Here is a 56502-nt window from a genome sequence, read left to right as displayed (position 1 = left end):
TCAGGGACGTCACAAGGAGTTGCCTATGCTACCCATCAAGCCGCCCGGACCCGGTTGCTACGACGAGATGTTGCTCGCCGACAACCAGTTTCGCGATCACTACCACGCCTATCTGGCGTGGCTGCACCAAACCGACGAGAAGAGCATAGAACGCAAGCGTGAGGAGGCCGATCTGCTGTTTCACCGGGTCGGCATCACCTTCAACGTCTATGGGGACGGGGACGGCGCCGAGCGTCTCATCCCGTTCGACAGCATTCCCCGCATCATCCCCGCCCGGGAGTGGCAGCATCTGGACAAGGGGATCCGCCAGCGCGTCACCGCCCTCAACGCCTTCCTGCACGACATCTATCACGATCAGCGCATCCTGAAGGCGGGGGTGATCCCGCCCGCCCAGATCCTCACCAACGCCCAGTACCAGCCCTGCATGCAGGGGGTCGACCTGCACCGCAATACCTATGTCCATATCACAGGTGTGGACATCATCCGCAACCACGACGGTGAGTACTATGTGCTGGAGGACAACCTGCGCACCCCCTCCGGGGTCTCCTACATGCTGGAGAACCGCAAGATGATGATGCGCCTCTTCCCGGAGCTGTTTCACAACCAGCCCATCGCCCCGGTGGAGCGCTACCCGGCCCTGTTACTGCAGACCCTGCGCGAGAGCAGCCCGGTGGACAACCCCTGCGTGGTGGTGATGACACCAGGACGCTTCAACAGCGCCTACTTCGAGCACAGCTTCCTCGCCCAGCAGATGGGGGTGGAGCTGGTGGAGAGCGCGGATCTCGTGGTCAAGGATGGTCAGGTGCTGATGCGCACCACCACTGGGCTGAAAAGGGTGGATGTCATCTATCGCCGCATCGACGACGACTACCTGGATCCCCTCGCCTTCAACCCGGACTCCCTCATCGGCGTGCCCGGCCTGCTCTCTGTCTACCGCGCTGGCGGCGTGGTGCTGGCCAATGCCATCGGCACCGGGGTGGCGGATGACAAGTCCATCTACCCCTATGTGCCTGAGATGATCCGCTTCTATCTGGGCGAGGAGCCCATCCTCAACAACGTCCCCACCTGGCAGTGCCGGGAACCCGATGCCCTGGCCTATGTGCTGGCGCACCTGGAGGAGCTGGTGGTCAAGGAGGTCCATGGCGCCGGCGGCTACGGCATGCTGATCGGCCCTTGCGCCAGCCGCGAGGAGCTGGCCCGTTTTCGCGAGCTGCTCAAGGCGCGCCCCGACAACTACATCGCCCAGCCGACGCTATCCCTCTCCACCTGCCCCACCTTCGTCGAGGCGGGCATCGCCCCCCGCCACATCGACCTGCGTCCCTTCGTCCTCACCGGGCAGGAGCTTCGTCTGGTGCCGGGTGGCCTGACCCGGGTCGCCCTCACCGAAGGCTCCCTGGTGGTCAACTCCTCACAGGGCGGCGGCACCAAGGACACCTGGGTCATGGAGGGCAACCCATGCTGAGCCGCACCGCAAGCGAACTCTACTGGATGTCCCGCCACCTGGAGCGGGCGGAGAACACGGCCCGCATGCTGGACGTCACCCAGACCATGTCGCTGATGCCCTCCATCGACGCCGATCACAGCGAGCTGGTGGCCCCTCTCACTATCAGCGGCACCCACGAGCCCTTCCTGGCCCGCTACGGCCAGGTGAACATGGAGAACCTGCTGCAATTTTTCTGCTTCGACGAGGAGAACCCGAGCAGCATCTTCAGCTGCCTGCGCATGGCCAGGGACAATGCCCACGGGGTGCGCGGCAAGATCCCGGGAGAGGTGTGGGAGAGCATCAACGCCGCCTGGATAGAGATCCGCAGGCGCCGCAAGGCGGGGCTCTCCAGCGGCCAGGCCCAGGAGTTCTTCGACTGGATCAAGGAGCGCTCCCATCAGTTTCGCGGCGCCACCTATGGCACCATGATGCGCGGGGACGTGCTCTGGTTCCTGCGCCTTGGCACCTTCATCGAGCGGGCCGACAACACGGCGCGCATCCTGACCGTGAAGTATCAGGTGATCCGGGAGGACGAGGACAGCGTGCGCGAGTTCTACCGCTGGAACGCCCTGCTGCGCTCGGTGGGGGCCTACGAGGCGCACCAGACCCTCTACAAGACCCTCTCCCACGCCTCCATCGCCGAGCTGCTGATCCTGCGCAACGAGGTGCCGCGCTCCCTGCGCGCCTGCCTCGACGAGATGGAGCACATCCTGGCCCAGATCGAGGGCAACGCCGGCCAGGCGCCCCGGCGCCTCACCACCATACTCAACGCCCATCTGACCTATGGCACCATCGAGGATGTGTTCGCCCTCGGCATGCAGGCGTACCTGAGGGATTTCCTCGGCGACATCGGCGCCATCGGCCAGAGCATCCACGCCGCCTACCTGGAGGTATTATGAGACTCATCATCGATCACCAGACCCGCTACCACTATGCCGACGTGGTGCGCCGCAGTACCCAGTACCTGCGCCTGACTCCCCACAGCACGGCCCGCCAGCAGATCCTCTCCTGGCAGCTGGAGCTGCCTGGGGAGGCCACCTGCACCACGGACGGTTACGGCAACATATTGCACGTGCTGAGCCTGGAGTCCCCCCACGAGGGGATCCTCATCCGCGCCCACGGCGAGGTGGAGATCCGCGACGACGCCCAGGACGATGAGGAGCACTCCCTCATCTCCCCCCTGAGCTACCTGAGGCCCACCGCCCTCACCTGCCCAAGCGAGGCCCTGCGCGCCCTGGCGCAGGAGTGTCTGCCCTCCGAGCCCACCCAGGCCGACCTGCAGGGGCTGATGGCACGCATCCTGGCGCTGATGCCCTATCAGCCCGGCAGCACGGACGCCACCTTCAGCGCCGACGAGGCCCTCGCCTCGGGCAGCGGCGTCTGCCAGGACCACACCCATGTGTTCCTGGCCTGCTGCCGCCATGCCGGCCTGCCGGCCAGGTACGTGAGCGGTTACCTCTACAGCCAGGACAGCAGCCACGTGGCGATGCACGCCTGGGCCGAGGTGTGGATCGAGGAACGCTGGCACACCTTCGACGTGACCAACCTCACCTGCTCCGCCAGCGAGCACCTCAAGCTGGCGGTCGGCATGGATTATCTGGATGCCTGCCCGGTGCGCGGGGTGCGCTACGGTGGCGGCTGCGAGCAGTTGCAGAGCCAGGCGCGGGTCACCCGCCTGGATGGGCAGCAGCAATGAGGGCCCGAAAAGCGCTGGCGGGAGGGCGGCCATGACCTATTGCGTCGCCATGTGCCTGCAAGATGGCATCGTCTTCGCCTCAGACTCGCGCACCAATGCGGGGGTGGACCACATCGCCACCTTCCGCAAGCTGCACCTCTTCACCCAGGAGGACAGGGTGCTGGTGCTGCAAAGCGCCGGCAATCTGGCCACCACCCAGAGCGTCATCAGCCTGCTGACACAGGGGCAGGAGCTGCTTGCCCTCCCCAGCCTCTACGAGGTCGCGGCCCTCATCGGCCAGACCATACGCACCGTCATCAGCCGGGATGGGGGCCAGCAGCAGGGGCATGTCAACTTCGGCTGCAACATACTGCTGGGGGGGCAGATCCGGGGGGAGCGCCACCGCCTGTTCCACATCTATCCGGAGGGCAACTTCATCGAGGCGAGCGCCGACACCCCCTACTTCCAGATTGGGGAGAGCAAGTACGGCAAGCCCATCATAGATCGCATCATCCAGTACGAGACGCCGCTTCAGACCGCATTGCAGTGCGCCCTCATCTCCATCGACTCGACCCTGCGCAGCAACCTCTCGGTGGGCTTGCCCCTGGACACCCTGGTCTATCCCGAAGGGAGCTTCTCGGCGGCACACCTGCACCGCATCACGGAGCAGAATCCCCACTTCCTGGCCCTGCGCAAGGCCTGGGGCGAGGGGTTGCAGCGGCTGTTTCGAGATCTCCCCCCCTTCCCATTCTGAGCGGACGGGGAAGCGCCATGGCGCTTTCCCGCCCCCCTCTTTCCAGATATTCTGGCTGCCATTCGCTTCCCTCTCGATGGAGTCCCCATGCGCCGCTTCAACGTCATGCTCAACGGCAGCCGGTTGATGATGTTCCCCTTCTATGTCTGCATCCTTGTCTGCGTCGCCCTCCTGATGGTGAAGTTCGCCATGCAGCTCTATGTGCTGTGCCGCGACATCATCAAGATCGACTATCTGGATCTCATCACAGGGGTGCTCACCCTGGTGGACTTCGTGCTGGTGGCCCAGATGCTGATCCTGGTGGCCATCTGCGGCTATGTGCAGTTCATCAAGACCCCGGAGCAGCGGGCGGCCCTGGGGGACAACTGGCTCAGCAAGATCAACTTCGCCTCCTTGAAGCTCATCGTCATCAACTCCCTGGTGACCATCGCCGGGATCGAGGTGCTCAAGGCCTTCCTGGAAGACGGCACCGGCAACGAGATAGAGATGAAGTGGTCTGTGATCGTGTTTCTCGCCTTCTCCACCGCCGCCCTCATCTACGCCATCACGGAGCGGCTGGCGGATCACAAGTGACCCGGGCCTGATTTCATTCAGGATCTATTCATCAACGACCGAATTGATAACTCTTTTCATTACCCTTACCCCATTGTAAACTTGCTCGCCCCGGGCTGAACTGCCCGGGTGCTGGAGCACCTATGACAAGCCTTTCCCTCTCACCGCGACACCTCTGGCAATGGCTGGCCTATCACCATCAGGCCGCCGAGGGCTCCCTCTACCTGATGTTCTTCTCCGGCCTGCTGCTGTGGGAACCCCTGACCCCGGTCTGGTCCCTGGCGCGCTGGAACCTGTTTCTCCATGTGATGCTCTCGCTCTCCCTCTTTCCCCTGCTGTTTGGCGCCTTCTGGCTCTCCCATCGCAACCTGCTGAACAAGAGCCGCAGACCTTTCTTGCGCACCACGGGGCGCATCATCGAAGCCCTGCTGCTGGTCTGTCTGGCCAGCGGATTGCTGCTGGTGCTGCACGGCACCCCGGGGGATAGCCTCGGCAACCTTGCCAGCTGGGCCCATTGGCTCAGCGCCCTGTTGCTGACGCCCCTGGTGCTGCGTCACGCCTGGCGCTGGACCATCTTGAAATGGCGCACCTGATCTTATGTTGAAGTGGTTGTTCTCCCTGATGCTCACCGCCCTGCTGCTGGGGAGCGCCTCGGCCCAGGAGATGGGCGCGGCCATGATCCCCTATGACGAGGGCGACACTCCTCACCTGCTGGTGGCCAACCAGGGCGCCGGCTCGGTCACCCTGCTTGAACGCCAGAGCGGCAAGCGACTGAAAGAGGTGCAGCTGGGGGGCGATCTGCGCCAGCTTGCCCGGGCAGACGACGGCACCCTGCTGGTCACCGACTACAGCGGCGATCGCCTGCTGCTGCTGGATGATGATCTCGCTCTGGAAAAGGCGATCCCCACCGGCCATCGCCCTTATGGGGTCATCTTCGATCCCAAGCGGCAGTGGTTCTGGGTCACCCTGTTCGAGGGGGGCCGCCTTCAGGCCTATGACAGCGCGGGCAAGCTCCAGCTGGATGCAGAAACGGCCGAGACTCCGCGTGGACTGGCATTGACGGACGACGATCGCCTGCTGCTCACCCACGCCATGACAGGCCAGCTCGCCATCTATGATCTTGCCAAGCTTGAGAAGGGCGCTACCCTCCCCAAGCCCAAGCTCATCACCCTGGCGGAAACCCACAGCGACACCCCGAGCGACTCCCAGGGATTGCCGCGCCTGCTGGACGGCATCGCCCTCTCCCCCGATGGCAGCGAAGCCTGGCTGCCCCACGTGCTCTGGAGTTTCGACCACCCCTTCCAGTTCCAGAGCACCGTCTTCCCGGCGGTCTCCATCATAGATCTCGATGAAGAGAAGGAGCGGGTCGATGAAAGAAAACAGCTCTTCTTGCAGATCAATCTGCCCAGCGTCGGCAACCGCAGCCAGATCGTCTCCAACCCGTTCGCGGCGCGCTTCGCCGCCGACGGCAAGCGGGTCTACCTGACCCTGGCGGGTTCCGAGGACTTGCTGGTGTTCGACCTGTCGCGCAGCGGCAAATCCAACAGCAACCGTCACAGACGCAAGAAATTCCAGGGGGGCGCCAAGGCAACCCAGCTGCTGCGTCACCTGCCGGGCCAGAATCCGCGCGATCTGCTGATCGATGGCGACCATATCCTGGTGCACAACGTCATGGGGCAGGATCTCACCCGCCTGAGCACCGGCGGCAGTGGCCCCTTCGCCCGGGTGACCGTGGATGTGCCCCACTTCGCCAAACTGGTGGAGACGGATCCCCGCCCCGAAGCGCTTCAGCGCGGCGAGCGGTTGTTCAACCTGGGCAACACTGCCGCCAACAGCCGCTTCCCCATGGCGGGGGACAACTGGATGAGCTGCAACTCCTGCCATCTGGACGGGTTCAACTTCACCAACCGCCATCTGATGGCGGCCCATCGCCAGCAGAGCGGCGACAACGCCATCAACGGCCACGCCAACCTCACCAACATGGTGGCGGGAGATTTTGTCGGCGAGTACCTGCGCATGACCCAGCAGACCCAGGGTGGCATGGGCCACGACACCCGGGATGGGGCCGAGCCTGTGGATCCCGCGAGGCCCCAACCGGAAGTGAAGGCGATGATGGAGGATCTGCACGCCTTTGTGACCGCCGATGGCAACCTCCCCTATCTCGCCAACTGGCTCAGGCTCGATGCCCCGCGCAGGGATCCCGCCAAGGCGCCGACCACTCACCCGAAAGAGTGGCTCAACTCCGCCTCCTGCCAGAACTGCCACCAACAGGCGTTTGCGGACTGGAGCGAGAGCAACCACCGGCTGATGGGCAACTCCCACCCCTACTACAAGGTGGTGCAGGCCCTGGCCCGGGAAACCGAAGGGGAGGCCTTCGGCCAGTGGTGCCAGGGCTGCCACATGCCCCAGCAGGTGCTGACCGGCCAGCAGGATCTGCCCAAGGGCTCCCACATGTTCGAGCAGGGCGGCGCCTCGCTCATTGCCGCCCACCAGGCGGGCGAGCCCGTGGTGGAGGAAGGGACCGGCTGCGTGCTCTGCCATCGCATCACAAGGCTCGAGGATGCCGGCGGCAACAGCGCCTTCACGGTGAATTTGAAAGACCGCGAGAGCTATGTGTTCGAGGATGCCCCGGGGGGCAGCGTCCGCCACTGGCTGGCCGAGCGGCAGATCAATGCCCGTCCCGCCATGCACAAGGCCTCCTACCAGAAGGATTTCTACCGGGACGCGGCCCTGTGCAAGTCCTGCCACAACGAGTTTGCCCCGGGCACAGGCGCCAACATCGTCAACACCTGGGACGAGTGGGAAAGCTCCAGCTTCGCGAACGCCGAGGATCCCGCCAGGCGGCGCACCTGTATCGACTGCCATATGAACCCGGAGCCCGGCAATGGCGGCGCACCGGTGGCGGGCCAGTCCACCGAGAACGGCACCATGAAGGCGCGGCTCTATCGCCACAACTTCACCGGCGCCCAGCACCAGCTGGTGGGGCTGCGCAATCCCGCGCTTGAGCAGGAGAGCCTGGCGCTCTTGCGCTCAAGCGCGACCCTCTCGGCCCGTATCGAAGGGGCTGCCGATAATCAGCAACTGGTGGTGCGGGTCGCCAATACAGGCGCGGGCCACTCCCTGCCCACCGGGGTTGCGGATTTTCGTGAACTCTGGCTGGAGCTGACCGTCACCGACGCCAGCGGCAAAGTGGTGCTTGCAAGCGGCCAGCCGGTGGACGGCGCTGTCCCTGAGGATGCGCGCCTGTTCAGAAAGGTGTTCGGCGATGCCGAAGGCAAGCCGGTGGGGCTCAAGTTCTGGCGCTACGCCAAGCTCTTGGAAGATACCCGCATTCCGGCCGATGGCTGGCGCGATGAAGCCTGGCCGCTGCCTGCGGATGCCAAGGGCCCCTTCAAGGCCGATATCAGACTCAATTTTCGCACCTACCCCAAGTGGGTCAATGATGCGGTGCGCGCCGCCGAGCCGAGCTTGCCGGAGCCACCCATAGTGCAGCTAAATCGGTTGCAACTTACCTTGCAGCCTCTCCCCATCACGCCCGCTACGGAGCCTCAATCCTGATGTTTGCAAGTTTTCTCATTACCCTGCGCGAGGGGCTGGAAGCCTTCCTGCTGGTCGGCATCTGCCTCTCCTACCTCGCCAAGCTGGGGGCGAGCCGCTACAACAAATTCATCTATCTGGGGGTGGGGCTTGGCCTTGTCGCCTCCCTTATTGTCGCCTTCCTGTTCCAGGTGGTGGTGAGCCAGTTCGAGAGCGAGCGCTACAACCACCTGCTGATGGCGGGGATCCTGATTTTCGCCACCCTGGTGCTCACCTATATGGCAATCTGGATGCAGAAGCAGGCCAAATCCCAGGTGGGGGCCATGACGGCGCGCATCGATGCCGCCATAGACGGTGGCAACCTGTTTGGTCTGGTGCTGCTCGCCTTCCTGGCGGTGATGCGGGAAGGCTTTGAAACCGTGCTCTTCTTCTCCGCCCTGGTCTACTCAGGGCAAGGGGTGGACCTGCACCAGGGACTGATGGGGGCGCTGGCGGGGCTGCTGGTCTCCGTGGTGCTGGTGTGGGGGCTGCTGCGTTCCACCCGCAAGGTGGCGCTGGCCCCCTTCTTCCGCTGGACCGGGCTGCTCATCATCATCATCGCCGCGGGGCTGCTGTCGTCCGCCGTCAACATGTTGCAGGCGGCGGACGTCATCACCTTCTGGACGACGCCGGTGTTCAACATCAGCCACATCCTCGACGATCAGGGGGTCTTCGGCACCTTCCTGCGCGCCCTGTTTGGCTACAACGCCTCGCCTGCCGGCCTGCAGCTGCTGACCTGGGCCGCCTATCTGGCCATCTTCGTCACCCTCTGGCATCGCAGCTATCGCCCTCGGGCGCAGGGATAAAGCCGCCTCGGTTGCAACCCCATTCGGGGGCCGCGCCCTGGCGCGGCTCCCTTATCCATCAAGCAGTGTCGGAACACTCATGAGCGACAACAACAAGAAGAAGATTGCGGTACTGGGTGCCGGTCCCGCCGGTCTGATGGCCGCCTGGCGCCTCTGCCAGGCCGGTTTTGCGGTCACCCTGTTCGAACAGGAGCCGGTCGTCGGCGGTATGTGCGCCACCCAGACCTTCAAGGGGCGCGATGGTGACTATCGCTTCGACTACGGCGGTCACCGCTTCATCACCAAGAACCCCGAGCTGCTCGCCTTTATCGACGAGCTGATGGGGGACGATCTGCTCCACGCGATGCGAAAGAGCGTGATCCGCTTTGGCGGGCGCACCTATGACTACCCCCTGAATCTGCCGAACCTGCTCAAGACCGCCCCCCTGCCGCTGATGGCCGGGGCGGTGAAGGATCTGGTGCTGTTGCCCTTTGCCAAGAAGCCCACCGATTTTGCCAAGGCGAGCTTTGCCGAGTGGATCCAGAGCCACTTCGGTCGCACCCTCTACCGCCAGTTCTTCGAGGGTTACACGGCCAAGCTGTGGGGCATCAACCCTGACCGTCTCTCCGCCGACTGGGCCGGCCAGCGCATCAGCCTGATCGACCTCAAAGACGTGGCGCGCCGCCTGCTGCCAAGACGCAACGGCAGCATGTCGGTGCGCACCTATGCCCGCAAGTACCGCTACCCCAAATATGGCTTCGGCCAGATCTTCACCACTCTGGGGGAGCGGCTGGTGGCCGAAGGGGTCGAGCTCAAGACCGGCGCCACCATCACCCGCCTCGAGCAGGCTGATGGCCGCATCGAGCGGGTCTATTGGTCACAAGATAACGTTGAGCAGAGCGAATCCTTTGATCAGGTGATCTCCACCCTGCCGCTGCCGCTCACCTGCCAGCATCTGGGCTTGCCGTGCGATCTGCACTACCGCTCCTTGCGTTTCGTCAATATGCCCCTCAAACAGGAGAATCTGTCGGACAACACCTGGCAGTACCTCTCAGACCCCCATATTCTGGCCACCCGTCTGCAGGAGCCGCGTCGGCGCAGCCCCTTTATGGCGCCAGAAGGCCAGAGCTCGGTGATGCTGGAGATCCCCTGCAACCCGGGAGATGCCACCTGGCAGGCGCCGCTCGCCGATCTGCGCGGCCGGGTGACAGAGGATCTCGCGAGCCTCGGGGTGGATACCGCCAAGCTTGGCGATGAAACATTTGAAGCGCGCAGCGAGTACGCCTATCCGCTGATGGATCTCGGCTATCAGGCCCGCCGCAACGAGGCCATCCAGGCGCTGATGCCGATAGCCAACCTCATCATGACCGGCCGTCAGGGGACATTTCGCTACATCTTCACCGACACCGCCATGGAGATGGGGATGATGGCCGCCGACATGGTGATCGACGGGGTGGACAGACGCCACGCCATCTATAACCATCGCAACGAAAATACCGTCATCGAGACCCAGAGCGTGGCGTGATGGCCGCGCCATTAACAAACAAGGAGAACAGGATGACCATACGCCCGGGTTTATTTGCCCTCACCCTGCTGCTGGCCCTCAGCGGACTGACCCTCAGCGAACAAGCGCAGGCTTACTCCTACGCCGCCGCCGGCAAGGAGCCGCTGATCGACGCCCGCGAGGCGCTGCTGGGCGCCGCCACTGACGGCAAGGATGCCAGCGCCACCTTGAGCGAGATTGCCGACGAGCTGACCTATCTGGAACAGCACCACAAGGTCGAACTGCAAGCGCCCCTGGCCGCCGCCATCAAGGCCAAAGACGCGGCAGCCACCGCCGCCCTGCTCAACCGCGCCTACAAGGCGGAGATCGAGCGCCGCCTGGAAGGGGCGGCTCAGAACCTTGGCGACTACCAAACCGCCAAGGTGCTGGTGGTCAAGAGCAAGCGCTTCCTCGATTTGATCCTCCCCTCCCTCAATGAAGGGGAGCGCAAGGCCGCCGATCAGGCGCTGGCCAGGGTGCTCGATGCCATCGGCAACCCGGGGGTGTTCGGGGTGGGTGCCAAACCTGCCGATGCCGCCGCCTTTAGCGATGCCGAAAAAGCGCTGATGGCCGTGCTGGCGCCGCTTTGATGGCCGCCAGCCTATCATTGCGCCATCTCGCTGTGGCAAACGGTGGGTTTCGCTTCGCTCTACCCACCCTACGCACTTTGATTAGCTCCCATCGATGACGACGGCCCCCCTCATCCCCGACCCTTCTCCCGCAAGGGGAGAAGGGGGGCGTCACCACGGCCGATTACGCTTCGCCAATCGACCCTACTTGCTGATCCTGCTGCAACTGGCCTGGCTCGGCTGGTTGCTGGCCTTCCCGGTGGCGCTGGATTCCGACGATGCCCTCAACTTTGCCCACGGGGTAACGCGCTTCAGCGTGCTGGAGTTCTCCCCCCACTTTCCGGGCTACCCCGCCTTTATCTGGCTGGCGCGGCTCATCAATCTCGCGGTAGACGACCCGGCCCGCGCGGTGCAGTGGGCCAGCCTGCTCGGCACAGCGCTGATAGCGCCCCTCGCTGCCTGGCTGGCGGTGAAACTATGGCAACGGCCAAGCCTGCTGGCGCCGGTCTGGCTGCTGGTATTGGCCCTGCCGCTCGCCCCGACCCTGGCGCTCTCCGGCCTGTCCGACGGGCCTGCGCTGGCCGCCTGGCTCGGGGCTCTCTTGGCCTTGCTGCATCGCAAAGCGGCGCTGGCGGGTCTCTTGCTCGGCCTCATGCTGGCGCTGCGTCCCTCCTACTTCATGCTGGCCCTGCTGCCCCTTTGGCTGGGGATGGCGCAGAAGGGAACGCGCTTAAGGTTTGTGCTCCCCATCACCCTGGTGGGGCTTATCAGCCTGCTCTTTGTCTGGCAAGCCGATGGCTGGGCCTATTTTGCCGAGGGGCGGCGCTTTACCGACGGCCACTTCACCCTCTGGGGCAACACGGCGGCGGCCCACGGGGATCGGCTGCTGAGCTGGGCGCGCACCTTCAATGATCAGCTCACCCCGCTCTGGCCCCTATTGATGGGGGCCTTGCTCCTGCTGCCGCTCTGGCCAAGATCAAAAGACCAAGCAGCCGCCCTCTCCCCGCTCTGGTCCCTCTACTGGCTCGCCCTGCTGCTCTGGACCCTGTTTGGCCAGAACCCCGACAATCCCCGCCATCTGGCCCCCATCACCCTGCTCGGCATAGTGCTGCTGGCGGGCAGGCTGCCCCGATGGGGCGAGCGCCCTGCCATGCTGGGGGCCCTCTTGCTGCTCTGCACCACACTCACAGCGCCAGCGCCGCCCGCCATGGTGCAGGCCGCCCGGTTGGCCGAACGGACCTGTCCGGCCCTGGTGACCCAGTGGGGAGTGAGACTGCTGCGGGAAACCACGGCCCTGCCGGTCACCGATGGCTGGTATCAGGGGGATGCCGCCCTTGCGCTCACCCAGGGGGCCTGCCGCCTCAGCCGCCGCCCCATAGCGCAGAGCGAGATGCCGCTCCCCCACCAGGGGCACTGGTTTGCCCCCCGCTTTGGCGCCGAGCCCGGCCTCTGGCTCGCCATCCCCCGCTGATCCCTGCCCCGACGACCTGACCCAAACGCGTCATGTTGTCACAGGGTTCGGCTACACTCACTGCCGATGAAGGTGGCAGGGAGAGGATGAATGAAGGCAGACAAGGAGTGGGTACTGGCGCCCCTGGTGCTGACGCTGGCCAGCGCCCTGTTGGTGCTGCCGCTCTGGCTGCAGGGGGGCACTCAGGGGCACGACCTGTTTCACCACCTGCTCTCGGGCCACTATTTCGGCCGCCAGCTGTGGCAGGGGGAGCTCTATCCCCGCTGGCTGATGGCCATGAATGGCGGCTTTGGCAGCCCCACCTTCTTCTTTTATCCCCCGCTCCCCTATTACGTCAGTGCCCTGTTTGCCGGCCCTGAGGCCCCCGCCCGCCACGCCATCTACCCCCTGCTCGGCAGCGCCACCCTGGCCCTGCTGCTCTCGGGCGCGTTCGCCTATCTGTGGCTGCGCAGGGCAAGCGGGCCCGGGCGGGCCCTGGCTGCCAGCCTGCTCTATCTGGTCCTGCCCTATCACGTCACCATGGATCTCTACGCCCGTTTCGCCCTGGCGGAGTTCTGGGCCTTCGCCTGGGCGCCGCTGATCCTGCTTGGCCAGGATCTCGCCCATCGCGGCCAACGCCAGGGGTTGCCCCTGCTGATCCTGGGGCTGGCGCTGCTGGCCTTCTCCCACCTCCCCAGCCTGCTGCTGGTGATGGGGTTGGTCAGCGTGCGCGCCCTCTGGTTCGCCTGGCTCGCCCGCTCCCTGGCCCCCTGCTGGCTTGCCCTGGGGGCCCTGGGGCTGGGGCTTTGCATGGCGGGCGCCCTGCTGCTGCCCGCCCTGGCGGATCAGGATGCCATCTCCATGGAGCTGATGCGCAGCGGCATGTTCGACTTTCGCCGCAACTTCCTCGACCGTCTGCCCCAGGGGCTGGAGGACTGGCGCTTTCGCGGCCACCTGGGCTGGTTCACCCTGCTGACCCTGGCACTGCTGCTGGTGGCCTGGGGCAGTGCCAGAGGCCGCAGCCAGGCGGAGATCTCCTGCTGGGGCGCCATTGGCCTGGGTGCCTGCCTGATGATGCTGCCCCCAAGCCAGCCCCTCTGGACCCTGCTGCCTCCCCTGCAACTGGTGCAATTCCCCTGGCGGCTCAACCTGATCCTGCTCCTGGCGACCGTGGCCCTGGTGGCCCAAGTGCCCCCCTCCCCCGGGCCCTGGCGCTGGCTCTGGTGGGGCCTGCTCGCCCTGACCCTGGCCTCTTCCCTCGTCTATGTACGCCACGCCCCCCTCACCCAGGCGCCGGATCTGCGCCAGGTCGATGCCTTGTTTGCCGGCAAGCGCAGCGCCCGGGAGTACCGTCCCCAGCAGACCCCAAGGGGCGCCTTCAGCCCGAGCCAGCTCGCCTGGCAGGGGGCGTTTCAGGCCCCCATCACCACGGAGCAACCCGGGGTGAGCTGGACCCTGGTGCGCTGGCAACCCAGGCAACTGGCGCTGGTGGTGACGGCGCCCCAGCCCGCCAAGCTCATCTTGCACCAATATGACTACCCCGGCTGGCAGGCCAGCCTGGACGACGCCCTGCCCCTGACGGTGAGCGCCAACGACCATGGCCTGCTGCAACTCTGGGTGCCTGCCGGCCAGCACAGCCTCACCCTGACCCTGGCGGCGCGCTGGCCGGAGCGCGCAGGCAATACTCTCTCCCTGCTCGGCTGGCTTGCCTGGCTCTGGCTGATCTGGAGCCCCACTCGGCAAAGAGCCCCCGGGCAGGATGCACCTGATCGCGCCCGCCAAACCTGATAGACTCAGCACCTGCCCCTTAACCCGGCCTTGCCCACGACTCGGACACCCTATGCCTCAAACGCCCCTCTCGCCGCGCTTTCTGTTTATCCTGCTCGGCGCCCTCGCCGGTCTCACGCCGCTCGCGGTGGACATGTATCTGCCCGCCATCCCGGCCATAGCACGGGATCTGGCCACCAGCATCGACGGTGCCCAGCTCACCATCAGCGCCTTCCTCGGCGGCTTTGCCCTCGGCCAGCTGTTCTACGGGCCGCTCGCCGACAGCTTTGGCAGAAAGCCGGTGATCCTGGCGGGTCTGGTGATGTTTGCCGTGGCCTCCGTGGGCTGCGCCATGGCCGACTCCCTGCCGGAGCTGCTGGCCTGGCGCATGTTGCAGGCCGCAGGGGGCGCGGCGGGATCCGTGGTGGTCAATGCCCTGCTGCGAGACCTGTTCGAGAAGGATGCGTTTTCCCGGGCCATGTCCTTCGTCATCCTGGTGATGACGCTGGCTCCCCTGGTGGCCCCCGTGGTGGGGGGCTACATCAGCGCCCACAGTGACTGGCGGGTGATCTTCTGGCTGCTGGTGGCCATCAGCCTGCTCATCTGCCTGGTGATGCAGTGGAAGATACAGGAGACCCTCAAGCCCGAACTGCGCCAGCCCCTGCGCCTGGGGCAGATCCTGCGCAACTACTGGGGCGTGCTCTCCCATCGCGGTGCCATGGGCTATGTGCTGTGCGGCTCCCTGTCGAGCTCGGGCATGTTCGCCTTCCTGAGCGCCTCTCCTTATGTCTATATCGAGTATTTCAAGGTGCCGACCGAGCATTACGGCTGGCTGTTTGGCCTCAATATCCTGCTGATGATGGTGGTCACCTTCGTCAACAGCCGCCTGGTGAAGGGGGTGGGCGCCGAGCGCATGTTGCAGTACGGCCTGACGGTGCTGCCCCTGGCGGGCCTGCTGCTCATCTACAACGCCTGGAGCCAGACCGGGGGCCTGTGGGGCATCGTCATCCCTGTGGTGCTCTTCGTCGGTCACATCAGCCTGGTGGGGGCCAACGCCATGACGGGGCTGCTCGGCCACTTCCCCCAGGCGGCGGGCACCGCCTCGGCGCTGGCGGGCACCCTTCGCTTTGGCCTCGGCGCCCTGGTCGGGGTGCTGGTCAACCTCAATCCCCCGGAATCGCCGCTGCCCATGGCCCTCGCCATCGCGGGGTGCGGCCTGGGCTCGACCCTCTGCTACTGGCTGCTCACCGGCAAGCGCGCCGCCTGATCCCCGTGCCCATCAAAGAGAAAGCCCTGTCCATGGACAGGGCTTTTTGCATCGAGGCGCAGGCCTCAGTCATCGGCCTGCAATCCGCTGCGCGCCAGGATCTCGCTCTCCAGCCCATCCAGGCTTCGCTGGTTCCTCTTGCGCCAGTAGGCCTCTATCCCCTCCCGCCCCTGGCGGATCGACCAGTTGGCGAGATCCTCCCTGTCCCCCTGATAGTCAAACAGGGGCACCGACATGCCGCAGGAGGCCTGCACCTTGTCTATTTCCAGCAAAAAGAGTTGCCGGGCCGCGACGCTTGGGGGGAACAGTGCCAGTAGGGACGGCCACTCGGGGTCACCCTGGTGCAGCACCCTGGCCCGGCCATAGGCACGCAGGATCAGGGGCGCGCCCTCGAAGGCGCAGAACATCACCGTCATGCGCGGGTGTTGCAGCACATGGGCGGCGGATTCGTTGCCGCTGCCGGTCAGGTTGAGCCAGGCCAGGGTATTGGGGCCCAGGATCCGCAGGGAATCCCCGCCCTTGGGGGAGAGGTTGACCGATCCCTCCGCGGCCGCAGTGCCGACAAAATAGATCTTCTGCGCCTCGATGAAGGCCACATGGCGCGGTGAGAGCGCCTCGAACACTTGTCCCATCTATCCTTCCTTGACGATTGCCATTGTGCTCAGAACAGGGCGCTGTTGAGCCACAAATGCGCCCCTATGCTGACCATATAGCCCAGCAGGATGGCGGGCAACCACTTGAGGTGGCCGAAGAAGGTATACATGCCGTGGGCCTGTCCCATCAGGGCCACCCCGGCGGCGGAGCCGATGGAGAGCAGACTGCCCCCCACCCCGGCGGTCAGGGTCACCAGCAGCCACTGGCCCAGGGCCATGTCCGGGTTCATCGACAGCACGGCGAACATCACAGGTATGTTGTCGACCACGGCGGAGAGCACGCCGATGGCGACGTTGGCCAGGGTCGGATCGCCGCCGTCATAGAGGAAGTGGGACGCCAGCTCCAGATACCCCATAAAGCCCAGACCGCCGACGCACATCACCACCCCATAGAAGAAGAGCAGTGTGTCCCACTCCGCCTTGGCCACCTTGTTGAACACATCGAACGGCACTATGGAGCCCATGCGCTGCAGGCGCGCATGGTCGCCGTTGCGCTCGTAGAGGGCGCGCTTGCGGGCCAGGGATCGTGGCAAGGTCTTTCGCAGGTAGAAGCCGAAAAATTGCAGGTAACCCAGCCCCATCATCATGCCGAGCACGGGGGGCAGGTGCAGGAAGTTGTGGCAGGCCACCGCGGTGCCTATGGTGAGGATGAAGAGCAGCACTATGGTGCGGGCCCCGCGCTTGAGCTCCACCACCTCGTTCAGGGCATTGGGGGCACGGCGCGGCACCATCAGGCTCATCAGGGTGGCGGGCACCAGGAAGTTGAGCAGGGAGGGCACGAAGAGCACCAGGAACTGGCCAAACTGCACCTTGCCCGCCTGCCACACCATCAGGGTGGTGATGTCGCCGAAGGGGCTGAAGGCGCCGCCGGCGTTGGCCGCCACGACGATGTTGATGCAGGCCAGATTGACGAAGCGGCGATCCCCGTTGGCCACCTTGAGCACCACGGCGCACATCAACAGCGCCGTGGTGAGGTTGTCCGCCACCGGGGAGATGAAGAAGGCCAGCAACCCGGTGAGCCAGAACAGGGTGCGCAGGCCAAAGCCCGATCGCACCAGCCAGGCGCGCAGGGCATCGAACAGCAGCCTGTCCTCCATGGCGTTGATATAGGTCATGGCCACCAGCAGGAACAGCATCAACTCGGCGTATTCCAGCAGGTTGTGGCGAAACGCGTCATGGGCCAGGGTGCTGAGTCCCTGATCCGCATAGACGATGCCAATCAGTATCCATATGATGCCCGCCGCGATCAGCACGGGTTTGGATTTGCGCAGTTGCAGATACTCTTCGGCCATCACCAGGGCATAGGCGAAGACGAAGATACCAAGGGCAAACCAGCCGACCCCGGCACCGGTCAGGGGGATGCTGCCGCTACTGGCGAAGCTGGTGGAGGAGAAAAAGGTGAGCCCAAGCAGGGCGGCAAGGCGTAAGGTTCCAGACATACATGCTCTTCCTTTGAGAAGCGTCTGGCATCGATGCTAGCAGCTGATACAAAAATAAATTGTATCTATATCAAGCTTTTCGGCATTTCTTGCCAGAAAACAGGTCCGGGCTTGCGCCCGGCACGCCAGCGCGCCCCCGTCGGGGCGAAGAGCCGGGTTATTTCTTGCCAAATCCGGACTGCTTGAGGGTGTGGCCCGCCTTGTTATGCCAGGCGTCGAGGCCACTGCGGTTGTTGCCCGCCACCAGGCTCGCGGCCAGGCTAGGGCTGTTGAACAGCTGATCGGCGCTGAACACGAAGCCCCCTTCGGCGCGAGGGGTTAGCACCCCCTTGGCCAGCAGCTCCTGGCGCAGCTCGATCACCGCTTCGCGCAACGAGGCCGCATCCTCGCCGTTGGCGGTGGATCCCGCCAGCACCATGAAGCCGGGATTCTGCCGCTTGCCCACCGGATAGCCGTGGGCCTCTGCCCCCTTGCCGCCGAAATGATAGAGCTCCCGCTCCCCCGGCTTAGTGTCGGAGAGGGCCTTTTGCAGGGTCATCAGCTCGTTGTAGATATCGATGGGGACCACGGCAGCCTGCTTGGCGCCCTTGCTGTCGACGATAAAACTGACTTGCTTGTGTAACATCCTTGCTCATCCTGTGACCCATGGAAGGCCCTATTCTAACCACCACTGGCGAGCGGGATCCAGCCAGGATCCCCATCCCTTTTGCAGGCGCGATCACTAACTGGCATAGTGACTGACATTGTGAAAGCCATTGACCATCAAACGGTTATTCCATGCTAAGCCTGCGCAACCTCAGTAAACGCTTCGCCAACGGCGGCGAGACGCTCCCCCTGTTTGAGGGGCTGGATCTCACCCTCACCCCGGGGGAAACCTGCCTGCTGCTGGGGCAAAGCGGCTGTGGCAAGTCCACCCTGCTCAACCTCATCGCCGGTCTCATCGCCCCGGACGAGGGGGAGATCTGGCTGGGAGAGACCCGCCTCGACACCCTGCCGGCAGACGAGCGGGCCCGCCTGCGCGGCCGGCATTTTGGCATCGTCTATCAGGATTTCAACCTGCTGCCGACCCTGACCGTGGCCGAGAACCTCGCCCTGCCCCTTCAGATAAACAACCTGCCCCAGGACGATGGGCGCCTCGATGCCCTGCTCGCGCGCCTTGGCATGAGCCACAAGCGCCACGCCTGGCCGGAGCAGCTCTCCGGCGGCCAGCGCCAGCGGGTGGCCCTGGCCCGTGCCCTCATTCATCAGCCCCGTTGGCTGCTCGCCGACGAACCCACCGGGAGTCTTGATGAACACAACGCCGAGCAGGTGATGGCCCTGATGATGAGCGCGGTGCGCGATACCGGCGCCGGCCTCTTGCTGGTGAGCCACAACCCGGGTTATGGCGACCTGGCGGATCGGGTGCTGCGCCTGGAAGGGGGGCAGCTGGTCGAGCTCAAGGGGCGCCGCCATGGCTGACCTCTGCCACGAAGGCCACTGATGCTGCCGCTCAAGGCGCTGCTGCGCCTCTATCGCGCCCACCCCTGGCTGCTCTTGATGAGCCTGGCCGGGCTCACCCTCGGGGTCACCCTGGTGGTGGCCATCGAGCTTCTTAACCACAGCGCCCGCACCAACTTCGTCGCCGCCCGCAGCCAGCTCGCCGGGGAGGCCAACTACCGGCTGGCCCCCCAGGGTGGCCTGGATGAGCAGATCTACGTGAGGCTGGCGCGAAGCCAGCCTGCGCTTGACGCCATGCCAGAGCTGCACGCCTGGCTCAAGGACGAGCAGGGGCGCAGCTTCCAGCTGCTGGGGATGGATCTCTTCAACCCTGGCCCCCTTCGTCGGCTGTTTGGTGCCACCGCCGATAACGGGCCTGATTTTTCCCTCACTCGCGCCGACAGCGTCTGGCTCTCGGCCCCCGAGGCGAAACGCCTCGGCTGGTCGCCGGGGCAGTCGCGGACCTTTGTGCTGGGGGATGAGGCCAAGCGCCCCCTCACCCTCACCCTGGCGGGCACCTTCGAGCCCGGCGCCGTCCCCATGGAGCGGCTGCTGGTGACCGACATCGGCCTAGCTCAATCCCTGCTTGGCAAGGCAGGCTGGCTGGATCGCATCGTTTTCAAGGCAAGCGAGACACAGGCACAGGCGCTGCAGGCCGCACTGCGGACAGATTTCCCCGACCAGCCCCTGTGGCTTGAGCCCATCAGCCCGGCCCTCGATGCCAGCCAGCTCGGGGATGCCCTGGCGCTGAACCTCACCGCCCTCTCCCTGCTCGCCATGGCGGTGGGATTGTTTCTGGTGTTCAACGCCCAGCGCTTCGTGCAGAGCGTGCGCCGCCCCCTGCTCGCCCAGCTCATCATCCTCGGCATGGCGCCGCGCCGGGTGCTTGGCTGGCTCATGCTGGAGCTCGCTCTCCTCGCCACCCTCGGCACCTTGCTCGGGTTGCTGCTGGGGAGCCTGCTGGCGCTGGCCCTGATGGGGCAGCTCACCCAGGCGCTGGCCGACCTTTATGGCCCCAATCCCATCGACCTGCTGCGCCTCTCCCCCGCAAGCCTTGGCAAGGCGCTGGTGCTCGGCCTTCTGGGGATGCTTGCCGCCAACCTGCCCGGCTGGTGGCAACTGCTGCGCCAGTCCCCCCTTGCGCTGCGAGAGGGCAACAGTCGCCCACCGGCTCACCCCTGGCAACGCCGGGGGCTTGCCATCGCCATCCTGCTGCTGTGCGCCCTGTGTCTATGGCGGCCAGAAACCGGCCTTGGCGGCGCCCTCTTCGTGGCCGGAGGCTGGCTGCTCGCCATGGCCCTCCTGCTGCCCGATGCCCTTCGCTCCTTGCTGGGGCGGCTGCGTGCACGCGGCCCCCTCACCGCCCGGCTCGGGGTGGCCGAAACCCTCTATCACCTGGATCGCACCGCCATCGCGGTGATGGCGCTGCAACTTGCCATCGCCGCGGCCATCGGCATCGGGGTCATGGTGTCGAGTTTTCGCTCGAGCGTGGAGATCTGGCTCGGCCAGCGCCTGGCCGCCGACCTCTATGTCACCGCACCCAAGGGGGTGGCAGGCAGCAGGGGCGCCCTGGGCGAGCAGACCCTGACCGCCATCCTGGCCGGGCCGGACGTGAGCGCAGCCTCGCGCCGCGCCGTGTTCCCCGCCCGCTGGCAGGGGCAGCCCATCGAGTGGGCGCAGATGGACTTTATCCCCGAGCTCAAAGCCGCCTATCCCCTGCTGGCCGGGCGCTGGCCAGCCGCTCCCGACGAGGTGCTGGCGAGCGAGCCGCTGACGGTACGCCTCGGGGTCAGGGTGGGCCAGCGCCTCGAGGTAACCAGCGAGGGGGGGCCGCGGCGGCTTACCGTCACCGGCGTCTATCAGGATTACGGCAGCGACAAGGGACAGATACTGCACGCCTTCGAAGGGGGCGCCGTGCAATCCCTTGCCCTCTTCAGTCCGGATCCCGAGCGCCTGAGCGACAGGCTCAGGGGCCAGTTTGGCGAGCAGGTGAACCTCTTGCCCGCCCCCGCCATCCACGCCGCGGCGCTCAAGGTGTTCGATCAGACCTTCGTGGTGACCGAGCTATTGAAGTTGCTCATTCTGGGGATCGCCTTCGTCGGCATCGGCTCGGCCTTTATGGTGCTGGGGCTGGCCCGGCGCGGCGAGTTGCAGACCTTGCAGAGCCTAGGGATAGGCCCGCGCCACTGCCGCCGACTGCTGGTGTGGCAGGGAGCGGGATTGGGGCTGCTCACGGCGCTCCTGGCACTGCCGGTGGGTTATGGCCTTGCCTGGGTGCTGATTGAGGTGGTCAACCCCCGCGCCTTTGGCTGGCGGCTCGCCTTCGAGGCCGCCCCCCTGCATGCCGTCACGGCGCTTCTGCTCGCCCCCGTCTGTGGCGCGCTCGCCTCCTGGTACGCCGCAAGGAGAGTGGTATGAAAACATTCAACATCTGGTCGCTGGCACTGATCTGCACCCTGTATGTCGCCGGGATCCGTGCCAGCGATCTAGGTAGCATCCTTGGCGGCGGCAACGATCACTTCAAAAAGGCCCTGCCGGGTCAGTCCATCCACCTGCCTGCGGATCACGGTGCCCACCCCGACTACCGCTCCGAGTGGTGGTATCTCACCGGCAACCTAAAAGACGAACAGGGGCGCGGCTACGGCATGCAGTGGACCCTGTTTCGCCAAGGCATCGAGCAGCAGATCACATCCGACAACCCCTGGCTCAGCCCCCAGCTCTGGCTGGCCCAGTTCGCCATCACGGATGTGAGCAAAGGCAGCCACCAGCAGGACGAGCGCACCAGCCGCCAGGGGCCGGGGCTCGCCGGCGCCAGCGGCGGTGAGTATTGGCTGAAAGAGTGGCGGCTTACCTCTCAAGGGGAGGCGCTCTTTCCCGCCACCCTCAAGGTGCAGAGCAAGGCGGGGGATCTTGATGTAAAGGTGAGCGCCGCCAAGCCCGCGGTACTGCAAGGCAAAGCGGGTTACAGTGAGAAGAGCCCTGGCAACGCCTCCTTCTACTACTCCTACCCGCGCCTGACCATCAGCGGCACCCTGACCCTGGATGGGGAGACCCGCAACGTCAGCGGTCAGGGCTGGTTTGATCACGAGTGGAGCAGCTCGGTATTGGCCCAGTGGCAATCGGGCTGGGACTGGTTTTCGCTGCAATTTGAAGATGGCCGCGAGCTGATGCTGTTTCGCCTGCGCACCAAGACAGGACACCCTGAGCCAGAAAACCGCTACGGCATCCTGATTGAGCGGGACGGCAGCAGCCGGCTGCTGAACCCTGAGCAGATCAGCCTCACCCTCGGCAAGACCTGGCGCGGCCCCAAGGGGCAAGACTACCCCATCGAGTGGCAGCTTAAGGCCGGGGATCTCAACCTCCGCATTCAGGCTCGACAGCCCAATCAGGCCATGACGGGACGCTTTGACTACTGGGAGGGGGCGGTGACTGTGGAGGGCGATGCGCAAGGACTCGGCTATCTGGAGATGACGGGATATTGACCGTCTTGAAATCTGATCTGCTTCAAAAAGTCATTCAAATTCCTAGCTTTGAGTGACTTTTTACTCTGCAGACTGGTGGGTGCTTGATACCATTTCCATCGGATTCCTCTGGTGCTTTGTTATATATGATCTCAATCGTCAGCTTGCAAGGCCAAGAAAAAACGCGAAAGTCTGATTACGCTTCGCTAATCGAACCAACCGTGACGTGAATTATTCATATAACAACGGTCTGACTCAGTATTCTCAGACCTCCATTGTCAATATTTACCATGTGAGTACATATGATTGACTTAGATAAGGTTTACTTTAAGAGCAAGGTGGTAGGCAAGTTGTCTTCTCAAAACCTGATTGATTTAAAGAATATGTTGCATGACATAGAACATAGCAGGATAAAGTTACAAGAAAATGCTCGCATTACAAATGAAAACATTAAAAACACTGAGTCCAACCTAGCATGGGTTAATTGGTTCCCGGCAAAACTTTTCTTCAAAAGAAGTATATCATCTAAAAAATCTGTCTTGCTCACTCTAAGAGAAAAGTCAGCAGAGTTAGATAGTGAAATTAAAAAGCACCAACTGGGACTTGAAATACAGATATCAGATAAACTTGAAAACATATTTGGCTCACTAAGCTATCAGTTCAATAAATTGATATCTATAGATAAAGCATGGGATGTCACAACCTCTAGAAAAACTGACCGAGTTGTTGAAAGGACGGCAGCTGACAATGTCATAGAGAGAAAGGAAGTGAGGTTAAAGCTATCAGATAGTCCAAAAATACTCTGTGACTACCAGGCGCTTAATTTTGGAAATGCAAATGGTGACGACTTACATATATATCCACAATTTATATTTATGGAAAGTAGTAATGATATTGCCCTAATTGACATACAACATGTAACCATTGATTTCTCATACGTTAATTTCATCGAGAGTGAAAAAGTACCTTTTGACTCAAAGATTGTCGACCATGCGTGGGCAAAATCTAATAAAGATGGAAGTAGAGACAAGCGTTTTACGGATAACTATCAAATTCCTATTGTTCGTTATGGTGAACTACATCTGAAATCTAAATCTGGTTTAAATGAAGTTTATATGTTCAGCCAACCTGAATCCGCAAGAGAATTTAAGAATCTATTTGATGAATATAAAGCAGTATTAATAAAGAATGGCGTTTGAAACTATATATCTGGCGTAGGCGTAGGTTCGAATAGCGGATCGTATTCGGACGATCGTGGATGGAACGTTCAAACCTCTCAAGCCCCAAGATAATTTGCGAGTCGGTTATCTGTTTTTGCCGGATGGACGATATCGAACTCTGTAACAACGAGGCAATCCACTGTTTTGCTTCGCCTCACTCAACCCAACCACCTATGCCACGACCGTTTGGCTGGACAAAAACGCCAACGACTGCCGATTGAAGTGCTCCGGCAGCTCCACGTTGCGGACTTGGCCACATTTTTCGATGATTTCTTGCGGGCTATAGGGGTCACTGGCTACCGGCTCGAGCACTAAAGAAATATTCAGAAGAGCGCTTGAACCATCGCCTTGTTGAGCCACTACTCCTTATCTCCTGCTTGCGCCAAAAATTGAAGGTCAAAGTGGGTGCTCCGGCACAGCTATAACAACCCCCTTTCACTCTCTGCCTTGATGGCGCCCAGTATCCGGCGCCGGATCAGGCCGCTGACGGGGCGGATCAGATACCAGTAAGGTGCGAATTTGAGGCGGCAGGCCAGATCCGGGCAGAACACCCTTGTCTGGGTGGTCAACCGGGTGGTGCCGTTTGGCTGGCGGCTGGCCGAAAACCCCAGGGCGAGCTTGGCAACGCCTGGCACCGCAAAGTCCAGATAAGCCTGACTGTCCGCCATGGTCACCAGACCAAAGTCCGGCCGCCAGAACCGGCCGACAAGGCCGTAGAGCAGCGTGTTGTCGTCCTGGCTGTCGAGCGGCACGAATCTGTCCAAACCAAAGGGAGGCGGGCTGGCGCTCTGTTGGCGGCCAAGAAGATGCCCAAGGCGCATCGGCACTTCCCGCAAGCCGATCAGGTGGCGAAAGGCCGGATCCGCTTCCGGTCGATAGTTGGACGCCGCCTGGATGACGGTGCGCGGGTCGGCGGCAATGTCGCGAGCGTGCTCTTCACAGAAGTGATAGGCAGGCAGATAGTGGTTCAGCGGCGTCATCAATCCTTCCTTGCCATCGCTCGTATCAGCATCGGCCCCTTTCATAGCACGTAGCACCAGACAAGTCCCGTTTTTAAGCCACCTTGTTCACCCCATTGAAAACGGCAGGATAGTTATCCTGCCGTTTTTTCCCTATCTCGCCGCCTGATCCACCAGATAGAGGATGCTGTGATAGGGGATGCCGGCGTGCTGGCTGAGCCCCATTTCACAGGTGCGGCTGTTGCTAAAACCCTGACGGCAATCGTTGGGAACCTGGGCGGGCAGGCTGGCAAGCGCCGCGGCGTTGAGCTCAGGGGTCATCAACCCCTTGTCGCCGGCAAAGCCGCAGCACTGGATATGCTCAGGGATTATCACCTCGCGGGCGCAGGCGCGGGCCAGCGCCAGCATCTTATCGCCGAACCCCATGCGCCGGCTGCTGCAGGTGATATGGAGCATCACTGTCTCATCGATGGGGGTCAGCTCAAGGTGTGGCAGCAGGTGTTCCAGCACAAAGGCGGAGGGTTCGAACACCCGAAGGCCCTTGCCGAGCGCCCCCGAGAGCAGCCGCTGCACGCAGGGGCTGGTGTCGAGCAGCACGGGCCAGCGCCCCTGCTCGCTTGCCTGCCACAGGGCCTCGACCAGCTCAGTACGCTTGGCTGCGGCCACCTCGACCATCCCCTTGCTGTCATAGGGCATGCCGCAGCAGAGCCCCTCAACACTCGCCGGCACGATGACCCGGCAACCCGCTTTATTGAGGAGTGATTGCACCACGTCCGGCAGTGACGGGGCATCCTCCTGCTGGCCAAATACCCGGCTGGCGCAGGACGGCAGATAGACCACGGTGCGATCCCCTCCTATGTACTCGCTGGATCCGCCATGGCTCCCCTCCCCTTGCGGCCATTGGTAACGGCTCGGGCCCGGCAGTGTGGGCAGCCAGGCGGGTGTGCGCTGGCCGCTCAGATGGTGAACCCCGTTCACCAAGCCTGCCAGTGCCTTGTCTCCCAACACCTTGCCCGCAATGGCTTTGAGGCCGAGGGCCCCGCGGGCCGTGCGGGTAACGCCGGCGAAGTGATCGGCGCTCCAGCGGGCAATGGGCGCGAAGCGCTGGTACTTTTCGCTACGCAGCTTCTTGATCAGGCTGCCGGTGTTGATGCCCACCGGGCAGCGGTCGGCGCAGAGCCCGGTCGCGGCGCAGGTGTCGATGCCCTGATAGTCAAACAACCGGGCAAGCGCATCAGCCTCTTCACCGCTGCGGCCGCGGCGCGACAACTCCCGATAGAGCACGATGCGCTGGCGTGGCGAGAGCGACAGGGTGCGCGAGGGGCAGACCGCCTCGCAAAAGCCGCACTCGATGCAAGGGTCGACGATGGCATCGCTCGCCGGCATGGGCTTGAGGTGGGCCAGGTGGGCCTTGGGGTCGTCGTTGATGATGACGCCGGGATTGAGCAGGCCATCGGGGTCCAGCAGCGCCTTGATGCGCCGCATCAAGACCATCCCCTCCGGCCCCCATTCCAGCTCCACATAGGGGGCCATGTTGCGGCCGGTGCCGTGTTCGGCCTTGAGGGAGCCGCCAAAGCGCACGGCGACCAGCTCGGCCACCGCATCCATAAAGGCGCCGTAGCGGGCCACCTGGGCCGGCTCGTCGAACCCCTGGGTAAAGACGAAGTGCAGGTTCCCCTCCAGCGCGTGGCCGAAGATGATGGCTTCACCGTATTCGAAGCGATCGAACAGGGCTTGCAGCCCCGCCACCCCTTCGGCCAGGCGCTCGATGGGAAAGGCGACATCCTCGATGATGACGGTGGTGCCCGTGGTGCGCACCGCCCCCACCGCCGGGAAGAGCCCCTTGCGAATGGCCCAGAGGCCGGCACTGTCGCCGGTAAAGGGCACAGAGGCGACCTGGGCAAACTCGGCGGCCATGGTCGTCACCTGCTCGCAGCGATCCACCAACTCTTCCTTCGATTCCCCATGCACCTCGACAAGCAGGGCGCAGGCAGCCAGATCCAGCGTCTTGATAAAGTCCGGCAGGCCGGGTTTGCCCGCCACCGAGCGAAGGGATCGCCCATCCATCAGCTCCACCGCCGCCACCGGCGCAGCTTTAAGGCGCGAGGTGGCCAGACAGGCCTGCTCGGCGTCCCGAAACACCAGCAGGGCCGAGGCCTTGTGAGGGTATTCGGGCACGGTGTCGAGCACCACCTCGGCGATAAAGCCGAGGGTCCCCTCCGAGCCAATCATCAGGTGGGTGAGGATGTCGATGGGGTCCTCATGGTCGAGCAGGGCATTGATGGCGTAGCCTGTGGTGTTCTTGAGCCGGTACTTGTGGCGAATGTTGGCGGCAAGCTCGGCGTTTTCCAGCACCTCGGCGCGCAGGGCGGCGAGCCCCGTGAGCAGATCCGGGCGTTTGGCCGCCAAGGCGGCGCGGCTGTGGGGATCGCTGCTCTCCAGCACGGTGCCATCGGCCAGCAGCAGGGTCATGGCGTGCAATGTGTGGTAGCTGTTGTGAGCGGTGCCGCAGCACATGCCGCTCGCGTTGTTGGCGGCAATACCGCCCAGCTTGCAGGCGTTGATGGAGGCGGGATCCGGCCCAATCTTGCGCCCCAGAGGGGCCAGATAGCGGTTGGCATCGGCGCCGATCACCCCGGGTTGCAGGGCGATGCGTGCGCCCTCGTCCAGAATGCGGTGGCCGCGCCAGCTGTCGGTCAGGGTGATGAGCACCGAATCGCTCAGGGCCTGGCCCGAGAGGCTGGTGCCGGCGGCGCGAAAGGTGCACGGCAGGTGCAATTCGCGGCACACCGACAGCACGAAGCGCACTTCATCGAGGGAGTCGAGGCGCACGATGCGCTCGGGCACCAGCCGGTAGAAGCTGGCGTCCGTGCCGTGGGCGAGGCGCAAGTCCGGGTCGCTCACCAGCCGCTCCGGCGAGATGCGGGCGAGCACGGCGGCGTCAAACTGGCTCCAGCTCATCAGCAATCCTCCACCAGCACCACCAGCAGGCGGCTCGGGCCGTGGGCGCCATAGGCCAGGGTCTGCTGGATGTCGGCGGTCTTGGAGGGGCCGGAGACCAGCAGCAGATTGGTGGGCATGGCCTGCTGCCAGCGCCCGGCCGCCACCAGCCCTGCCAGGTTGTCGGTTATGGTGGAGGCCGCCAGCAGGGCGATATGGCAGGGGGGCACAAGCGAAATAGTGCGCGGCTCGCCGCTATCCGGCAGCAACACCAGGGTACCGGTATCGGCGATGGCGCCCGCGCAGTGGGTGATGCCCGCCTGACAAACGTCAAACAGATCGTCCTTCCAGCCGGCAAACTCCCCCGCCGGGGTGAGCACATCGCGCCCGGCGCAGGCAGCAGCGACGTCATCTTGCCAGCGGCCGCCCTGGCCGCAGGCGAGGCGGGAGATCCCTTCCCCATCCAGCCAGGCGGCCAGATCCCGGGCAAGGGTCGCCTGCTGGACTGTGAGGATCTCGGCATGGCTGGCGGTGATCCCGGCAAGAAATCGCTCGCGCCGCGCGCCGTCGTCTGCCCCGCGCCAGGGCTGCCAGCCATGGGGGGCGTGGGCCATGGGGGTGGCGGCGCCGCGCAGGCGGCTTAATATGGCCTCTTTGCTCGACATTTCAGGACTCCTTCTTCTTCTGGCGCAGCAGGGCGTGCAGGCTCTGGGGGGCGGGTTTGGGGGCTTCGCGGCACTGGGTCCAGGGGCCAAGGTGTTTGGGCATCAAGCCCCGCAGGCGACCGGCCACCCCGGTTGCAGCGTGATAGAGGCGCGGGTGGGTGGCGGCAAAGGCAAAGCCCTGCATGGCCAGGGTCTCGAGCCGGCTCCTGGCCGCCCCCTGCCCCGCCAGCGGTTCATGGCCAGGCTGTGCCTCGTGCTTGGCCTCCCGGCGCAGGCGCTGCAACATGTCGGGAATGGGGATGCGCACCGGGCACACCTCGCCGCAGGCACCGCACAGGCTGGACGCCGTCACCAGATCCTGGGTGCTTTCCAGCCCCAGCAGGTGGGGTGAGATGATTTTGCCGATGGGGCCCGGGTAGATGGTGCCGTAGGCGTGGCCACCGATGCGGGTGTAGACAGGGCAGTGGTTCATGCAGGCGCCGCAGCGGATGCACTGCAGGGTCTTGCGCAGCTCCTCGTCCCGATAAGCCTGGCTGCGGCCGTTGTCGAGCAGCACCAGGTGCACCTCGTCCGGGCCGTCCAGCTCCCCTGCCCGGCGCGGGCCGCTGATGACGTTGAAGTAGGTGGTGATGGCCTGGCCGGTGGCCGAGCGGGTCAGGGCGCTGTAGAGCGGCGGCACGTCACTGAAAAACTCCACCACCTTCTCGATGCCGGTGATGGCCACGTGGACCTTGGGCACAGTGGTGCACATGCGCCCGTTGCCCTCGTTCTCCACCAGACACAGGCTGCCGGTCTCCGCCACCGCGAAGTTGACGCCGGAGAGCCCCATGCCGGCGCGGCGAAACTCTTCGCGCAGGGCCCGCCGTCCGGTCTGGATCAGGGCGTCCACGTCCGTGGTGGGGGTAAAGCCTTCCAGGTTATGGGCGAAGGTGTCACTCACCTCCTGCTTGTTCTTGTGGATGGCGGGCATGATGATGTGGGACGGGGTGTCGCCGTCGAGCTGGACGATAAACTCCCCCATGTCGCTCTCAAGGCAGCGGATGCCGTGGCGCGCCATCTCGTGGTTGAAGCCCACCTCCTCGCTCACCATGGACTTGCCCTTGACGATGCTGCTCACCCCATGTTGCTGGGCGATGCGAAGGATGATGGCGTTGGCCTCGGCCGGCGTCTGGGCCCAGTGCACCCGGATGCCGTTGCGCTCGCAGTTGGCTTCTAGCTGCTCCAGCAGTTCCGGCAGGCGCGAGAGGCAGCGCTGGCGGATCTGCTCGGCGGCATCGCGCACCGCCGCTTCTTCGGCGGGGTCGGCGAAGGCGTCGCGGCGCTTGGCGCGCAGGTAATCCATGGCGCCGCGAAAATTCTGGCGCAGCACGGGATCGGCCAGGGCCGCCTCGGCCTGGGGATGGAAGCGGCGCGGCGAATACTTGGCGTGATCACTCATGATGGGCGCCCTCTTTTGCGGATACCGGCTCGCTGTGGGCGAGCAGGAAGCTCGCCAGATGGGTGGCAGGGAGCGTCTTGCCCTGATAGGCCAGGGATCCCTTGATGTTGAGCAGGCACCCCCAGTCGGCGCTCACCAGGGTATGGGCGCCGGTGGCCAGCAGGTGGCGGGTCTTGTCTTCGACCATGGCCTGGCTGATGTGGGGATGGCGCACCGAGAAGGCGCCGCCAAAGCCGCAGCACTCGCTCTCGTAGGCCTGCTCGTTCAAGGTCACGCCACCCAGCTGCCCCAGCAGACTGCGGGCCGTGGTGTGTACCTGCATCTCGCGCCGGGCCGAGCAGGAGGTGTGCATGACGATGCTCGCCTCCCCCACCCCGTGCCAGCGCACCCGGCAGACCCGGGCCAGAAACTCGGTCAGCTCGAACACCCGCTCGCAAAACGCTGCCACCTCGGGGCTCTCGGGAAAGAGGCGACGGTAGTGATGGTGCATCATGCCGCCGCAGGAGCCCGACAGCACCACCACCGGCCAGGGCTCGGGGAAGAGCGCCATCTGGCTTTGGGCCACCTTGCGCGCCTCCTCCTCGTGACCCGAGGTGTAGGCCGGCTGCCCGCAGCAGGTCTGCTTCTCGACAAAGTGAACCCTTATCCCTTCCCGCTCGATCAGGGCGATGGCATCGAGCCCCGCCACCGGGTCAAACAGGTCCACCAGACAGGTGGCGTAGAGATAGACATCGGCCGGCTTGGCCGGATAGACCCGCATTACCTTCATCACTTGCTCTCCTTACTTGAGCTGCAGCAGTGCGTCCGAGACGTGGAAGCTGTACATGAGCGCCAACCCGATAAGGCCAGTGGCCAGCAGGTAGTAGAGGGTGGGCAGCGCCGTCTTGCGCAGCGTCGCCCCCTCGCGCCCCAAGAGCCCCACGGTGGCCGAGGCCGCCACCACGTTGTGGATGGCGATCATGTTGCCAGCCGCCGCCCCCACCGCCTGCAGCGCCAGCATGGCGGCGGTGGAGACCCCCAGGGTCTGGGCCACCTCGAACTGGAACTGGCTGAACATCATGTTAGACACAGTATTCGAGCCGGCGATAAAGGCCCCCAGCGCGCCGATTGTGGCGCTGAGCGCCGGGAAGAACTCCCCGACGAGCCCGGCGGCAAAGTTGGCGGTGGTCACCGGCATGCTGGCGAGATCCGCCCCGTTGACCCCTGAGTTGATGAAGATGCGCACCATGGGCACGGTGAAGATCAGCACGAAGCCGGCGCCGATCAGGGTGCGGCTGGACTCCCCCAGCGCGCGGCCGAGGGGCGCCAGGGCGCGGGCCTGAATGAGGGTGGCGAGCAGGGCGCAGAGCACCAGCAGGCCCCCCGGCAGGTAGAGCGGCTCAATGGAGGCGCTGACCCCCTTCTCCCCCAGCAGATCGGTGAAGGCGAGACTCACCGACAACAGGCTTGCCTTGAATTCCGGGCTCACCCGGCTCGCCACCAGCAGGAGCGCCAGCGCCACATAGGGGAGCCAGGCCAGCATGAGCGACATGGGGCGGCCGGCAGCCTCTTTGAGATCGAGCTTCAAGGAGCCCAGCCACTCGGCGGGCCACTCTTTCTCGGGGGCGAAATCCCAACTGTTTTTTGGCACCAGAAAGCCGCGGCGCGCCGCCGTCACCACAAGGGCCAGCCCCACCAGGCCGCCGATGAGGGACGGGAACTCGGGGCCGAGCAGCATGCCGGTCAGGGCATAGGGGACGGTGAAGGCGAGCCCGGCGAAAATCGCGAACGGCAGGATGGAGAGCCCCTCGGTCCAGCTGCGGTTGCGGCCAAAGAAGCGGGTCAGCATCATCACCATCAGCACCGGCATCAGGGTGCCGACGGTGGCGTGAATGAGGGCCACGTTGGTGGTCACCTGTTGCAGGTAGATGTCCCAGCTGCTGCCGCCGGCGCTCAGGGTATGGCCGATGGCCTGGTTATCCAGCCCCTTGTTGATGCCCACCAGGATGGGGGTGCCTACCGCACCGAACGACACCGGGGTGGACTGGATCATCATGCCAAGCAGCACGGCGGCGAGCGCCGGGAAGCCGATGGCCACCAGCAAGGGCGCGGCAATGGCGGCCGGGGTGCCAAAGCCCGAAGCCCCTTCGATAAAGGCACCGAAGCACCAGGCGATGATGATGGCCTGGATGCGCCTGTCCGGCGAGATGTTGGTAAAGCCGCCGCGAATGGCGGTGATGGCGCCTGTGTGTTTGAGGGTGTTGAGCATCAGGATGGCGCCGAACACTATCCAGAGCACGGTCACCGTGATCACCAACCCTTGCAGGGTGGAGGCAAACACCCGGGTCGGGCTCATCTGCCAGCCCCACAGGGCGATGAACACGGTCAACAGGAAGGCGATGGGCATGGCGCGCTTGGCGGGCCAGTTGAGGCCGACCAGCAGCACGGCGGCCACCAGGATCGGCGAGAAGGCCACCAGGGCCAACAGGGTGTCTGTCATCATTGCATCCTTGTCCAGAGGTCGTGCGACGTGCGCACCTTGTTGTTGTTTTGTTAAGCGAACGTGACCTTACCCTGTTCCTTTTTCGCGATATATGGAAATAATGAACAACATTCATTCCAAAAGTTGATCAATATGGCCAGCACCGACGACCTCATCCTCTTCGCCCAGGTGGTGGAGGCAGGCTCCTTCAGCAAGGTGGCGGAGCAGAATTCCCTGACAAATTCAGTGGTTAGCAAACGGATCGGGCGTCTTGAAGAGGAGCTCGGGGTGCAGCTGCTCTATCGCACCACCCGCAGGCTGACCTTGAGCGAGGCGGGCAAGGAGCTCTATCAGGGTGCCAAAAATGTGAAGGCCGCCGCACTGGACGCCTTCGATGCGGTGGCGGGATTTGGTGAAAAGGTGAGCGGTCATGTGCGGATGTCGGTGCCCACCATCTCCGGCGAGCTCTTGCTCGCCGATGCCGTGGCCGATTTTTGCCAGCAGCACCCGGGGCTCACGGTGGAGATGTCGCTGGACAACCGCTTCGTCAACCTGGTGGAAGAGGGGTTCGATCTGGTCATTCGCACCGGCTATCTGGATGATTCGAGCCTGATTGCCCGCCACATCCTCGACTCCCAGTGGGTCATCTGCGCCGCCCCCGCCTATGTGCGCCGCTTCGGCGCCCCCCACGAGCCATCGGATTTGCTCACCCACAACTGCCTGCGCTACGCCTACCAGAGTACGGGAGCCTCGGAGTGGGCCTTCAAGGGGGAGGAGGGCAACTATCTGTTGTCGGTGTCGGGGAGCTTTTCAACCGATAACGCCGGGGCCCTTCGCAAGGCGGCGCTGGGGGGACGCGGCATCGTCTATGTGCCGCGCTGTCTGGTCTATCACGATCTAATGAATGGCGAGCTGGTGGATCTCTTTCCCGACCGGGTGGGCAAGAAGCTCGGCATCTACGCCGTCTACCCCTTCACCCGCCAGCCACCGCGCAAGATAAGGCTGCTCATCGAGCACATCCGCCAGCGTTATCTGGAGATTGGCCACTACTTCATCTGAGGCGCCTGGCGGGCCTCAGCGGGCGGGCGAGGCCGCCTGACGGGAGAGAAACGCCAGGGACTGGCGGTTGAAGTGATCCGGCTGCTCCACGTTGCAGACGTGGCCGCATTTTTCGATGATTTCGAGGCAACTGTAAGGGTCTCGGGCCACCTGCTCGCGCACCGGGGCGAGGAACATGTGATCCTCCTCCCCCATCACATAGAGGGTGGGAATGGGCAGGGCCCGCTCGCGAAAGTAGCGCATAAGAGGGTTGACCTCGGTGGCGAGACGGAACCAGCGCTTGAACTCCTTCTGGCACAGCTTTCTGGCCTCGCGCACGAAGAGGTTGCGGGACTCCTGATGGTGCTGGCGCGGCATGATGATGAAGGCGAACAGGCGGTAGAGCCACATGTAGGGCAGGAAGTGTTGGCCGAGGCGGCCAAGCTGCACCAGCACCCGGGAGCGGATGTCGAGGCGCAGGATGGCGCCGCCGAGCACCATGCTCTTGACCCGCTCGGGGCGAAGCTCGGCCAGGTGGCGAATGAGGATGGTGCCAAGGGAGATGCCGACAAAGTGGGCATGGGGGATGCGCAGGTGATCCAGCAGGCGCAGTATGTCCTCGGTCACCGCCCGAAAGCTGTAGTGCCCCTTCACCACCTGTTGCAGCTGGTTGGACTGGCCGTGACCGCGAAGGTCGAGCAGCAGCACGTTGAAGTGCTCCCGGTAGGCCCGCAACTGCTTGAACCAGATGGAGGAGCTGCCGCCCGCGCCGTGCACGAACACCACCCAATCCCGATCGGGACCCAGTTCAAAGGTCTTGTGGTACAACATCTCATGGGCTCCCGGGGTGATGGGGGGTATACTCGGCGCGCATGTTAACAGAAGGCTCACCCCGGTGAACATGCTTCCACCATGATCGGACCAGAGCGGAGTCCCCATGACACTCGTTCAATTGCGTGAATTTTTGCTCAGCCAGCCCGGCGCCACCGAGGACACCCCCTTCGGCCCCGAGATCCTGGTCTACCGCATCGCCGGCAAGATGTTCGCCCTGGTGGACTGGCAGGCCGAGCCCCTTTCCATCAACCTCAAGTGCGAGCCGGAGTTGGCGCTTTTACTGCGGGAGATCCACCCCGAGGTCAAACCCGGCTGGCACATGAACAAGCAGCACTGGAACACTGTGACCCTGAGCGAGGGCCTGGCGGACGAACTCTGGCAGGGCTGGATTGAACACTCCTACCAGCGGGTGGTCGCGGGTTTGCCCAGGGCCAGGCGACCCCAGGCGGTCAAACCATGAGGGCGCGCCCGCCACTGGCCCCCCGCTGCGAGCCCCTGGCCGCAGCGCACATCCCCCGCCTCGCCGACTTGTTCGAGCGGGCGGTGCGCCAGCTCGGCCCAGAGCACTACAGCCCGGCCCAGGTGGAACAGTGGGCCCGGGGGGCCCATCACCCCGGCTTCGCCGATCAGTTGCAGACCCATTACGGCTGGGTGCTGGCCCAGGGGGATGCCCTGCTTGGCTTCATCACCCTGAGTCCGAATGGCCATCTGGGCCTGCTCTATGTCGCCCCCGAGTGGGGCAGACAAGGAGTGGCCAGCCTGCTGATCCATCGCCTGATCGCCGAGGCCCGCGCCCTGGGTCTGACCAGGATCGACACTGAGGCAAGCCTGCTGAGCTATCCCCTGTTCCTGCGCCACGGTTTCGTCCTGGACGGCCTGGAGCAGGTGAGCCGGGGCGGCGTCGGCTTCACCCGCCATCGCCTGCACCTCTCCCTTGACGACGCCCCTTGCCAAGCTGACGGCAGCCACTAGAATACGCCCTGATTTTTTCGATGAGGTAGCACCCCATGGTGGTTGAGAGTGACGGCTATATAGCGCTGATTGAGTATTTGGTTGAACGGCTCAGCCTGTTTGAAGGCCATCAGTCCGGTCAGGGCGAGCTGACCATAGAGGATCTGGTGAGCAGCCGGGTCGCCAACAGCCTGATGACCCTGTGCGAGCAGAACCCCCAGCTCGATGCCAAGTTGCGCTTCGTGATGATGCAGGAAGCCGACGCCGTGGTCGCGGATCTGGAGGAGGTGCTCTCCGCCGTCTGGCTCCAGGCCCCGACCGAGCAGCAGCACGCCTTCCTGAACGAATTCATCGACCTCATCAAGAACCTGTTCGACAGCGCCATCCACTGATCTTCCCCGATCCAATAGCCCCAGCCGCGGCGCATGATGCCCGCCGCATGGATGGCGACGCCGCCCGGGGGTCGGAGAGCAGAAATGAGAAGGGCCGCCCCTTGAGGGCGGCCCCGCTTGCTATCATGGTTGGGAGGCTCATCATGTGTCTGGCATCGCCGCCATCCTTGGCTGCTAACTAGTTAGTCCACACCTTCCCGGCCAAGTTCCGCTTTGTTGCCCATTTTTTTTAACTTATTTTGCTGCCAGCACCAAGCGGCGCCAACTAGCGCGCCAGACTGGGGGGCAGGCAGACCCCTATGCCACCGAGGCCGCAATAGCCTTCCGGATTTTTATGCAGATACTGCTGATGGTAATCCTCTGCATAGTAGAAGGGCGCCAGCGGCCTTATCTCGGTGGTGATGGTGCGCGGGTCGCCGCTGGCGGCCATGGCGCTCTGGTAGGCGACCAGGCTCGCCTGAGCCAGGGCCTGCTGCTCCTCGTCGCCACAGAAGATGACGGAGCGGTACTGGGTACCCAGATCCCCGCCCTGGCGCATGCCCTGGGCCGGATCATGGTGCTCCCAGAACAGGCGCAGCAGCTCGCCGTAGGAGATGACCTTGGGGTCGAACACCAGCTGCACCGTCTCGGCGTGGCCGGTCTGGCCGCTGCACACCTCCTGGTAGCTGGGGTTCGGGGTATGGCCCCCCTGATAACCGGCCGCACTCGAATAGATGCCGGCCTGCTGCCAGAACAGACGCTCCACCCCCCAGAAACACCCCATGCCAAACCAGGCCAGCGCCAGCCCCTCGGGCCAGGGCCCCTGGGTCGGGTGGCCGTTGACAGCGTGCAGCTGACCAATGACCATGGGCTCATCGCGCCCGGGAAGGGCCTGTTCGGCACTCAATATCGCTTCCATTGACTCATCCTTAAATAGCGGGTCCAGCCCGTGACATCGGCAAGAAGGGTGAAGATAAGGAGTTTGCTCCGCCGGATCAACCGCCCTGCTCCCTCAAGGTGGCGAGTCATGACCTCGTCATCTCGGACCATCAGACTCCCGGGGCGAGGCCGTGACGGCAACAAATCGCGCCAAATCAATATTTAGTCTTGATTTGTGAATTTATTTTCATATATTGGGCCCATTGCTGTTTTTTTATGGATGAATCTCGAGTGCGTGAACGTGAACCCAGCCTGGTCCATGCCTTTCGGCAGTCCACCCCCTATGTCAACGTGCACAGGGGTGCCACCTTCGTGCTGATGATGGGAGGGGAGTCCATCGCCCATCCCAACTTTGCCAACATCGTCAGTGACATCGCCCTGCTCCAGACACTCGGGATTCGGCTGGTACTGGTATTTGGTGCCCGTCCCCAGAACGACGAGGCCCTGTCCCGCGCCGGCATCGAGGCCCATTACCACAAACGAGTCCGGGTCACCGACGACCCCAGCTTCGCCCTCATCAAGCAGGTGAGCGGCGGCCTGCAATTCGACATCACCGCCAAGCTCTCCATGGGGCTGGCCAACACCCCCATGCAGGGGGCCCGCATCAGCGTGGTGAGCGGCAACTTTGTCACCGCCCAGCCCCTGGGAATAGACGATGGGGTCGACTACTGCCACAGCGGCCGGGTCCGTCGCATCGACGTGGAGGGGATAGTGCGCCAGCTCGATCAGCAGAACCTGGTGCTCGTCTCCCCCATCGGCTGCTCGGTCACCGGGGAGAGTTTCAATCTCACCTCGGAAGAGGTGGCCAGACGCATCGCCGTGGATCTCAAGGCCGACAAGCTGATCTGCTTCAGCAGTACCCAGGGGGTGCTGGACAGACAGGGCCACGCCATCTCCGAGCTCTTCCCCGAGCAGGCGGAGGAGCTGCTGGTGGCGCTGGAGCAGGCGGGGGAAGAGATGTCCGGCACCGCCCGCTACCTGCGGGCGGCCATCGCCTCCTGCCGCGGCGGCGTGCCCCGCTCCCACCTGGTGAGTTATCAGGAAGACGGCGCCATGCTGCAGGAGCTGTTCAGCCGCGAGGGGCTGGGGACCCAGATAGTGCGCGAGAGCGCCGAACGGGCCCGCGCCGCCACCATAGAGGACATAGGCGGCATCCTGGATCTCATCCGCCCCCTGGAGGAGGAAGGGATCCTGGTGCGCCGCTCCCGGGAGCAGCTGGAGATGGAGATAGACAAGTTCACCATCATAGAGCGGGACGGCCTCATCATCGGCTGCGCGGCCCTCTACTGCTTCATGGAGGAGGCCATGGCCGAGATGGCCTGCGTCGCCATTCACCCCGAGTACCGCAACTCCAACCGGGGCGACCAGCTGGTGGCCAAGGTGGCGGAGCGGGCCAAACGGCTCGGCATCCGCCAGCTGTTCGTGCTCACCACCCGCTCCATCCACTGGTTCAGGGAGCGGGGCTTCGAGCCCCTGGAGGTCGAGGCCCTGCCGGTGGCGCGCCAGCGGCTCTACAACTGGCAGCGTCGATCCAAGGTTTTGTCAAAGACTATTTTTTAAGCTATTGATTTTGCGTTGCCTTCGACCAGAAACTGAACTTTTTTCGAAACTCGATTGACAGTGCAATCCAACGCGGGTTATTTCTAACTGCACTCCACCCCCAGCGGGTGGAGCCAGAAGAGGAGCGTTGCCCAGGTAGATCGGAGCAGGACACCAGAGTCCCATGATGCCGATTGAGGGGGAGCAGCGCCGAGACGCAGGAGGAGCCTGGTATCCTCACCGTCGGCCGCGGGGGCTGAATCCCCCGGGTTGTCATCGGTAGTGTCTATCCACTACCCGGGCCAGATCCTGGCCGGGTACTGGATGGGCTCTGCAGGTGGAGCGCTTCTGGCCGGGATCCTTCATCATTCCTGCCATTTTCTGCCCTCCCCTGTCTCTTTGCCCCATGGATCCGGATATTTGATATAGACAGGAGTATGCAATGAGCCCTTTCAACGTCGCCAAGTTTGGCGGAACCAGCGTCGCCAATGCCGCCGCCATGAACAACTGCGCCAACATAGTGCTGGCCAACCCGGCAACCCGGCTGGTGGTGCTGAGCGCAAGCTCGGGGGTCACCAACCTGCTGGTGGCCCTGGCCCAGGGCGAACTCGATGAAGGGGAGCGCGAGGCGCAGCTCGGCAAATTGGCCGACATTCAGCAGAGCATATTGCAAGACCTCGGCCAGCCGAGCGAAGCCTCTGCCATCATCCATGGTCTGCTCGGCGACATTCGCAAGATGGCGCTCCAGGCCACCCAGCAGACAGATGCCGAGCTGGCGGATCGCCTGATCGCCTGTGGCGAGCTGATGTCCACCCGGCTCTTTACCGAACTCCTGTGCCAGCGGGGCGTCAAGGCCCAGTGGCAGGATGCGCGCCAGCTGCTGCGCACCGACAGCCGTTTTGGCAAGGCCAGCGTGGATCTCGCTGCCAGCCGCACCCTCTGCCAGCAGGCTCTGGGTCCCCTGCTCGGTGACACCCTCATCATCACCCAGGGCTTCATCGGCGCCGATGGCGATGGCCGCACCACCACCCTGGGCCGCGGCGGCTCCGACTACAGCGCCGCCCTCCTTGCCGAGGCCCTGGATGCCACCGCCATCGAGATCTGGACCGACGTCCCCGGGATCTACACCACGGACCCGCGCCTGGTCAGCCGCGCCCGCCCTATCCCGGAGATCAGCTTCGTGGAAGCGGCGGAGATGGCCACCTTCGGCGCCAAGGTGCTGCATCCGGCCACCCTGCAACCCGCGGTGCGCCGGGACATTCCCGTGTTTGTCGGCTCCAGCAAGGATCCGGCGGCAGGGGGCACCTGGATCCGCGCCACCACCCAGAGCAGCCCGTTGTTTCGCGCCGTGGCCCTGCGCCGCCAGCAGGTGCTAGTGACCCTGCACAGCCTCAACATGTTCCACGCCTACGGCTTCCTGGCCGAGGTGTTCGGCATCCTGGCCCGCCACCGCATCTCGGTGGATCTCATCACCACCTCGGAGGTGAGCGTGTCGCTGACCCTGGATCACACCGGCAGCCAGAGCAACGGCGAGCCCATCCTGGGCGACAAGGTGCTGGCGGAGCTGGGCCAGCTGTGCAAGGTGAAAGTGGAGACGAACCTGGCGCTGGTGGCCCTCATCGGCAACCGGATGAGCGAGGCCGCCGGGGTGGGCAGCCGGGTATTCGACGCCATGCGCGAGCACAACATCCGCATGATCTGTTACGGCGCCAGCGCCCACAACCTCTGCTTCCTGGTGCAAGAGAGCGAGGCAGGCGAGATAGTCAATCGCCTGCACCAGGAGCTGCTCGACTGAGCGGCCAGCGGTCACTGCAGCAAAGAGGGCGCCTAGGGCGCCCTCTGTCGTGTCTGGTCCCGGGATCAGGCCGGTGCCGGGCTCAGCTGCCACGCCCTGGCCTGCTCACGCCAGCGGGCCAGCTCCTCGAGCAGCTGGGACTGGCTCATCCCCCCCAGCTGCGCGCCCTCGGCCAGCTCCTCATAGAGATGGCGCAGGGCATGTTCCAGCCAGTCGAGTCGCCTCAGGGTCAGGGGGCCGCAGCTCTTGCCGCCCAGATCGTCCAGCACGTCCAGGCGATGGCTGCGATACATGTCCTTGAGCCAGTTTGCCGCCAGCGCCTCCTCGCCGCTCAGGGCGGTGCGCCACTCGCCGGCGAGCCCTTCCAGCCTCGCCAGCACGGGGGCACAGGCCCCCTCCCGGCTCAGACGCGCCAGCTCCTGCTCGGCCCAGGCCAGGGTGAGGCGTCGCCAGCAGGCAAACTGCGCCAACGGATTGACCTCGTCGAGCCAGAGCCCGGACAGGGTGCGGGTCTCGAGACGCTCCACCACATGAAACTCTGGGTCGCACAGGCCGTTGGAGTTGAACTCGAAGCGGGGATCGAAGGGCCAGGTGTAACCGAAATCGAACAGGCTGATCTGCTGGCCGTCGTCGAGCAGGTTGCCCGGGCTCGGATCCCAGTCAAACCAGCCCCAGCGGGCCAGCTCGGCCTCGGCCGCCAGCATCTGGGCCAGGTTGCGCTCGCAGAGAGTGCGCACCGGCTCGCCCCGCAGCCAGGGGGAGAGCAGGATCCCGGCCCGGGCCGAGCCGAAGCTGGTGCAGACCACATTGGGCAGCAGGGTGGGATGCAGCTCGCGCAGGGCCTCTATCTCCCGCCGGCGTTCGAGCTCGGTGAGAAAGGCGGTCTGACCATCGGGATTGGCGACCCGGGAGACGGCGCGCCTGCGCTTGAGACACCAGTGATGGCCCTCGACCTTGAGGTGAAACACCTGGGCGCTGAGGCCGCCATCGTGGAGCGCGATCACGGCAGGATGCCCCTCCCCCAGGCTCTGCAACTGGGCGAGGGAGAGGGGGCAATCGCGCTCGCGGCCAACCCGTATCTCGTCGTTGCGCTGCAACATCGCTAGTAGTCTCGCCTGGCGTCCGGCAACTTTAGGATTCATTACAGTCTCCCCCATTCGTTATTGAGAGAGTAAACATCGCCCCCGCTCCCTTGCCAGCGCCATCCTCTCATGATGCCGCTTTCATCACAGAAACAGAGGGCGGGACCGGATCCCGGTCACACAAGTGTCCGCATCCCTTCATTTTTCTGTCATTAAATTGACAAGCAAGGGCAAGGCCAGCACCATCGGTCAACATCAATGCAAGCAAGATGATGCTCAAAGGACGAGCCCTTATGCCCCTCTCACGCCCAGGCCAACGGCCACGGGTTCCCCCGCTGCCAGCTCTGATGCTGGCGCTGCTGTCTGCCCTGCTGCTGTTCACCCTGCTGCTGCCGATCTTAAGCCCGGCCAACCTGCTGAGTCCGGCCAGGCCCATGGTGCTGGGGCCGGCCGACAACCCGGTCGCCACCCTGGTCCGTCACTCCCTGCTCTACAAGAGTGACAACCGCGGCCTCTATCTGGTGGTGCACAGCCAGTGGCAGCTCAGACAACCGCTGCAACCGGCGGACAGGGTGCTGGTGGAGCTGCTGGGGGAGCAGGGCGCGGCCATCGCCACCCAGAGCCAGCGGGCCGACAAGCGCCAGCGCTGCGATCCCAAGGGGTGCAGCCTCGATCTCAACAGCACCATTAGGGCACCGGACGACGCCCTCTCCAACCACTATCAGCTGCGCATCGGCCTGCAGCTGGCGGGCCGGGAGGACAGCGGCGGGCTGCGCCGCATACTGCAACCCCTGCCGGAGCAGGGGTTCAACCTCAGCTATCTGCTGGCAAGCCTGGGGCTGGTGCTGCTGATCTGCGCCGCCGCCCTGCGCATCTGCCTGCCGCTCTTGCGCCGGGGGCTCGCCTGGCGACTGATGGGCTGCCTGCTGCTCGGCAACCTCACCTTCGTGCTGCTCCACGGCTTCGTGGTGTTTCGGGTCGGCGAGTTCCTGCTCTGGACCGGCTTTCGCCCCGAGCACTACTACCTGGCCTGGGGCAGCATGGTGCTTGGCTGGGGACTGTGCGCCCTGGCCGGTTTCAACCTCTACATGGGGCTGGTGTTCGCCCTGCTCTGCGCCGTGGGGCTGCTCGCCAACTTCGTGAAGATCGCCATCTACGGGGTGCCGCTCGGGGGGGACGATCTGGGCAACCTGCTGGCCCTGGCCCGCATCCTGACCGAGCAGCATCCGCTGCTGCCCTGGGTATTCGGCCTCGCCCTCCTCTTCCTGTGCTGGTACTTCGCCCTGTCGCGCTGGGTGCTGCGCACCCTGGCCGCGACCGTCGCCTTCTTCGCCCTGTGCGTGTTCGCCACCCAGGCCGGCAACCTGCTGCTGGGGGTCAACATCCGCTACATGGACAGGGCGGTCAACTACCACAGGGACATCATCCGCGCCGGCCCCGGTCTCTACCTGTTCAACCTGGTGGACGACATGCTGCAAAGCGGCAACATCTTTCGCTACCCCTTGCAGAGCCAGGCCCCCAGCCTGAGCCAGACCCGGCCGCAGCCCCCGTCCCCGGCCCAGCCTCGCTGGGACAGGGTGATAGTGCTGCAATACGAGTCCCTCTGGCTCGACTGGCAAGCCAGGATCTGCGCCCCCGCCCCCACCCTGAAGCTGCCCGCCACCGTGTCCCAGTGGCACAAGACCATCCACTCCCCCACCACGGGGGGCATGACGGTGCTGCCGGAGTTCGAGATGAACACAGGGCTGCCGGTGGGGCTGCTCAAGCAGGGCATAGTGCCCTACTACTATCTGCGCGATCGGGTGCCCGGGCTGGCTCAGACCGCCAGGGCGAGCGGCTATCGCACCCTGTTCGCCCACCCCTATACCGAGAAGTTCTGGGGGCGGGAGAAGGCCATTGCGGCATTGGGGTATGAGGAGCGCTGGTTCAGCGACCATTTCACCAGCCTGGAGTACAAGGGACTCTATGTGTCGGACCATGCCCTGATCGATCACCTGCTCAGGCGCAGCAACCAGGATGACCAGCCGCTGTTCGCCTACGGGGTCACCATGCAGGGTCATGGCCCCTACGACGGCGTGCGTTATCAGGCCCAGCAGCTCGACAAGGCCTGCCCGGATCTCGCGCCGGCCGAGCGCCAGCTGCTCAACACCTACTACACGGGGGTGGTGGATGCCATGGCCTCCCTGGAGCGGCTGCTCAAGGCCCTGGATGCCAGCGGCAAACGCTACCTGGTGGTGGCCTTTGGCGATCATCAGCCCTACCTGATGCCGGCGGGCAAGGGGATCCATGGGGACAAGCCGCCCCGGGATGCCAGCTATCAGATCCCCATGATGGCCTTTACCCGCAATGACGGCAGCCTGGATCTCGCGCGCCAGTTTGGTGCCGTGCGCCAGCTCTACCAGATGGGTCAGGCGACCCGCGCCCTGCTGGCCGGGGATCTCACCCCCCTTAGCGATGGCCCCCTGCTCCACCCCGTACTCGGGCAGGAGAAGGGATTCGACGTCTCGCCCCTGGTGCCGCAGATCCGCGAAAGCTTTCGCCCCGAGACCCTGCCCTGAGCCGGCGCGACCTGATGACAAAGAGGCCGCAGTTGCGGCCTCTTTGTCTGTGGCAAGGCCCCCCTAGCGCCACCAGGGCTCGCACAGGCTCAGGCGCTGGGCATCCAGATCCAGCTCGGCCTCGATGCCGAGTGGCACCGTCAACATGGGGTGGGTATGAGCGCAGTCGAACTCTGCCAGGATAGGGAAATCGGGCTCCCCCACCACCTCCAGCAGGATGTCGAGGGGCGCCTTGCCACTGCCCTGGCTGTCAAACCCCTCGTGCTTGCCAAGGATGAGGGCACCGATGCGCTCGAACACCCCGCACAGCTTGAGGTGGGCAAACCCCCGCTCCACCGTCTCTGCCTGCTTGAGGCTGTCTTCCAGCAGCAGGATGTCCCCCCGCCCGATGGCCGGCATATAGGGAGAGCCCCAGATCCCTGACAGGGTATTGAGATTGCCCCCCATGAGCCGCCCCCGCCCCCGGCCCGTCCCCACCGAGACGAGCCGGTTGGGCTGGCACAACTTGGCCCGGGTCTGGCTCTCCCATGCCAGCCGCTCCTCGGTCCAGTGCGTCGGGGTCGGCAAGCCAAGGGGCAAGGGGGAGCCGCCGTCAGCGCAGATCGCCAGAAACGCCGCCAGGGTCTCATCCACCAGGGGGGAGAACTCGCCAAAGGAGGCCACCAGGGCGGGCCCGTAGAAGGTCACCAGGCCGGTTCTGGCATGGATGCCGAGCAGCAGGGCCGTCATGTCCGAGTAGCCGACGACTATCTTGGGATCCCGCTGCAATGCCTCGTAATCGACATAAGGCAGCAGGGAGTTGGCGTTGCTGCCACCGATCACCGACATGATGCAACGGACTTGCGGATCCCGGATGAGGGCATTGAGCTCGGCGGCCCGCGCCGCTATGGTGCCGGAGCGCCAGTGATCCTGCGCCCCGGTCAGGTTGCCCGCCTTGAGCCGAAAGCCCTCTCCCTCGAGGTACGCCCTGGCCCGGGCAAACCGGGTCGGTGCCCAGGCGGTGGCCGCACTGGCGGGGGAGAAAAAGCCGATGGTGTCCCCGGGCCTGAGCCGCGGGGGGCGAAGTCGTGTCATCAAGGTGCACTCCCTGTTTCACCGCCCTCCTCACGACGAGGCCCTGGCCCCGGGGGAAGGGGGCATCCAGCAGTAAACTCGTGCTTCGGACTCTTGCGCCAATGCCCTGTCGGCGCCCTGCACGGCTGATCGCCGATGGGCCATCGGCGCCTCATCGGAGTCACACCACCACGGCGGTACCGCTGATGCTCACCATCAGCATGCTGCCGTTCTGGCCGACCACCTCGTAATCGAGGTCGATGCCGACCACGGCGTTGGCACCGAGGGCCTGGGCCCGCTCCTTGAGTTCATCGAAGGCGATCTCCCGGGCCCGGGCCAGCTCCTTTTCATAGGCGCCGGAGCGCCCGCCTATGATGTCGCGGATGCCGGCGAACAGATCCTTGAACACGTTGGCGCCGAGAATGGCCTCGCCGACCACGATGCCGCGATATTCGCGAATGGCCTTGCCTTCCAGGGTGGGGGTGGTTGAGAGGATCATGGGATCTCCTTGTAAGGGGGGGCGCGCCGCGCCCGGGCCTGTCAGGGTAACAGGCAAGAGGCGGCGCGATAACCCCATGCCCCCCGAATGAGCAGGGAGAGTGCAACCGGGGGCGAAAAAAGCAACCGTTTGATTACACAGTCAAATGCCCATCTATACTGGTGCGGTGCCAGTGACTGGCCTTAACGTCGGCGCCAAAGCGCGACTGCCGTGGCTGACCGAATGTCAGAAGGGAGAAACATGAGACAACATCGATTGCTGCTACCCCTGTGCCTGCTGGTGAGCGTCCACAGCCAGGCCGGTGGCCTCTACCTGTACGAGACGGGCACGGATGACCTCGGCCTGGCCTCGGCCGGCATGGCGGCGAGAGCCCAGGATGCCACTGTGCAGTTCATGAACCCGGCGGGATTGAGCCATCTCAAGGGGCGCCACCTGACGGTCGCTGGTCAGGCCCTCTATGGGGACGTCCCCTACGATCTCGATGATCCGGCCCAGGCGGATGTGGATACCGTGATCGGCTGGTTCCCCGCCGCCTCTTTTTATTACAGCCAGCAGATAGATGATCGCTGGACCCTCGGCGTGGCGACCTACGGCAACTTTGGCCTGGGGCTGGACTTCGGTGACTGGGCGGGCGAGCAGCTCATCCAGGAGGCCACCCTGGTCGCCCTCACCCTGCAACCCTCCCTCGCCTATCGCCTCGACGAGCACTGGTCCCTGGGCGCCGCCCTTGGCATCAACTACGGTCTCTTCTCCCTCAAGCGCGACACGCCCCAGGGAGGGCGCAAGCTCGATGACAGCGATTGGGCCCTCAACGCCAAGCTGGGGATCCTGTATGAAGTCGATCAGGGAACCCGCTTTGGCCTGGGCTATAGCAGCGCGGTCGAGTATCACTTCGACATTCAGACCCAGGCGACCATCGATCGACCCAACCTGCCCGGGATCACGGTCGACTTGCCCCTCTCCGGCATGGTCAACAGCCCGCAGCAACTGATGATCAGCGCCTACCACAGCCTCAGCCGCGATTGGGCCATCATGGGCAATCTCGGCTGGCAGGACTGGAGCGACTACAACAACAACGAGGTGGCCGTGTTCGACCAGAGCAGCGCGGCGAAAAACCGCTATCAGGACACCTATCACCTGGCCGTCGGACTGCAGCACAACCTGACCCCCCAATGGACCCTGAACGGGGGGCTGGCGTACGACTCCAGCGCCTACAAGGATCAGGACAAGACCTCCCTCACAGTGCCAAGCGGCCAGACCCTCAGGGTGGGGGCCGGCTTGCGCTACGGGATCAACGAGCAGGATGCCATCGGGGCGGGTGTTGAATATGCCCGCATTGACAGCGCCAGGGTGCAGGAGGGGCACCTGTCCGGTCGCTACGACTCTCCCGCCCTCTACTTCTTCGCGGTCAACTACAGCAAGCAGTTCTGAGCCGGGCAGGGATGCCGGGCACACCATGAAAAAGGGAGAGGCCTCGGCCTCTCCCTTTCGTCATAACGTCACGATGGCACTCAGTGCAGCTTCAGGGTCGGTCTCAGCACCCGGTTGATGCGGCCCACCAGCATGATGAGGCCGGTCTTCACATAGCCGTGCAGGGCCACCTGGTGCATCCGGTACAGGGAGATGTAGACCAGACGGGCGATGTAGCCCTCCACCATCATGGAGCCGCGCATCAGGTTGCCCATCAGGCTGCCCACGGTGGAGAAGCGACTCAAGGAGACCAGGGAGCCGTGGTCGTGGTAGAGGTAGGGCTTCATCTCGCCACCCGCCAGCTTGGCCAGTATGTTCTTGTAGGCCTGGGTCGCCATCTGGTGGGCGGACTGGGCCCGCGGCGGCACGAACTTGCCATCGGGCTGCGGGCAGGCCGCGCAGTCGCCGATGACGAAGATATTCTCGTCACGGGTGGTCTGCAGGGTCTGGTGCACCACCAGCTGGTTGATGCGGTTGGTTTCCAGACCCGCGATCTCCTTCATGAAGTCCGGCGCCTTGATGCCGGCAGCCCACACCATGAGGTCTGCCTCAATCAGCTCGCCATCCTTGGTGTGCAGCCCCTCGCTGGTCGCTTCGGTGATCATGGTGCCGGTACGCACGTCCACCCCCAGCTTGACCAGCTCCTGATGGGCGGCGCCGCTGATGCGCTCTGGCAGGGCCGGCAGGATGCGGGGGCCCGCTTCCACCAGGGTCACCTTGAGGCTGTCTGTGGTGAGGTTCTTGAAGCCGTAGGCGTAGAGCTGCTCCACCGCGTTGTAGAGCTCGGCGGAGAGCTCCACCCCGGTGGCGCCGCCACCGACGATGGCGATCTTGACCTTGTCACCGGGCTGGTATTCGGTGGCGAACTGCAAGAAGCGGTTCATCATGTGGTCGTGGAAACGGTGCGCCTGGGAGGGGCTGTCCAGGAAGATGCAGTGATCCTTGATGCCCGGGGTGTTGAAATCGTTGGAGACGGAGCCGATGGCCATCACCAGGATGTCATAGGGCAGCTCGCGCTCATGGACCACCAGCTCCCCATCCTCGTCGTGGATCGGGGCCAGCACGATGCGCTTCTCGTCACGCTTGATGGCGGTCAGGCTGCCGAGCTGGAAGTCAAACCCGTGGTTCTTGGCATGGGACTGGTAGCTCAGGGCATCGATGCCCGCGTCCATGGAGCCGGTGGCCACTTCGTGCAGCAGGGGTTTCCACAGGTGGGTGCGATTGCGGTCCACCAGGGTGATCTGTGCCTTGTTCTTCTTGCCCAGCTTGCGGCCCAGGCTGGTGGCCAGCTCCAGCCCGCCAGCCCCGCCGCCGACGACAACGATATTGGTCATGGTGAATTACCTCAGGTTCCATTTAAAGCTAAGGGAGCCGGAGGCTCCCTTGATAGTTGAATCCATGACGTGACTGCATCAGGCCTCCTTGAAGGCCTTCATCCGCTGCAGGTGATGGGAGATGTTCTTGAATTTGTGACTCTCCCGCTCATCCCACACGATGTCGTAATAATTCTTCAATTCACGCTCAGTGTCCGCATTATTACCCACTTCATCCCGCACGGAAAGGATACACAGGCAATTTCCCGAGTTTTTATTACGAAATTCTGACACGCATTTAGTGCCAATGTCCTGGTACTCCTCGGGGCGGTCGATGCGCCCTTCCATGTTGATCTCGGGGTGCAGGTTAGGGTTGAAGATCACCTGCTTGATGCCACACAGAAAACCGATCCGCTCGCTCCAGTAGCCGCCGAGCCCCACGCCGCAGATGAGGGGCTTGGGGTCCGTGCTCATGTCGAGCTGCTTCTTCACCTCCTTGAGCAGGTGACTCATGTCGTGGCGGGGATGTATGGTGCTGTAGTGTACGAAGCGCACATCATCATCGATATACTGCAACTGCAGCACCTTCTCATGATTGCCAGGGCTAGTGGCATCGAAGCCATGCAGATAGATGATCATGGTAAGACCTCAGACTCTGTGTCGGTTCTTTCGAAACTACCGCAGCAGACGGGCCCGGCGCCACCAAAACATGCGGCTTTCTTGCTTTGGATCACGACTGTGGTCGTCGGTTGCGTCCGCTGCCGGCCCCGATAAGTTGCTACGCTTCAAACACAAAAAACAACGGATGAGGATGGCGTGAACGGAATCGCCCTGAGTTATCTGTTACTGGCCGCCCAGATGGGTCTGTATGCTGTGCTCTGGACCCTGACCGCCTGGCTGGTGCGCAGCGAGCGTCTCACCTGCCTGCTCGGCGCCGCCTACTCCCTGTGCTGGGCCGCGGCCCTCGTCCTGTTTGCCCGGCGCGGCGTCCTGGATCCCTGGCTCTGCTACACGGGGGCGGATATCCTGGTGCTCTGCGGCTTCACCCTCTTGTGGGGGCGCGCCTACCGCTTCGATCGGGGCAGATTCCCCCTGCTCCGCTGGCTGACCATCACCCTGCTCGCTGCCCTGCTGCTGGCCTGGGTGGGGCCCAGTCTGACCCAGAGCCACCTGCGTCTGTTGCTGCTGGCTCTCTTCTCCGGCATCAGCGGCTTTCTGATGATCTGCTACTCGGCCCGTCCCCTCAGCCAGCAGGTGGGCGCCCCCCTCAGCGGCCTGCTCAGCCTGCTGGGGCTGCTGGCCATCCTGGTCTGGGGGCAGCGGATCCTCATGGCCCAGAGCCTGCCGCTGCCAAGCCAGGACATCCCCTCCCAGTCCCATCCCAACCTGGTGGCGTTGCTGGTGGTCTGGCTGCTCACCACAGGTCTGCAACTGGGCCAGTTCTTCATGGTGGTGCTGCGCAATACCCGCAAGCTCAACGAACTCTCCTTGCGAGACAGCCTGACCCAGCTGCTCAATCGCCGCGGCTTCGAGACCCATTGGCAGGCGCAGACCGATCCCCAGCGCGCCCTGCTGCTCATCGACGTGGATCACTTCAAGCAGGTCAACGACCATCATGGCCACGACACGGGCGATCGGCTGCTCTGCCACCTCGCCCACCTGCTGCAACACCATATGGGCACCCCGGCCATCCTGGCCCGGGTCGGCGGCGAGGAGTTTGCCATCCTGCTGCCCGGGGAGGATCTGGCCAATGCCCACGCCCGCGCCGAGTACCTGCGCAGCCAGATAGCCGCCTCCCCCCTCGTCTGCGAACTGGGGATCCTGCGCATCACGGTGAGCATAGGGGTGGCCAGCGGCCGGGGATCCTCCCTGGCCGAGCTGCTCAAGCAGGCCGATCTCGCCCTCTACCTCGCCAAACGGCGCGGACGCAACTGCGTGGCCTGCCAGCAGGAGCTGGCTGCCCAGCTCAATTGACCCCAGACTCAGGCTCCCCGACCAGCTCGGCCAGGCGCGTCACCGCCCCTTCTACCACCTCCAGGCTCTGGCGCCAGAAGGCCGCTTCGCGGATATCCTGCCCCAGGTGTCTTGCCACCAGATCTTCGGCGCTCATGCGCCCTGTGTCCCGCAGCAAGGCGCGATAGGCCTGGGCCACGTTCGCCTCCCCTGCCCCCTTGCGGCTCATCAGCTGCCGATAGACCCCCAGGCTGAACAGATAGCCAAACAGGTAGGGGTAGTTGTAAAAGCCGAAGCCCGCGATGGAAAAATGCCCCTTGGCAGCCCAGAACATAGGGTGATAACGGTCAAGGCTCTGCTCATACCAACGGCCCCAGGCCTCATCCGTCAGCGCCTTGAGCCGCGCCGGGGAGACATATCCCGACGCCCGCTCGGCCACCAGGGCCCGTTCGAAATCGAAACGGGCCGGGATGTTGACCAGGAAGGTGGCGGCGCCGTCGGCTTCCGCCCAGGCCATGGCCAGGCGCTCCTCGGGACTCTGCGCCTGCTCGAACAGGGCGCTGCGCACCAGGGTCTCGGCGAAGATGGAGGCGGTCTCCGCCAGGGTCATGGGATAGCTGCGCTGACTCATGGGCAAGTCCCGGATGAGCCAGTTGTGCCAGGCGTGCCCCAACTCGTGGGCGAGGGTGATGACGTTGTCCTGGGTGCCCCCATAGGTGATGAAGACGCGCGGCTCCACCGGGGAGGCAAACTTGGTGCAGTAGGCTCCGGTGCGCCGGTTGGGGGTCGGCGCCGCGTCAATCCAGCCGCGCTCGGCCATCATGCGGGCAAAGTCCCCCATCTCGGGGTCGAAGCGCGCGAAGGCCTCTGCGATGAGGTCGACCGCCTCCTCGAACGGGATGGCCCGGCTGCTGGCGGCCGGGGGCGGCGCAAACAAATCCTCCGGCCCCATGGCTTCTATGCCAAGCCGCCCGGCCATCAGCCCCAGGGCCCGCTGCCCCAGCCCCCGGGCCCGATACGTCTCGGCCATGAGGGCTTCCAGGGTCGCCCGCTCGATATGGCTCTGGTGGCAGGAGAGATCCAGGGCATCCAGGGTCCGCACCCTGCCGCGCTGGCGCGAGAGCTCCAGGCGCCAGCCGTTGAGGGCATTGAGGATGGCGGCCACCGTCTCCTGCTCCCCTTCCCAGCCGGCGCTGATGGCATCGAACGCCGCCCGGCGCAGGGCACGATCCGGGCTGGAGAGCAGGTTGCTCGCCTCGGCCAGCCCCATGTCGCGCCCCTCGATAGTCAGCCGGATCTTGCCTGCCAGATCGTTGTAGAGGTTGCCCCAGGCGTGCAGGCCGTCGGTGCCAAGGCCGATGACCAGCTGCTCCGCCGCCACCGGCAGGCGTTGATCCTGCAGGCGACGCTCGTGGCGCAACCGGTACGCCTCTTCTCCGAGCAGGGGATCGGCCATCAGGCGTTCAAACTCGGGCGCCGGCAGTCCCAGCATCAGATCTTCGATGGGGGCAAGCGTCTTGAACAAGTCCGCATTGAGGGCCCGGGCCCGGGAGGCCCACTGCCTGGCCAGGGGATCCCGGGCGTCCTGACTGCCACGGCAAGCCGCCAGCACGGCGACGTTCCAGCCTATTTCGCGAATGCGCCTGGCCCGCAGCCGCACCTCTCGCAAGCCGTCCGTCAGGGCATCGGGGTTGCCCGGCGCCAGGGCCAGGCCCGTGATAAAGACCGCCAGCCCGGCCAGGCTGGCCCGGGCCTGGCTCATGTCCGCCGCCAGCTCGGGGCAGTCGAGGGCACGATAGATGTGCTGGTTGTGCCAGGTTTGTGGATAGGCGCTTTGTTGCATCGGATCCTCATGGTCAGAGACGGACTGGGTCCGTCGTGAAACAGGTGTCATGTCCAGAAAAAGGGGCGAGACTATACCAGCCGCTCCAGGCGCACCACCGCCTCCTCTACATAGCGCAGGCTCTCCTGCCAGAAGCCAGGTTCGCGAATATCCACCCCCAGGTGCTTCTCCACCAGGGCCTCGGCGCTCATGCGGCCGGTGTCGCGAAGCAGCTCGCGATAGGCGAAGACAAACTCGCCCCCGCTGCGCTCATGCTGGGCATGGAGCCCCAGGCTGAACAGGTAGCCAAACAGATAGGGGTAGTTGTAAAAGCCGAACGCGGCGATGGAGAAGTGGCTCTTGCTGGCCCAGAGCAGCTCGTCATATCGACTGAGGCTGTCACCATACCACTGCTGCTGCGCCGATTTCATCATGGCCCGCAACTGGCTCGCCCCCACATAGCCCTGCTCCCGCGCCGCCACCAGGGCCCGCTCGAAATCGAAGCGGGCGGGCACATCGAGCAGCAGGCTCGCGGCCCGCTCCCCGTCCAGCCAGGCGATGACCCGGCGCTGCTCCACCCTGTCGGTGGCGGCCAGCAGGGCGTCGCGCACCAGGGTCTCGGCAAAGAGGGAGGCGGTCTCCGCCAGCGTCTTAGGATACTCCCGCTGCTCCAGGGGGAGGTCTCTTAGCAGCCAGCTGTGCCAGGCGTGACCCAGCTCGTGAGCCAGGGTAATGACGTTGTCCAGGGTCCCCTCGAAGGTGAGGAAGACGCGAGGCTCGGGCGGGTCGGCATACTCTGTGCTGTAGGCGCCGCTGCGCCTGTGTTCGCTCGGGGCCGCATCTATCCACCCCTGGTCGGCCATCATGCGGGCGAAGGCCCCCATCTCGGGATCGAAGGCGGCAAAGGCCTGGGCCACCAGATCCAGCGCCTGCTCGAAGCCGAATCTGCCGCACGCGATCTGGGGGGCCGGAGCATGGCGATCCCAGGGGGCAAAGTCCGCTATCTGCTGGGCGCAGGCCATGGCCCGCAGGGCGCGGCGCCCCAGCTCCCTGTGCTCCTTCGCCGCTGCCATCAGGGTCTCCAGGGTGGCGCGGGCGATGCGCTCCTGATGGCAGCTGACGTCGAGGGCGTCCAGCCTGCGTCCCCTGCCGCGCTGGCTGGCCAGCTCGTTGCGCCAGCCGTTGATGGCGTTGAGGATGGCGGCCACCGTCTCCTGCTCCGCCCCCCAGGCGGCCTGGATGGCGTGCCAGGCCCCGGCCCGGCGCGCCCGATCCGGGTGGGCCAGCAGGTTGTCCGCCTGGGCCAGCCCCATGACCACCCCCTCCACCACTGGGGTCAGCCGCCCCACCAGGTTGTCGTAGAGATCCCCCCAGCCCTGCAGGCCATCCACCGCCAGCCCCTCGATCAGCTGCTCGCTCTCGAGGGAGAGCCACTGATCCTGCTGCCCCCTGTCGTGGTGGATGAGGTAGGCAAGCTCAAACAGCTCGGGATCCTGCAGCAGGGCCCGCACCCTCACCTCGGGGGCGTTCAGCCAGAACAAGGACACCGGCTTGCCAAGCTGGGCCAGGCTCGCCTGCAACTGCTGGCTGCGGCCATAGAGCGCCCTGGCCTTCTCGTCGCGGCCATCGCGACTGAGCCGGTTGTAGCCATAGGTCTGGCCGTTCCAGGCCAGGCGATGCACCTGCGTGGTCAGGCGCCGGATGGCCCGAAGCAGATGACGCAAGGCATTGATCTCTGTGGTATGGGGGATCTGCTCAACCAGCTGGCCCAGGGTGGCCAGGGCCTGGTTGGCCTGATGGAAATCGGCGGCGAGCGCCGGGCAGTCGGGGGCGGCATAGATGTGATCATCCTGCCAGACGGGTGGGTTCATAACTGTCCTTGTTTGTTTGCATCCATGTCATCTGGCCCCGCCTCTGTGGGCGAGTGCCAGTTCGGATACTACGAAGGGGGCGGGCCCTTGCCCAGCCCCCATCCGAGTCAACGCCCTGGACAATCCTGGTCGGGTGCGACGGCCCCTGTCGACCGAGGGCCGATCCGACGCCCGCCCGTTACTTGGCGGGCTTGAGCCGGCTCACTAGCGTCATGGCCAGCACCAGCACCATGCCCGCCGCCACCCCGACCAGGGCGCTTAGCAGGGTCGGCGTCACGGCGGCCAGCAGGCCTCCCACGGTCGGCAGGCTGGCGCTCGCGCCGGCGATCCCCTCGATCAGGTGGTGGGCGAAGGGCCAGCCATGGACCAGGATGCCCCCCCCCACCATGAACATGGCGATGGTGCCGACCAGGGCCAGCAGGTGCATCAGGCGGGGCGCCGTCGCCAGCAGCCCCTGCCCCAGGGCCCGGCGCACCGCGCCGCCATCGGGCTTTTGAAGCAGGTGCAGGCCGATGTCGTCGAGCTTGACGATAAGGCCCACCAGGCCGTAGACCCCCACCGTCATCAGGACGGCGATCCCCGCCACCACCGACAGTTGCAGCATCAGGCTGGCCCCCTGCACTGTGCCGAGGGCGATGACGATGATCTCCGCCGACAGGATGAAGTCGGTGCGAATGGCCCCCTTCACCTTCTGCCGCTCGAAGGCCATCAGATCATCCGGGATGGCATCAACCTGCCCCTGTTCCTCTTCTGCCCCGTGGGGCAGGAACTTGTGGACCAGCTTCTCGGCGCCTTCGAAACAGAGGTAGGCGCCCCCCAGCATCAGCAGCGGGGTGATGAGCCAGGGGATGAGGGCGCTGATGGCGATGGCGGCGGGCACCAGGATCAGCTTGTTGCGAAACGACCCCTTGGCCACCGCCCACACCACGGGCAGCTCCCGCTCGGCCCGCACCCCGGAGACCTGCTCGGCGTTGAGGGCGAGATCGTCCCCCAGTACCCCGGCGGTCTTCTTGGCCGCCATCTTGGTCATCAGGGCGACATCGTCGAGCACGCTGGCAATATCATCGAGCAGGGTTAACAAACTGGATCCGGCCATTATCAAACCTTCCTTATATCAGTGGGAAACAGCGCGGCGATCTTCTTGGTCACCGCCCCGGTCATCAGGGCGACATCACCCGGCACGCTGGCAATATCACCCGGCAGGGTTAACAGACTGGCTCCGGCCATTATCAAACCTTCCTTGTATCAGTGGGGAAACAGCGCGTCGATCTTCTTGGTCACCGCCCCGGTCATCAGGGCGACATCACCCGGCACGCTGGCAATATCACCCGGCAGGGTTAACAAACTGGCTCCGGCCATCATCAAACCTTCCTTGTATCAGTGGGAAAACGCCCTCAGGTACCCAAGCCAGCTCGCCGGGCTGACGCCACACGCGAGTGCCCACCAGAGGGGGTTTCTTGTTGCAGGCAAAAGATGGCACAGTGTAACCAGAAGCCGCCGTTTCGGCAGCCCCTGAGTCGGATGACACCGACTCGGATCACCCCAGCCCAAGGAGTTCCCATGCAAGCCTGGCAGCCTCTGCTCGATTTCTGGTTTGGCGATGACGCCGACGACGCCCCCCGCGCCCAGCGGCAAGCCCCCCTCTGGTGGGGCAAGAACAGCGAGACCGATGCCCTGCTGGCCCGCCGCTTCGGCGAACTGGCCGCGGGGGCGGCCAGGGGCGAGCTGGCTCACTGGGCCGAAGTGCCCGCCGGCCGGCTGGCGCTGATCCTGCTGCTGGATCAGTTGCCGCGCAACATCCACCGGGACACCCCGGGCGCCTTTGCCCAGGATGGCAAGGCCCGTGACCTCTGCCTGGCGGGCCTCGCCCTCGGGGCGGACAGATCCCTCTCCCCCCTGGCGCGGGTCTTCTTCTACCTGCCCCTGGAACACGCGGAGTGCCGCGAGCAACAGGCCAGGAGCGTCGCCCTGTTCGAGGCCCTGGCGGCCGAGCAGGCCACGGGGCCTGCCCGGACCACCTTCGAGGGCTTCGCCGACTTTGCCCGCCGCCATCAGGTGATCGTCGAGCGCTTCGGGCGCTTCCCCCACCGCAATGCCATCCTGGGCCGCCCCAGCACCCAGGAGGAGACGGCATTCCTGCAGCAGCCCGGCTCCGGCTTTTAAGCCGCCCCGGCGCGGCCATCAGCAGAAACGGGCCCGACGGGCCCGTTTTTCATCAAGCGGCGCAGCGACTCAGGCCGCCTGCGCCAGGTCTTCCTCCTTCTTCTGGTAAGCCTGGGGGGAGAGCCCCAGCAGCTCCTGCACCGTGGAGGCCACAGTGATGGAGGAGAGGGTCCCGGTCAGGATGCCGGCAAACAGGGTGAAGGCGAAACCATGGAGGGCGTCACCGCCAAACAGCAGCAGTGCCCCCACGGTAAACAGGGTGGTGCCCGAGGTTATCATGGTGCGGCTGAAGGTCGCCTTGATGGCGAGATCGCTGCAGCCGTGCATGTCGAGTCGGGTACGGGAGCTCAGTATGTCCCTGAGCCGATCCGAGATGACGATGCTGTCGTTGAGGGAGTAGCCGATCACCGCCATCAGCCCCGCGATCACGTTGAGATCAAACTCGATGTGAAACAGGGCCAGCAGCCCCAGGGCCACCACGCCGTCATGGAGCACGGAGAGCAGTATGCCCACAGCCTGGCGCCATTCGAAGCGAAAGGCCAGGTAGACAGAGATGGCCAGGGAGGCCACCAGCACCGCCATCATCCCCTGCTGGAACAGCTCGGCGCCCACCTGGGGGCCGACTATGGTGGTGCGCAGCAGCTCCACCGGCAGGCCGAGCTGGCCGGCCAGCTGCTCCGCCAGGGCCTGGGCTGGCATGGGCAGGCCATGGGGCGGCAGCTTGATCAGCCACTCCCCGGGCACCCCGGCCGGTTGCAGGCTGACCAGGGCTTGCAGGGAGCCATCGAGCAGGGCGTTGAGTTCGTGGGCCTCCTTGAGGGTCTGGATCTTGAATTCCAGCAAGATGCCGCCGGTAAAATCGAGGCCCAGTTGCAGGCCGTTGCCCAGCAGCAGCGCCACGCTGGCCAGGGTGACGAGTACGGAGAAGCCCAGGCCAAGATAGCGCCAGCGGGTCAGGTTCATGGCAAACAGACGATGGAACATGATTAAACCCTCTGCAGCCGCTGGCTGCTCTTGCCCCAGATGGGATTGATGATGGCACGGGTGCCCCAGATACCTGTGATCATGCTGGAAACCAGCCCCAGGATCAGGGTGATGGAGAAGCCTTGCAACGGCCC

49 protein-coding genes, 1 pseudogene and 1 riboswitch (1 of these 51 cut by a window edge) are annotated in these 56502 nt (G+C 64.5%); of the genes and pseudogenes, 27 read left to right on the top strand and 23 right to left on the bottom strand.

Annotated features, from left to right (window positions below):
• Positions 1 to 25 precede the first annotated feature (25 nt).
• The 13 genes from ACEUCR_RS15040 to ACEUCR_RS14980 all read left to right on the top strand — a co-directional run bounded on the left by ACEUCR_RS15040 (position 26) and on the right by ACEUCR_RS14980 (position 15421).
• Complete coding sequence (locus ACEUCR_RS15040) at positions 26 to 1462, top strand: circularly permuted type 2 ATP-grasp protein (RefSeq protein ID WP_408791177.1); 1437 nt, start codon at positions 26 to 28, stop codon at positions 1460 to 1462.
• Positions 1456 to 2382, top strand: a complete 927-nt coding sequence (locus ACEUCR_RS15035; RefSeq protein WP_041998740.1) for an alpha-E domain-containing protein — start codon at positions 1456 to 1458, stop codon at positions 2380 to 2382. Before ACEUCR_RS15040 ends, ACEUCR_RS15035 begins: the two co-directional genes overlap by 7 nt.
• Positions 2379 to 3179 (top strand): transglutaminase family protein, encoded by an 801-nt coding sequence (locus ACEUCR_RS15030; RefSeq protein WP_408791174.1) that lies wholly within the window; start codon positions 2379 to 2381, stop codon positions 3177 to 3179. Before ACEUCR_RS15035 ends, ACEUCR_RS15030 begins: the two co-directional genes overlap by 4 nt.
• A 31-nt stretch (positions 3180 to 3210) precedes the next feature.
• Positions 3211 to 3912 carry a peptidase gene (locus ACEUCR_RS15025; RefSeq protein ID WP_408791171.1) on the top strand — a complete coding sequence of 234 codons (702 nt, stop codon included), beginning with the start codon at positions 3211 to 3213 and terminating at the stop codon, positions 3910 to 3912.
• 87 nt (positions 3913 to 3999) lie between these two features.
• On the top strand, positions 4000 to 4485 hold the full coding sequence (locus ACEUCR_RS15020) for a YqhA family protein (protein ID WP_041998750.1): 486 nt from the start codon (positions 4000 to 4002) through the stop codon (positions 4483 to 4485).
• Between the two features lie 122 nt (positions 4486 to 4607).
• Positions 4608 to 5057: a hypothetical protein gene (locus ACEUCR_RS15015; RefSeq protein WP_408791169.1), complete on the top strand. Its 450-nt coding sequence runs from the start codon at positions 4608 to 4610 to the stop codon at positions 5055 to 5057.
• Between the two features lie 4 nt (positions 5058 to 5061).
• A complete protein-coding gene (locus ACEUCR_RS15010; protein ID WP_408791166.1) occupies positions 5062 to 8022 on the top strand; it encodes a YncE family protein in 2961 nt (986 codons plus the stop codon).
• Positions 8022 to 8846 carry an FTR1 family iron permease gene (locus ACEUCR_RS15005; RefSeq protein WP_408791163.1) on the top strand — a complete coding sequence of 275 codons (825 nt, stop codon included), beginning with the start codon at positions 8022 to 8024 and terminating at the stop codon, positions 8844 to 8846. Before ACEUCR_RS15010 ends, ACEUCR_RS15005 begins: the two co-directional genes overlap by 1 nt.
• A gap of 79 nt (positions 8847 to 8925) precedes the next feature.
• Positions 8926 to 10350 carry an NAD(P)/FAD-dependent oxidoreductase gene (locus ACEUCR_RS15000; protein WP_408791160.1) on the top strand — a complete coding sequence of 475 codons (1425 nt, stop codon included), beginning with the start codon at positions 8926 to 8928 and terminating at the stop codon, positions 10348 to 10350.
• Between the two features lie 32 nt (positions 10351 to 10382).
• On the top strand, positions 10383 to 10958 hold the full coding sequence (locus ACEUCR_RS14995) for a hypothetical protein (protein ID WP_408791158.1): 576 nt from the start codon (positions 10383 to 10385) through the stop codon (positions 10956 to 10958).
• A 187-nt stretch (positions 10959 to 11145) separates the two neighbouring features.
• On the top strand, positions 11146 to 12408 hold the full coding sequence (locus ACEUCR_RS14990) for a hypothetical protein (RefSeq protein ID WP_408791225.1): 1263 nt from the start codon (positions 11146 to 11148) through the stop codon (positions 12406 to 12408).
• Between the two features lie 90 nt (positions 12409 to 12498).
• The gene (locus ACEUCR_RS14985; RefSeq protein WP_408791155.1) at positions 12499 to 14175 is read left to right on the top strand and encodes a hypothetical protein; all 1677 of its coding nucleotides are present in this window, start codon (positions 12499 to 12501) and stop codon (positions 14173 to 14175) included.
• Positions 14176 to 14227: 52 nt separating this feature from the next.
• On the top strand, positions 14228 to 15421 hold the full coding sequence (locus tag ACEUCR_RS14980; RefSeq protein WP_041998774.1) for a Bcr/CflA family multidrug efflux MFS transporter: 1194 nt from the start codon (positions 14228 to 14230) through the stop codon (positions 15419 to 15421).
• Positions 15422 to 15486: 65 nt separating this feature from the next.
• Here ACEUCR_RS14980 and ACEUCR_RS14975 read toward each other — a convergent pair whose 3' ends face one another.
• From ACEUCR_RS14975 to ACEUCR_RS14965, 3 genes are all read right to left on the bottom strand, one after another.
• On the bottom strand, positions 15487 to 16053 hold the full coding sequence (locus ACEUCR_RS14975) for a pyridoxamine 5'-phosphate oxidase family protein (protein ID WP_408791152.1): 567 nt from the start codon (positions 16051 to 16053) through the stop codon (positions 15487 to 15489).
• 29 nt (positions 16054 to 16082) lie between these two features.
• A complete protein-coding gene (gene nhaD, locus ACEUCR_RS14970; protein WP_041998778.1) occupies positions 16083 to 17513 on the bottom strand; it encodes a sodium:proton antiporter NhaD in 1431 nt (476 codons plus the stop codon).
• Between the two features lie 157 nt (positions 17514 to 17670).
• Positions 17671 to 18138, bottom strand: coding sequence for a DUF4357 domain-containing protein (locus ACEUCR_RS14965; RefSeq protein WP_041998781.1), 468 nt, complete (start codon positions 18136 to 18138; stop codon positions 17671 to 17673).
• 152 nt (positions 18139 to 18290) lie between these two features.
• On the opposite strand from ACEUCR_RS14965, the gene ACEUCR_RS14960 reads away from it, so the two are divergent.
• The 4 genes from ACEUCR_RS14960 (at position 18291) to ACEUCR_RS14945 (ending at position 23649) form a co-directional block, all read left to right on the top strand.
• The gene (locus ACEUCR_RS14960) at positions 18291 to 18971 is read left to right on the top strand and encodes an ABC transporter ATP-binding protein (RefSeq protein WP_408791149.1); all 681 of its coding nucleotides are present in this window, start codon (positions 18291 to 18293) and stop codon (positions 18969 to 18971) included.
• A gap of 21 nt (positions 18972 to 18992) precedes the next feature.
• A complete protein-coding gene (locus tag ACEUCR_RS14955) occupies positions 18993 to 21407 on the top strand; it encodes an ABC transporter permease (RefSeq protein WP_408791146.1) in 2415 nt (804 codons plus the stop codon).
• Positions 21404 to 22471, top strand: coding sequence for a lipocalin-like domain-containing protein (locus tag ACEUCR_RS14950; RefSeq protein WP_408791143.1), 1068 nt, complete (start codon positions 21404 to 21406; stop codon positions 22469 to 22471). The genes ACEUCR_RS14955 and ACEUCR_RS14950 overlap by 4 nt, the downstream gene beginning before the upstream one ends.
• Before the next feature lie 281 nt (positions 22472 to 22752).
• Positions 22753 to 23649, top strand: coding sequence for a hypothetical protein (locus ACEUCR_RS14945; protein ID WP_408791141.1), 897 nt, complete (start codon positions 22753 to 22755; stop codon positions 23647 to 23649).
• Between the two features lie 192 nt (positions 23650 to 23841).
• Here the strand turns inward: ACEUCR_RS14945 and ACEUCR_RS14940 are convergent.
• The 7 genes and pseudogenes from ACEUCR_RS14940 to ACEUCR_RS14910 all read right to left on the bottom strand — a co-directional run.
• Positions 23842 to 23982, bottom strand: a pseudogene (locus ACEUCR_RS14940) (alpha/beta fold hydrolase); the annotation flags it as partial.
• Positions 23983 to 24089: 107 nt separating this feature from the next.
• Positions 24090 to 24650, bottom strand: a complete 561-nt coding sequence (locus ACEUCR_RS14935; protein ID WP_408791138.1) for a hypothetical protein — start codon at positions 24648 to 24650, stop codon at positions 24090 to 24092.
• A gap of 132 nt (positions 24651 to 24782) precedes the next feature.
• Positions 24783 to 27590, bottom strand: coding sequence for an FAD-binding and (Fe-S)-binding domain-containing protein (locus ACEUCR_RS14930; protein WP_408791135.1), 2808 nt, complete (start codon positions 27588 to 27590; stop codon positions 24783 to 24785).
• A complete protein-coding gene (locus ACEUCR_RS14925) occupies positions 27590 to 28234 on the bottom strand; it encodes a LutC/YkgG family protein (protein ID WP_408791133.1) in 645 nt (214 codons plus the stop codon). Before ACEUCR_RS14925 ends, ACEUCR_RS14930 begins: the two co-directional genes overlap by 1 nt.
• Position 28235: 1 nt before the next feature.
• Positions 28236 to 29672, bottom strand: coding sequence for a LutB/LldF family L-lactate oxidation iron-sulfur protein (locus tag ACEUCR_RS14920; protein WP_408791130.1), 1437 nt, complete (start codon positions 29670 to 29672; stop codon positions 28236 to 28238).
• Positions 29665 to 30441: a (Fe-S)-binding protein gene (locus ACEUCR_RS14915; protein WP_408791222.1), complete on the bottom strand. Its 777-nt coding sequence runs from the start codon at positions 30439 to 30441 to the stop codon at positions 29665 to 29667. The genes ACEUCR_RS14920 and ACEUCR_RS14915 overlap by 8 nt, the downstream gene beginning before the upstream one ends.
• Before the next feature lie 12 nt (positions 30442 to 30453).
• Positions 30454 to 32151 (bottom strand): L-lactate permease, encoded by a 1698-nt coding sequence (locus ACEUCR_RS14910; protein WP_408747282.1) that lies wholly within the window; start codon positions 32149 to 32151, stop codon positions 30454 to 30456.
• A gap of 63 nt (positions 32152 to 32214) precedes the next feature.
• On the opposite strand from ACEUCR_RS14910, the gene ACEUCR_RS14905 reads away from it, so the two are divergent.
• Positions 32215 to 33192 (top strand): LysR family transcriptional regulator, encoded by a 978-nt coding sequence (locus tag ACEUCR_RS14905; protein WP_408791128.1) that lies wholly within the window; start codon positions 32215 to 32217, stop codon positions 33190 to 33192.
• 15 nt (positions 33193 to 33207) lie between these two features.
• On the opposite strand, the gene ACEUCR_RS14900 is transcribed toward ACEUCR_RS14905, so the two are convergent.
• The gene (locus ACEUCR_RS14900) at positions 33208 to 34002 is read right to left on the bottom strand and encodes an alpha/beta fold hydrolase (protein WP_408791125.1); all 795 of its coding nucleotides are present in this window, start codon (positions 34000 to 34002) and stop codon (positions 33208 to 33210) included.
• A gap of 106 nt (positions 34003 to 34108) precedes the next feature.
• Between ACEUCR_RS14900 and ACEUCR_RS14895 the strand changes: the two genes are divergently transcribed.
• From ACEUCR_RS14895 to ACEUCR_RS14885, 3 genes are read left to right on the top strand one after another with little or no spacing between them, the layout of a single operon-like run.
• Positions 34109 to 34465 carry an MmcQ/YjbR family DNA-binding protein gene (locus ACEUCR_RS14895; protein ID WP_408791122.1) on the top strand — a complete coding sequence of 119 codons (357 nt, stop codon included), beginning with the start codon at positions 34109 to 34111 and terminating at the stop codon, positions 34463 to 34465.
• Entirely contained in the window at positions 34462 to 34977 is a 516-nt protein-coding gene (locus tag ACEUCR_RS14890; protein ID WP_408791119.1) for a GNAT family N-acetyltransferase, read from the top strand. The genes ACEUCR_RS14895 and ACEUCR_RS14890 overlap by 4 nt, the downstream gene beginning before the upstream one ends.
• A gap of 35 nt (positions 34978 to 35012) precedes the next feature.
• Positions 35013 to 35348, top strand: a complete 336-nt coding sequence (locus ACEUCR_RS14885; RefSeq protein ID WP_041998816.1) for a DUF3802 family protein — start codon at positions 35013 to 35015, stop codon at positions 35346 to 35348.
• A 265-nt stretch (positions 35349 to 35613) separates the two neighbouring features.
• Here ACEUCR_RS14885 and msrA read toward each other — a convergent pair whose 3' ends face one another.
• Entirely contained in the window at positions 35614 to 36246 is a 633-nt protein-coding gene (msrA, locus tag ACEUCR_RS14880; protein ID WP_041998819.1) for a peptide-methionine (S)-S-oxide reductase MsrA, read from the bottom strand.
• 251 nt (positions 36247 to 36497) lie between these two features.
• Here msrA and argA point away from each other — a divergent pair, with 251 nt between their 5' ends.
• Together argA and lysC are read left to right on the top strand one after the other, a co-directional pair.
• A complete protein-coding gene (gene argA, locus ACEUCR_RS14875; RefSeq protein ID WP_041998822.1) occupies positions 36498 to 37826 on the top strand; it encodes an amino-acid N-acetyltransferase in 1329 nt (442 codons plus the stop codon).
• 109 nt (positions 37827 to 37935) lie between these two features.
• A riboswitch (Lysine riboswitch) is annotated at positions 37936 to 38161 on the top strand.
• Positions 38162 to 38247: 86 nt separating this feature from the next.
• Positions 38248 to 39600 carry a lysine-sensitive aspartokinase 3 gene (gene lysC, locus ACEUCR_RS14870; RefSeq protein WP_408747227.1) on the top strand — a complete coding sequence of 451 codons (1353 nt, stop codon included), beginning with the start codon at positions 38248 to 38250 and terminating at the stop codon, positions 39598 to 39600.
• 65 nt (positions 39601 to 39665) lie between these two features.
• Here lysC and ACEUCR_RS14865 read toward each other — a convergent pair whose 3' ends face one another.
• Positions 39666 to 40742 (bottom strand): protein kinase family protein, encoded by a 1077-nt coding sequence (locus ACEUCR_RS14865; RefSeq protein ID WP_408791117.1) that lies wholly within the window; start codon positions 40740 to 40742, stop codon positions 39666 to 39668.
• Positions 40743 to 40975: 233 nt separating this feature from the next.
• Between ACEUCR_RS14865 and ACEUCR_RS14860 the strand changes: the two genes are divergently transcribed.
• The gene (locus tag ACEUCR_RS14860; RefSeq protein ID WP_408791115.1) at positions 40976 to 43240 is read left to right on the top strand and encodes an LTA synthase family protein; all 2265 of its coding nucleotides are present in this window, start codon (positions 40976 to 40978) and stop codon (positions 43238 to 43240) included.
• 63 nt (positions 43241 to 43303) lie between these two features.
• On the opposite strand, the gene ACEUCR_RS14855 is transcribed toward ACEUCR_RS14860, so the two are convergent.
• A complete protein-coding gene (locus ACEUCR_RS14855) occupies positions 43304 to 44314 on the bottom strand; it encodes a S66 family peptidase (protein WP_408791112.1) in 1011 nt (336 codons plus the stop codon).
• Positions 44315 to 44474: 160 nt separating this feature from the next.
• The gene (locus tag ACEUCR_RS14850) at positions 44475 to 44792 is read right to left on the bottom strand and encodes a heavy metal-binding domain-containing protein (RefSeq protein WP_041998836.1); all 318 of its coding nucleotides are present in this window, start codon (positions 44790 to 44792) and stop codon (positions 44475 to 44477) included.
• A 240-nt stretch (positions 44793 to 45032) separates the two neighbouring features.
• Between ACEUCR_RS14850 and ACEUCR_RS14845 the strand changes: the two genes are divergently transcribed.
• On the top strand, positions 45033 to 46223 hold the full coding sequence (locus ACEUCR_RS14845) for an OmpP1/FadL family transporter (protein ID WP_408791109.1): 1191 nt from the start codon (positions 45033 to 45035) through the stop codon (positions 46221 to 46223).
• 80 nt (positions 46224 to 46303) lie between these two features.
• Here the strand turns inward: ACEUCR_RS14845 and ACEUCR_RS14840 are convergent, their stop codons facing one another.
• A complete protein-coding gene (locus ACEUCR_RS14840; protein WP_041998842.1) occupies positions 46304 to 47596 on the bottom strand; it encodes an NAD(P)/FAD-dependent oxidoreductase in 1293 nt (430 codons plus the stop codon).
• A 78-nt stretch (positions 47597 to 47674) separates the two neighbouring features.
• Entirely contained in the window at positions 47675 to 48214 is a 540-nt protein-coding gene (ycfP, locus tag ACEUCR_RS14835) for an alpha/beta hydrolase YcfP (RefSeq protein WP_041998845.1), read from the bottom strand.
• A 177-nt stretch (positions 48215 to 48391) separates the two neighbouring features.
• Between ycfP and ACEUCR_RS14830 the strand changes: the two genes are divergently transcribed.
• Positions 48392 to 49549 carry a GGDEF domain-containing protein gene (locus tag ACEUCR_RS14830; protein WP_408791106.1) on the top strand — a complete coding sequence of 386 codons (1158 nt, stop codon included), beginning with the start codon at positions 48392 to 48394 and terminating at the stop codon, positions 49547 to 49549.
• Here ACEUCR_RS14830 and ACEUCR_RS14825 read toward each other — a convergent pair.
• The 4 genes from ACEUCR_RS14825 to ACEUCR_RS14810 all read right to left on the bottom strand — a co-directional run bounded on the left by ACEUCR_RS14825 (position 49542) and on the right by ACEUCR_RS14810 (position 54448).
• Positions 49542 to 51371 (bottom strand): M3 family oligoendopeptidase, encoded by a 1830-nt coding sequence (locus ACEUCR_RS14825; protein WP_408791104.1) that lies wholly within the window; start codon positions 51369 to 51371, stop codon positions 49542 to 49544. The two genes, ACEUCR_RS14830 and ACEUCR_RS14825, sit on opposite strands and share 8 nt — an antisense overlap.
• A gap of 71 nt (positions 51372 to 51442) precedes the next feature.
• Positions 51443 to 53221: a M3 family oligoendopeptidase gene (locus tag ACEUCR_RS14820; RefSeq protein ID WP_408791101.1), complete on the bottom strand. Its 1779-nt coding sequence runs from the start codon at positions 53219 to 53221 to the stop codon at positions 51443 to 51445.
• A gap of 178 nt (positions 53222 to 53399) precedes the next feature.
• A complete protein-coding gene (locus ACEUCR_RS14815) occupies positions 53400 to 54317 on the bottom strand; it encodes a DUF808 domain-containing protein (protein ID WP_408791099.1) in 918 nt (305 codons plus the stop codon).
• A 2-nt stretch (positions 54318 to 54319) separates the two neighbouring features.
• Positions 54320 to 54448, bottom strand: coding sequence for a hypothetical protein (locus tag ACEUCR_RS14810; RefSeq protein WP_408791096.1), 129 nt, complete (start codon positions 54446 to 54448; stop codon positions 54320 to 54322).
• 333 nt (positions 54449 to 54781) lie between these two features.
• Between ACEUCR_RS14810 and ACEUCR_RS14805 the strand changes: the two genes are divergently transcribed.
• Positions 54782 to 55384, top strand: coding sequence for a DUF924 family protein (locus tag ACEUCR_RS14805; protein WP_408791093.1), 603 nt, complete (start codon positions 54782 to 54784; stop codon positions 55382 to 55384).
• Between the two features lie 69 nt (positions 55385 to 55453).
• Here ACEUCR_RS14805 and secF read toward each other — a convergent pair whose 3' ends face one another.
• Positions 55454 to 56368 (bottom strand): protein translocase subunit SecF, encoded by a 915-nt coding sequence (gene secF / locus ACEUCR_RS14800; RefSeq protein WP_111874487.1) that lies wholly within the window; start codon positions 56366 to 56368, stop codon positions 55454 to 55456.
• Positions 56369 to 56370: 2 nt separating this feature from the next.
• A protein-coding gene (secD, locus tag ACEUCR_RS14795; RefSeq protein ID WP_392444931.1) for a protein translocase subunit SecD crosses the window boundary here: on the bottom strand, positions 56371 to 56502 show its 3' portion. It continues 1680 nt past the right edge of the window; only the last 132 of its 1812 coding nucleotides appear in the window; its start codon lies beyond the right edge, outside the window; it ends in the stop codon at positions 56371 to 56373.

Origin of the sequence: Aeromonas bivalvium (assembly GCF_046078285.1) — a bacterium.
Lineage (GTDB): Bacteria > Pseudomonadota > Gammaproteobacteria > Enterobacterales > Aeromonadaceae > Aeromonas > Aeromonas bivalvium.
Note: the sequence above shows the minus strand (reverse complement) of the source record. Positions and strands in the feature narration are given on the sequence as shown.

Bases quoted from the DNA above. Each gene is read 5' to 3' on its own strand.
- lysC (WP_408747227.1), top strand. From the start codon at position 38,248: ATGAGCCCTTTCAACGTCGCCAAGTTTGGCGGAACCAGCGTCGCCAAT.
- ACEUCR_RS14915 (WP_408791222.1), bottom strand. From the start codon at position 30,441: ATGAAGGTAATGCGGGTCTATCCGGCCAAGCCGGCCGATGTCTATCTC.
- ACEUCR_RS14900 (WP_408791125.1), bottom strand. From the start codon at position 34,002: ATGTTGTACCACAAGACCTTTGAACTGGGTCCCGATCGGGATTGGGTG.
- ACEUCR_RS15035 (WP_041998740.1), top strand. From the start codon at position 1,456: ATGCTGAGCCGCACCGCAAGCGAACTCTACTGGATGTCCCGCCACCTG.
- ACEUCR_RS14865 (WP_408791117.1), bottom strand. From the start codon at position 40,742: ATGAATCCTAAAGTTGCCGGACGCCAGGCGAGACTACTAGCGATGTTG.
- ACEUCR_RS14890 (WP_408791119.1), top strand. From the start codon at position 34,462: ATGAGGGCGCGCCCGCCACTGGCCCCCCGCTGCGAGCCCCTGGCCGCA.
- ACEUCR_RS14885 (WP_041998816.1), top strand. From the start codon at position 35,013: ATGGTGGTTGAGAGTGACGGCTATATAGCGCTGATTGAGTATTTGGTT.
- ACEUCR_RS15015 (WP_408791169.1), top strand. From the start codon at position 4,608: ATGACAAGCCTTTCCCTCTCACCGCGACACCTCTGGCAATGGCTGGCC.
- secF (WP_111874487.1), bottom strand. From the start codon at position 56,368: ATGTTCCATCGTCTGTTTGCCATGAACCTGACCCGCTGGCGCTATCTT.
- ACEUCR_RS14930 (WP_408791135.1), bottom strand. From the start codon at position 27,590: ATGAGCTGGAGCCAGTTTGACGCCGCCGTGCTCGCCCGCATCTCGCCG.
- ACEUCR_RS14810 (WP_408791096.1), bottom strand. From the start codon at position 54,448: ATGGCCGGAGCCAGTCTGTTAACCCTGCCGGGTGATATTGCCAGCGTG.
- ACEUCR_RS14920 (WP_408791130.1), bottom strand. From the start codon at position 29,672: ATGAGTGATCACGCCAAGTATTCGCCGCGCCGCTTCCATCCCCAGGCC.
- ACEUCR_RS14985 (WP_408791155.1), top strand. From the start codon at position 12,499: ATGAAGGCAGACAAGGAGTGGGTACTGGCGCCCCTGGTGCTGACGCTG.
- ACEUCR_RS14955 (WP_408791146.1), top strand. From the start codon at position 18,993: ATGCTGCCGCTCAAGGCGCTGCTGCGCCTCTATCGCGCCCACCCCTGG.
- ycfP (WP_041998845.1), bottom strand. From the start codon at position 48,214: ATGATCATCTATCTGCATGGCTTCGATGCCACTAGCCCTGGCAATCAT.
- ACEUCR_RS14950 (WP_408791143.1), top strand. From the start codon at position 21,404: ATGAAAACATTCAACATCTGGTCGCTGGCACTGATCTGCACCCTGTAT.
- ACEUCR_RS14945 (WP_408791141.1), top strand. From the start codon at position 22,753: ATGATTGACTTAGATAAGGTTTACTTTAAGAGCAAGGTGGTAGGCAAG.
- ACEUCR_RS15000 (WP_408791160.1), top strand. From the start codon at position 8,926: ATGAGCGACAACAACAAGAAGAAGATTGCGGTACTGGGTGCCGGTCCC.
- ACEUCR_RS15010 (WP_408791166.1), top strand. From the start codon at position 5,062: ATGTTGAAGTGGTTGTTCTCCCTGATGCTCACCGCCCTGCTGCTGGGG.
- ACEUCR_RS14935 (WP_408791138.1), bottom strand. From the start codon at position 24,650: ATGACGCCGCTGAACCACTATCTGCCTGCCTATCACTTCTGTGAAGAG.
- ACEUCR_RS15005 (WP_408791163.1), top strand. From the start codon at position 8,022: ATGTTTGCAAGTTTTCTCATTACCCTGCGCGAGGGGCTGGAAGCCTTC.
- ACEUCR_RS14825 (WP_408791104.1), bottom strand. From the start codon at position 51,371: ATGCAACAAAGCGCCTATCCACAAACCTGGCACAACCAGCACATCTAT.
- ACEUCR_RS14925 (WP_408791133.1), bottom strand. From the start codon at position 28,234: ATGTCGAGCAAAGAGGCCATATTAAGCCGCCTGCGCGGCGCCGCCACC.
- ACEUCR_RS15030 (WP_408791174.1), top strand. From the start codon at position 2,379: ATGAGACTCATCATCGATCACCAGACCCGCTACCACTATGCCGACGTG.
- ACEUCR_RS14860 (WP_408791115.1), top strand. From the start codon at position 40,976: ATGCCCCTCTCACGCCCAGGCCAACGGCCACGGGTTCCCCCGCTGCCA.
- ACEUCR_RS14820 (WP_408791101.1), bottom strand. From the start codon at position 53,221: ATGAACCCACCCGTCTGGCAGGATGATCACATCTATGCCGCCCCCGAC.
- ACEUCR_RS14840 (WP_041998842.1), bottom strand. From the start codon at position 47,596: ATGACCAATATCGTTGTCGTCGGCGGCGGGGCTGGCGGGCTGGAGCTG.
- ACEUCR_RS14805 (WP_408791093.1), top strand. From the start codon at position 54,782: ATGCAAGCCTGGCAGCCTCTGCTCGATTTCTGGTTTGGCGATGACGCC.
- ACEUCR_RS15040 (WP_408791177.1), top strand. From the start codon at position 26: ATGCTACCCATCAAGCCGCCCGGACCCGGTTGCTACGACGAGATGTTG.
- ACEUCR_RS14855 (WP_408791112.1), bottom strand. From the start codon at position 44,314: ATGACACGACTTCGCCCCCCGCGGCTCAGGCCCGGGGACACCATCGGC.
- ACEUCR_RS14965 (WP_041998781.1), bottom strand. From the start codon at position 18,138: ATGTTACACAAGCAAGTCAGTTTTATCGTCGACAGCAAGGGCGCCAAG.
- ACEUCR_RS14910 (WP_408747282.1), bottom strand. From the start codon at position 32,151: ATGACAGACACCCTGTTGGCCCTGGTGGCCTTCTCGCCGATCCTGGTG.
- ACEUCR_RS14815 (WP_408791099.1), bottom strand. From the start codon at position 54,317: ATGGCCGGATCCAGTTTGTTAACCCTGCTCGATGATATTGCCAGCGTG.
- ACEUCR_RS15020 (WP_041998750.1), top strand. From the start codon at position 4,000: ATGCGCCGCTTCAACGTCATGCTCAACGGCAGCCGGTTGATGATGTTC.
- ACEUCR_RS14845 (WP_408791109.1), top strand. From the start codon at position 45,033: ATGAGACAACATCGATTGCTGCTACCCCTGTGCCTGCTGGTGAGCGTC.
- ACEUCR_RS14975 (WP_408791152.1), bottom strand. From the start codon at position 16,053: ATGGGACAAGTGTTCGAGGCGCTCTCACCGCGCCATGTGGCCTTCATC.
- ACEUCR_RS14980 (WP_041998774.1), top strand. From the start codon at position 14,228: ATGCCTCAAACGCCCCTCTCGCCGCGCTTTCTGTTTATCCTGCTCGGC.
- msrA (WP_041998819.1), bottom strand. From the start codon at position 36,246: ATGGAAGCGATATTGAGTGCCGAACAGGCCCTTCCCGGGCGCGATGAG.
- ACEUCR_RS15025 (WP_408791171.1), top strand. From the start codon at position 3,211: ATGACCTATTGCGTCGCCATGTGCCTGCAAGATGGCATCGTCTTCGCC.
- ACEUCR_RS14995 (WP_408791158.1), top strand. From the start codon at position 10,383: ATGACCATACGCCCGGGTTTATTTGCCCTCACCCTGCTGCTGGCCCTC.
- ACEUCR_RS14850 (WP_041998836.1), bottom strand. From the start codon at position 44,792: ATGATCCTCTCAACCACCCCCACCCTGGAAGGCAAGGCCATTCGCGAA.
- ACEUCR_RS14895 (WP_408791122.1), top strand. From the start codon at position 34,109: ATGACACTCGTTCAATTGCGTGAATTTTTGCTCAGCCAGCCCGGCGCC.
- nhaD (WP_041998778.1), bottom strand. From the start codon at position 17,513: ATGTCTGGAACCTTACGCCTTGCCGCCCTGCTTGGGCTCACCTTTTTC.
- ACEUCR_RS14960 (WP_408791149.1), top strand. From the start codon at position 18,291: ATGCTAAGCCTGCGCAACCTCAGTAAACGCTTCGCCAACGGCGGCGAG.